51 protein-coding genes (2 of these 51 cut by a window edge) are annotated in these 57671 nt (G+C 43.0%); 17 read left to right on the forward strand and 34 right to left on the reverse strand.

Translation table 11 applies throughout. From position 1 onward, the window contains the following. The 3 genes in view from CSV61_RS11275 to CSV61_RS11285 are tightly spaced (at most 34 nt apart) and all read right to left on the reverse strand, a layout consistent with a single transcriptional unit that may run on beyond the window. Positions 1-1726 carry the 5' portion of an acyl-CoA dehydrogenase family protein gene (locus CSV61_RS11275; protein WP_369824362.1) on the reverse strand. Its footprint begins 74 nt before the window's first position, so only the first 1726 of its 1800 coding nucleotides appear in the window; it begins with the start codon at positions 1724-1726; the stop codon falls past the left edge of the window. 34 nt (positions 1727-1760) lie between these two features. Continuing rightward, complete coding sequence (locus tag CSV61_RS11280; RefSeq protein ID WP_099639292.1) at positions 1761-2936, reverse strand: acetyl-CoA C-acetyltransferase; 1176 nt, start codon at positions 2934-2936, stop codon at positions 1761-1763. Positions 2937-2963: 27 nt separating this feature from the next. Then, positions 2964-5390, reverse strand: a complete 2427-nt coding sequence (locus CSV61_RS11285; protein ID WP_483315642.1) for a 3-hydroxyacyl-CoA dehydrogenase/enoyl-CoA hydratase family protein — start codon at positions 5388-5390, stop codon at positions 2964-2966. 165 nt (positions 5391-5555) lie between these two features. On the opposite strand from CSV61_RS11285, the gene CSV61_RS11290 reads away from it, so the two are divergent. Beyond that, positions 5556-5876, forward strand: coding sequence for a thioredoxin family protein (locus CSV61_RS11290; protein ID WP_083033049.1), 321 nt, complete (start codon positions 5556-5558; stop codon positions 5874-5876). Between the two features lie 494 nt (positions 5877-6370). Further along, positions 6371-6886, forward strand: coding sequence for a C39 family peptidase (locus CSV61_RS11295; RefSeq protein ID WP_099639294.1), 516 nt, complete (start codon positions 6371-6373; stop codon positions 6884-6886). On the opposite strand, the gene CSV61_RS11300 is transcribed toward CSV61_RS11295, so the two are convergent. Next, positions 6875-7762: a 5'-3' exonuclease gene (locus CSV61_RS11300; RefSeq protein ID WP_099639295.1), complete on the reverse strand. Its 888-nt coding sequence runs from the start codon at positions 7760-7762 to the stop codon at positions 6875-6877. The genes CSV61_RS11295 and CSV61_RS11300 overlap by 12 nt on opposite strands. Before the next feature lie 116 nt (positions 7763-7878). Between CSV61_RS11300 and CSV61_RS11305 the strand changes: the two genes are divergently transcribed. From CSV61_RS11305 to CSV61_RS11315, 3 genes are all read left to right on the forward strand, one after another. Further along, on the forward strand, positions 7879-8403 hold the full coding sequence (locus CSV61_RS11305) for a hypothetical protein (protein WP_099639296.1): 525 nt from the start codon (positions 7879-7881) through the stop codon (positions 8401-8403). A 27-nt stretch (positions 8404-8430) separates the two neighbouring features. Next, positions 8431-9129 carry a hypothetical protein gene (locus tag CSV61_RS11310; RefSeq protein WP_099639297.1) on the forward strand — a complete coding sequence of 233 codons (699 nt, stop codon included), beginning with the start codon at positions 8431-8433 and terminating at the stop codon, positions 9127-9129. A 146-nt stretch (positions 9130-9275) separates the two neighbouring features. After that, on the forward strand, positions 9276-9848 hold the full coding sequence (locus CSV61_RS11315) for an MEDS domain-containing protein (protein WP_099639298.1): 573 nt from the start codon (positions 9276-9278) through the stop codon (positions 9846-9848). A gap of 81 nt (positions 9849-9929) precedes the next feature. Here CSV61_RS11315 and CSV61_RS17350 read toward each other — a convergent pair whose 3' ends face one another. From CSV61_RS17350 to CSV61_RS11335, 4 genes are all read right to left on the reverse strand, one after another. After that, positions 9930-10070, reverse strand: coding sequence for a hypothetical protein (locus CSV61_RS17350; RefSeq protein ID WP_199173617.1), 141 nt, complete (start codon positions 10068-10070; stop codon positions 9930-9932). 147 nt (positions 10071-10217) lie between these two features. Continuing rightward, positions 10218-10652, reverse strand: a complete 435-nt coding sequence (locus CSV61_RS17355; protein ID WP_099639299.1) for a CotY/CotZ family spore coat protein — start codon at positions 10650-10652, stop codon at positions 10218-10220. 85 nt (positions 10653-10737) lie between these two features. Then, the gene (locus CSV61_RS11330; RefSeq protein WP_099639300.1) at positions 10738-11757 is read right to left on the reverse strand and encodes a YheC/YheD family endospore coat-associated protein; all 1020 of its coding nucleotides are present in this window, start codon (positions 11755-11757) and stop codon (positions 10738-10740) included. A 6-nt stretch (positions 11758-11763) separates the two neighbouring features. Beyond that, a complete protein-coding gene (locus CSV61_RS11335) occupies positions 11764-12987 on the reverse strand; it encodes an ATP-grasp domain-containing protein (protein ID WP_099639301.1) in 1224 nt (407 codons plus the stop codon). 313 nt (positions 12988-13300) lie between these two features. Here CSV61_RS11335 and CSV61_RS11340 point away from each other — a divergent pair, with 313 nt between their 5' ends. The 3 genes from CSV61_RS11340 to CSV61_RS11350 all read left to right on the forward strand — a co-directional run bounded on the left by CSV61_RS11340 (position 13301) and on the right by CSV61_RS11350 (position 16992). Next, positions 13301-14698 (forward strand): FAD-binding oxidoreductase, encoded by a 1398-nt coding sequence (locus CSV61_RS11340; protein ID WP_099639302.1) that lies wholly within the window; start codon positions 13301-13303, stop codon positions 14696-14698. Then, positions 14698-15675, forward strand: a complete 978-nt coding sequence (locus tag CSV61_RS11345; RefSeq protein WP_099639303.1) for a bile acid:sodium symporter family protein — start codon at positions 14698-14700, stop codon at positions 15673-15675. Before CSV61_RS11340 ends, CSV61_RS11345 begins: the two co-directional genes overlap by 1 nt. 180 nt (positions 15676-15855) lie before the next feature. Beyond that, a complete protein-coding gene (locus CSV61_RS11350; protein ID WP_143561092.1) occupies positions 15856-16992 on the forward strand; it encodes a CapA family protein in 1137 nt (378 codons plus the stop codon). A gap of 74 nt (positions 16993-17066) precedes the next feature. On the opposite strand, the gene CSV61_RS11355 is transcribed toward CSV61_RS11350, so the two are convergent. Continuing rightward, positions 17067-17639 carry an SCO family protein gene (locus CSV61_RS11355; RefSeq protein ID WP_099639305.1) on the reverse strand — a complete coding sequence of 191 codons (573 nt, stop codon included), beginning with the start codon at positions 17637-17639 and terminating at the stop codon, positions 17067-17069. Between the two features lie 338 nt (positions 17640-17977). Here CSV61_RS11355 and CSV61_RS11360 point away from each other — a divergent pair, with 338 nt between their 5' ends. Then, positions 17978-18790 (forward strand): gluconate 2-dehydrogenase subunit 3 family protein, encoded by an 813-nt coding sequence (locus CSV61_RS11360; protein ID WP_099639306.1) that lies wholly within the window; start codon positions 17978-17980, stop codon positions 18788-18790. Between the two features lie 26 nt (positions 18791-18816). After that, a complete protein-coding gene (locus CSV61_RS11365) occupies positions 18817-20571 on the forward strand; it encodes a GMC family oxidoreductase (RefSeq protein WP_099639307.1) in 1755 nt (584 codons plus the stop codon). Between the two features lie 89 nt (positions 20572-20660). Here CSV61_RS11365 and CSV61_RS11370 read toward each other — a convergent pair whose 3' ends face one another. The 9 genes from CSV61_RS11370 to CSV61_RS11410 all read right to left on the reverse strand — a co-directional run bounded on the left by CSV61_RS11370 (position 20661) and on the right by CSV61_RS11410 (position 30722). After that, a complete protein-coding gene (locus tag CSV61_RS11370; protein ID WP_158233844.1) occupies positions 20661-21140 on the reverse strand; it encodes an OsmC family protein in 480 nt (159 codons plus the stop codon). A gap of 417 nt (positions 21141-21557) precedes the next feature. Beyond that, a complete protein-coding gene (locus tag CSV61_RS11375; RefSeq protein ID WP_083033097.1) occupies positions 21558-21950 on the reverse strand; it encodes a hypothetical protein in 393 nt (130 codons plus the stop codon). Positions 21951-22366: 416 nt separating this feature from the next. Beyond that, complete coding sequence (locus tag CSV61_RS11380; RefSeq protein WP_099639309.1) at positions 22367-23443, reverse strand: S26 family signal peptidase; 1077 nt, start codon at positions 23441-23443, stop codon at positions 22367-22369. Further along, a complete protein-coding gene (locus tag CSV61_RS11385) occupies positions 23436-23936 on the reverse strand; it encodes a sigma-70 family RNA polymerase sigma factor (protein ID WP_099639310.1) in 501 nt (166 codons plus the stop codon). Before CSV61_RS11385 ends, CSV61_RS11380 begins: the two co-directional genes overlap by 8 nt. 19 nt (positions 23937-23955) lie before the next feature. Continuing rightward, positions 23956-25245, reverse strand: a complete 1290-nt coding sequence (locus CSV61_RS11390) for a polysaccharide deacetylase family protein (RefSeq protein WP_099639311.1) — start codon at positions 25243-25245, stop codon at positions 23956-23958. Between the two features lie 194 nt (positions 25246-25439). Beyond that, the gene (locus CSV61_RS11395; RefSeq protein WP_099639312.1) at positions 25440-27035 is read right to left on the reverse strand and encodes a long-chain-fatty-acid--CoA ligase; all 1596 of its coding nucleotides are present in this window, start codon (positions 27033-27035) and stop codon (positions 25440-25442) included. 477 nt (positions 27036-27512) lie between these two features. After that, positions 27513-28085 carry an SCO family protein gene (locus CSV61_RS11400; protein WP_158233845.1) on the reverse strand — a complete coding sequence of 191 codons (573 nt, stop codon included), beginning with the start codon at positions 28083-28085 and terminating at the stop codon, positions 27513-27515. Positions 28086-28158: 73 nt separating this feature from the next. Beyond that, complete coding sequence (locus tag CSV61_RS11405; RefSeq protein WP_099639314.1) at positions 28159-29919, reverse strand: GMC family oxidoreductase; 1761 nt, start codon at positions 29917-29919, stop codon at positions 28159-28161. Positions 29920-29942: 23 nt separating this feature from the next. Beyond that, positions 29943-30722 carry a gluconate 2-dehydrogenase subunit 3 family protein gene (locus CSV61_RS11410; RefSeq protein WP_099639315.1) on the reverse strand — a complete coding sequence of 260 codons (780 nt, stop codon included), beginning with the start codon at positions 30720-30722 and terminating at the stop codon, positions 29943-29945. A gap of 347 nt (positions 30723-31069) precedes the next feature. Here CSV61_RS11410 and CSV61_RS11415 point away from each other — a divergent pair, with 347 nt between their 5' ends. Together CSV61_RS11415 and CSV61_RS11420 are read left to right on the forward strand one after the other, a co-directional pair. Then, on the forward strand, positions 31070-31510 hold the full coding sequence (locus tag CSV61_RS11415) for a cell wall hydrolase (protein ID WP_099639316.1): 441 nt from the start codon (positions 31070-31072) through the stop codon (positions 31508-31510). A 169-nt stretch (positions 31511-31679) separates the two neighbouring features. Continuing rightward, entirely contained in the window at positions 31680-34268 is a 2589-nt protein-coding gene (locus tag CSV61_RS11420; RefSeq protein WP_099639317.1) for a CBS domain-containing protein, read from the forward strand. Between the two features lie 151 nt (positions 34269-34419). Here CSV61_RS11420 and CSV61_RS16945 read toward each other — a convergent pair whose 3' ends face one another. The 4 genes from CSV61_RS16945 to CSV61_RS11445 all read right to left on the reverse strand — a co-directional run bounded on the left by CSV61_RS16945 (position 34420) and on the right by CSV61_RS11445 (position 39819). Next, positions 34420-35754 carry a hypothetical protein gene (locus tag CSV61_RS16945; protein WP_199173618.1) on the reverse strand — a complete coding sequence of 445 codons (1335 nt, stop codon included), beginning with the start codon at positions 35752-35754 and terminating at the stop codon, positions 34420-34422. A 171-nt stretch (positions 35755-35925) separates the two neighbouring features. Next, positions 35926-36846, reverse strand: a complete 921-nt coding sequence (locus CSV61_RS11435; RefSeq protein WP_099639318.1) for an HNH endonuclease — start codon at positions 36844-36846, stop codon at positions 35926-35928. Between the two features lie 168 nt (positions 36847-37014). After that, positions 37015-37980, reverse strand: coding sequence for an SH3 domain-containing protein (locus CSV61_RS11440; RefSeq protein WP_099639319.1), 966 nt, complete (start codon positions 37978-37980; stop codon positions 37015-37017). Between the two features lie 294 nt (positions 37981-38274). Continuing rightward, the gene (locus CSV61_RS11445; protein WP_099639320.1) at positions 38275-39819 is read right to left on the reverse strand and encodes an NAD(P)H-hydrate dehydratase; all 1545 of its coding nucleotides are present in this window, start codon (positions 39817-39819) and stop codon (positions 38275-38277) included. 413 nt (positions 39820-40232) lie between these two features. On the opposite strand from CSV61_RS11445, the gene CSV61_RS11450 reads away from it, so the two are divergent. Beyond that, a complete protein-coding gene (locus CSV61_RS11450) occupies positions 40233-40784 on the forward strand; it encodes a hypothetical protein (RefSeq protein ID WP_099639321.1) in 552 nt (183 codons plus the stop codon). 418 nt (positions 40785-41202) lie between these two features. Continuing rightward, complete coding sequence (locus tag CSV61_RS11455; RefSeq protein WP_099639322.1) at positions 41203-41439, forward strand: hypothetical protein; 237 nt, start codon at positions 41203-41205, stop codon at positions 41437-41439. A gap of 488 nt (positions 41440-41927) precedes the next feature. Here CSV61_RS11455 and CSV61_RS11460 read toward each other — a convergent pair whose 3' ends face one another. Next, positions 41928-43979 (reverse strand): catalase, encoded by a 2052-nt coding sequence (locus CSV61_RS11460; protein WP_099639323.1) that lies wholly within the window; start codon positions 43977-43979, stop codon positions 41928-41930. Positions 43980-44227: 248 nt separating this feature from the next. Continuing rightward, positions 44228-44713, reverse strand: coding sequence for a nucleoside deaminase (locus tag CSV61_RS11465; RefSeq protein WP_099639324.1), 486 nt, complete (start codon positions 44711-44713; stop codon positions 44228-44230). A gap of 194 nt (positions 44714-44907) precedes the next feature. On the opposite strand from CSV61_RS11465, the gene CSV61_RS11470 reads away from it, so the two are divergent. Continuing rightward, positions 44908-46041, forward strand: coding sequence for an alcohol dehydrogenase catalytic domain-containing protein (locus CSV61_RS11470; RefSeq protein WP_083033152.1), 1134 nt, complete (start codon positions 44908-44910; stop codon positions 46039-46041). 78 nt (positions 46042-46119) lie between these two features. Here the strand turns inward: CSV61_RS11470 and CSV61_RS11475 are convergent, their stop codons facing one another. The 6 genes from CSV61_RS11475 to CSV61_RS11500 all read right to left on the reverse strand — a co-directional run bounded on the left by CSV61_RS11475 (position 46120) and on the right by CSV61_RS11500 (position 51519). Beyond that, positions 46120-47265, reverse strand: a complete 1146-nt coding sequence (locus tag CSV61_RS11475) for an acyl-CoA dehydrogenase family protein (RefSeq protein ID WP_199173619.1) — start codon at positions 47263-47265, stop codon at positions 46120-46122. Between the two features lie 43 nt (positions 47266-47308). After that, positions 47309-47710 carry an AMP-binding protein gene (locus tag CSV61_RS11480; protein ID WP_099639325.1) on the reverse strand — a complete coding sequence of 134 codons (402 nt, stop codon included), beginning with the start codon at positions 47708-47710 and terminating at the stop codon, positions 47309-47311. Between the two features lie 36 nt (positions 47711-47746). After that, positions 47747-48868: a CaiB/BaiF CoA transferase family protein gene (locus CSV61_RS11485; RefSeq protein WP_099639326.1), complete on the reverse strand. Its 1122-nt coding sequence runs from the start codon at positions 48866-48868 to the stop codon at positions 47747-47749. Positions 48869-48906: 38 nt separating this feature from the next. Next, positions 48907-50058: a thiolase family protein gene (locus CSV61_RS11490; protein WP_099639327.1), complete on the reverse strand. Its 1152-nt coding sequence runs from the start codon at positions 50056-50058 to the stop codon at positions 48907-48909. A gap of 65 nt (positions 50059-50123) precedes the next feature. Continuing rightward, on the reverse strand, positions 50124-50894 hold the full coding sequence (locus CSV61_RS11495) for a 3-hydroxyacyl-CoA dehydrogenase (RefSeq protein WP_099639328.1): 771 nt from the start codon (positions 50892-50894) through the stop codon (positions 50124-50126). Between the two features lie 40 nt (positions 50895-50934). Beyond that, complete coding sequence (locus CSV61_RS11500; protein ID WP_099639329.1) at positions 50935-51519, reverse strand: TetR/AcrR family transcriptional regulator; 585 nt, start codon at positions 51517-51519, stop codon at positions 50935-50937. Positions 51520-51739: 220 nt separating this feature from the next. Between CSV61_RS11500 and CSV61_RS16950 the strand changes: the two genes are divergently transcribed. After that, a complete protein-coding gene (locus CSV61_RS16950; RefSeq protein WP_199173620.1) occupies positions 51740-51916 on the forward strand; it encodes a hypothetical protein in 177 nt (58 codons plus the stop codon). 174 nt (positions 51917-52090) lie between these two features. On the opposite strand, the gene CSV61_RS11505 is transcribed toward CSV61_RS16950, so the two are convergent. The 4 genes from CSV61_RS11505 to CSV61_RS11520 all read right to left on the reverse strand — a co-directional run bounded on the left by CSV61_RS11505 (position 52091) and on the right by CSV61_RS11520 (position 56935). Continuing rightward, the gene (locus tag CSV61_RS11505) at positions 52091-52777 is read right to left on the reverse strand and encodes an Ltp family lipoprotein (RefSeq protein WP_099639330.1); all 687 of its coding nucleotides are present in this window, start codon (positions 52775-52777) and stop codon (positions 52091-52093) included. A 276-nt stretch (positions 52778-53053) separates the two neighbouring features. Continuing rightward, complete coding sequence (locus CSV61_RS11510; protein WP_099639331.1) at positions 53054-53695, reverse strand: metal-dependent hydrolase; 642 nt, start codon at positions 53693-53695, stop codon at positions 53054-53056. 149 nt (positions 53696-53844) lie between these two features. Continuing rightward, a complete protein-coding gene (locus CSV61_RS11515; RefSeq protein ID WP_099639332.1) occupies positions 53845-55158 on the reverse strand; it encodes a short-chain fatty acid transporter in 1314 nt (437 codons plus the stop codon). A gap of 118 nt (positions 55159-55276) precedes the next feature. Then, complete coding sequence (locus tag CSV61_RS11520; protein ID WP_199173621.1) at positions 55277-56935, reverse strand: FAD-dependent oxidoreductase; 1659 nt, start codon at positions 56933-56935, stop codon at positions 55277-55279. A 382-nt stretch (positions 56936-57317) separates the two neighbouring features. Between CSV61_RS11520 and CSV61_RS11525 the strand changes: the two genes are divergently transcribed. After that, positions 57318-57671, forward strand: partial view of an SDR family NAD(P)-dependent oxidoreductase gene (locus tag CSV61_RS11525; protein ID WP_099639334.1) — the start only. Its footprint extends 420 nt past the window's final position; 354 of the gene's 774 nt are visible here — the first part of the coding sequence; its start codon is at positions 57318-57320; its stop codon lies beyond the right edge, outside the window.

Raw genomic sequence — 57671 nt, forward strand, 5'->3', positions numbered from 1 at the left:
TATTGCGAGTCAATTTACGCAACGCGGAAATCATCATGCGCTGGTTGTCGCCGTCGACTGCTGCGAGCAACGTTTCTTTTGCTGCTGCTTCGATACGTCCGAATGCTTCTTGACAGAAGATTTGTGTATAAAGAAGCTTCTGGCTCTCTTTTTCTTCACCATTCTTGTTGATCGCCTTTTCCGTACGGAGCAATGCAGACTCCATACCGAATAGATCGTTCGCGATATCTGCGATGTTCACAAGAATTTCTTGCTCCTGATCTAGCTTCGTGCCGTAACGCTGCGCGGCAAGTCCTGCCACTAAGATGCCGATCTTCTTTGCGTTCTTCACAAGCATTTTCTCTTGAGCCAATGCTTCGTCGCCCACTTCTTCTGGCATCAGCATTAACAACTCTTCTTGTAATGCTTGCGCTTGTTGAAGCAATGGCAATTCGCCTTTCATCGCTTTCTTCAAGAATGTGCCTGGAACGATCATACGGTTGATTTCATTCGTTCCTTCGAAGATCCGGTTAATACGGGAGTCGCGATAAATGCGCTCTACTTCGTATTCTGCCATGAAGCCATAACCGCCATGAATTTGAACGGCTTCGTCCGCAATGTAATCCAACATTTCCGAACCTACTACTTTATTGATAGAACATTCAATTGCGTATTCAGCAATGGAAGCCGCCACTTTTGCGCCGTCTTTTTGCTCTTCAGGGCTCATCGCCGCGTTACGCTCTTCGAAGTACCCTACTGTACGATAGATCAAGCTTTCAGTTGCGTACAACCTAGATGCCATCGTACCGAACTTTTCTTTCGTCAAGTTGAATGAAGAAATGGGTGTGTCGAACTGCTTACGCTGATTCGCATATTTGATAGCCAATTCAAGTGCACGCTTCGATCCGCCAATCGCACCTACTCCAAGCTTGTACCGGCCGATATTTAAAATGTTGAACGCGATCACATGCCCACGGCCAATTTCACCTAATAAGTTTTCAACTGGTACTTCTGCATCTTCTAGAATCAACGTACGTGTAGAAGATGATTTGATACCCATTTTCTTCTCTTCCGGTCCTACTGAAACGCCAGGATATTCTTTTTCTACGATAAATGCCGTGAATTTATCACCATCTACTTTTGCGTAGACGACGAACACATCAGCAAATGCAGAATTCGTGATCCACTGTTTTTCACCGTTTAGTACGTAGTGTGTACCTGCAGCATTTAATTTAGCAGTAGTCTTCGCGCCTAATGCGTCTGACCCTGAGCTTGGCTCTGTCAATGCATAAGCGGAGATTTTCGCTCCACTTGCAGAGTTTGGCAAATACTTCATTTTTTGCTCATGGTTACCGAATAAAACGATTGGCAATGTACCGATCCCTACGTGCGCACCGTGAGTAATCGAGAATCCACCTGCTACAGATAATTTCTCAGCAATCAATGCGGAAGAAACTTTATCCAATCCAAGACCTTCATACTCTTCAGGGATATCTGCCGCTAGAAGACCTAGATCCCCTGCTTTTTTCAGCAATGTGACGGAGTTTTCAAATTCGTGGTTCTCGAGCTTTTCAATCAACGGTGTTACATCATTTTTCACGTACTCCTCCGTTGTCTTAGCGATCATCTTTTGCTCTTCCGTGAAATCTTCCGGTGTGAAAACGCGACTAGCGTCCATGTCCTCAGTTAAAAATGCCCCACCTTTTACGAATTCTGTCATAGTTGTTCCCTCCATAGCTTTAGTCATATTATTTCCCCCTATTTGTATGTGTAATTTTATTTTATAGAACTTCGAACACTCCAGCTGCTCCCATTCCGCCACCGATACACATCGTGACGACACCGTACTTCTTACCTTGACGTTTCAATTCATTAATTAATTTCAACGTCAAAATAGTTCCTGTCGCACCGAGTGGATGACCTGATGAAATAGCTCCCCCGTTGACGTTTACTTTATCTGTATCCAATCCCAGTTCGCGAATTACTGCGAGTGACTGGGATGCAAATGCTTCATTGAGCTCGAAAAGGTCGATGTCTTCAATAGATAGGCCTGCTAGTTTCAATGCTTTAGGCACAGCGACAATCGGTCCGATCCCCATTACTTCTGGTGGCACGCCGCCTACTGCGAAGGAAAGGAATTTTGCCATGGGCTGTAAACCACGCTGTTCAGCTACTTCTCGATCCATTAATAAGACCATTCCTGCACCGTCAGATGTTTGTGACGCGTTACCTGCTGTGACGGAACCTTGCGCTGCGAATGCTGGACGTAATTTCCCAAGAATTTCAGTCGTCGTACCTGGACGTACGCCTTCATCCATTTCGAATAAAACCGTTTTTTCTTGGTATTTGCCGTCCCCATCGACAAAACGCTTTGTTACTTCCACCGGCACAATCTCATCAACAAATTTATTTTCTTTAATTGCTGCTTCGGTACGTTTATGTGATTCCACTGCGAATGCATCTTGATCTTCACGGGAGATGCCATACTTTTGCGCCACTTGCTCCGCTGTATGTCCCATCCCCATATAGTATTGAGGCGCTTCTTCAGCGAGTTTGACGTTCGGACGAATCGTATTTCCCATCATCGGAACCATACTCATCGATTCGACGCCACCTGCTAAGATTGCTTCTGAATGACCGAGCATGATCCGCTCTGCCGCATAAGCAATCGACTGCAAACCGGATGAACAAAAGCGGTTGACCGTTACGGCAGGTGTTGTATCCGGTAATCCCGCCAACGCCCCGATGTTACGCGCGACGTTCATTCCTTGTTCCGCTTCAGGCATGGCACAACCGATGATCAAGTCATCGATCGGCCCATCATAATCCCCTGCCCGTTTTAATGTTTCCTTTATAGTCAACGCCCCAAGATCATCCGGACGGACAGTTGCCAAAGAACCTTTTCCTGCTTTTCCAATCGGTGTTCGAGCACCGGCTACAATTACTGCTTCGCGCATTCTGTTTCCTCCTTTAGCTATCTCTCATCAGTTACGTAACGGTTTCCCCTTGACCAACATATGTTGCATACGTTGCTGTGATTTCGGTTCTGCTACTAAGCTTAAAAATGCTTCGCGTTCTAGATCCAGTAAGTACTGCTCATCAACACGTGTACCATATGGGATCTTCCCACCAGACAGTACGTATGCGAGTTTCTTCGCAATTTTCAAATCATGTTCGCTAATGAAACCTGAACTGAACATTCCTTCAGCTGCAAGTAATAATGTCGCATAACCAGAATCGCCAGTTACAGGAACTTTCGCTCTCTTCGGTGCTACATAGCCCGCTTCAAATAATGACAAAGCAGCTTGCTTCGCATCGTAGATCAGATGATCCGGATTGACACTAATGCCGTCTGCAAAGTCGAGGAAGTTGTTCTCTCTAGCTTCTTCAGCAGATGTCGACGTTTTCGCCATCGCAATCGATTCGAATACTTTATTCGCAATATGTTGATAATCAATAGGTACACCGTTTGGCAAACCTTTCAGGTGCTTCTGATACAAGTTGACGTTACCGCCACCACCTGGAATCAATCCTACCCCTACTTCAACGAGTCCCATATACGTTTCCATAGACGCTTGAATATGTGCAGCTGGTAGACAAACTTCTGCTCCGCCACCTAGCGTCATCTGGAATGGTGCCGCAACAACTGGCTTACCGCTATATTTAATCTTCAGCATCGCGTTCTGGAATGAACGGATGACAAAGTCGAGTTCAAAGATATTATCATCTTGTGCTTCCATTAAAATCATGCCAAGGTTCGCACCGACACAGAAGTTTTTCCCTTGATTTCCGATGACAAGCCCTTTGAAGTTCTGTTCCACTTCGTCTATTGCGAAGTTAATCATTTGAATGATGTCCAGCCCAATTGCATTCGACTGTGAATGGAATTCTAGTAAAGCTATGCCATCTCCAAGGTCAATTAAGCTTGCGCCAGAGTTCTTCTTGATCACGCCATGCTTCTTCTTGTACTGCTTTAAGTTGATCGCTTTTTCATTCACTTGCACAGCCTGATAGTCCGAGCCGTCAAAATAGTACGTATCGCCATTCTCTTCTTTATAGAAAGTTTCATAGCCTTTATCAAGCAATGACTGAACAAGTTTAGGGATTTCCTTGCCTTCTTCTTTCAGCATGTCCACAGACTTTTTCACGCCAATTGCATCCCAAATTTCAAACGGTCCTTGCGTCCAGCCGAAGCCCCATTTCATAGCGTTGTCGATCGAGACGATATCATCTGCAATCTCACCGTGAAGTTGTGCAGCATATAGCATTGTCGGTGTTAACGTATTCCACAAAATCTCGCCTGCACGATCTTTTGCATACAGTAACGTCTTCACTTTGTTAGCTAGTCCTTTTTGCTGCTTTGCCATTTCGATTGAAGGCGCTTTCATTTTCTGTGTAGGAACATATTCAAACGTCTTCATATCCAATTCCATAATGTCTCGGCCTTTTTTTACATAGAAGCCTTGCTTTGCTTTTGCGCCGATCCAGCCATTGTCGATCATTTTCGTGACGACATCAGGCAGTTCAAATATTTTCTGTTCTTCTCCCGTAGTCTGATCGTAGACGTTTTTCGCTACGTGCATGTACGTATCCAGTCCCACAACATCTAATGTACGGAATGTCGCAGACGTCGGACGGCCGATTAATGTGCCGGTAATCGAGTCGATTTCTCCAACTGTATAACCGCGTTCGAGCATTTCATGCAATGTCACTTGTAAACCATACGTACCGATTCGATTACCGATAAAGTTTGGCGTGTCCTTCGCAATCACGACTCCCTTACCTAAACGATCCTCACCAAACACTGTCATGAACTCTACCACTTCAGGTGATGTCGTTTCTGTTGGTATAATCTCAAGCAGTTTCAAGTATCTTGGAGGATTGAAGAAATGCGTTCCAAGGAAGTGCTTCTGGAAATCTTCCGAACGTCCTTCTGTCATCGCTTCAATACTGATTCCTGATGTATTGGATGAGATGATGGTACCTGGCTTTCGCACCGTTTCAATCTTTTCATATAGACTCTTTTTAATATCAAGGTTTTCTACGACGACTTCAATGATCCAATCTACGTCTTTCAATTGATCCAAATGGTCCTCAAAGTTTCCTGGTGTAAGTAATGATAAGCTTTTCTTCGTTGTTAGAGGAGCTGGTTTTTGTTTTTGTAATTTCTCCAATGCTGTAGCCGCAAACTTATTACGGAACTTTGGATCTTCGTATGTTAATCCTTTTGCTTCATCATCTGCACCTAATTTCGGTGGTACGATATCTAGTAAAAGTACAGGAATGCCAATATTCGCTAAATGTGCCGCGATACCAGAACCCATAACTCCAGATCCTAAAACTGCCGCTTTTCTAATTTGATAAGTCACGTGCAATCCTCCCTTATGTTCTTTGAATGAACACTCATTCATTTATAGCGTAAAAAAAATACGCATTGCCTATAATTGCTAGTATAAATCATTTGAAACTATTTCGCAATATTTATTTCATATTTAATCAGACTTTTTAAAATAAGCAATTTAATACCAAACATTCATGATTCATTGTACACTACTTACTGAATGGAGGCGATAGAAATGAAAGAAATTAAAACAGCAACTGAGTTTGAAGAAATCATTGCAAGCGACCAACCAGTACTTGTGAAATTTGAAGCAGGCTGGTGCCCCGACTGTAAGCGTATGGATATGTTTATCGATCCAATCGTTGAAAAATACGATACATACACATGGTATGAAGCGGATCGCGACGTTATTCCTGAAATTGCCGAGAAATATGAAGTGATGGGCATTCCAAGTCTGTTGGTCTTCCAAAACGGTGAGAAACACGCACACCTGCATAGCGCGTTTGCGAAATCACCTGAGCAAGTTATGGAGTTTTTAGACGAAGTGAAGATCTAAAGATGAAATGTGAAAATGCTGAGAACCTCTAGGTTCTCAGCATTTGTTTTATTGAGTGATTGTTGGGGTGGATTGAGCGGTTACGTGGAGTGTATGAGCGGTTACGTAGCAAGTATGAGCGCTTAACCTGCTTCATTGAGCGCATCACCTGCTGGATAGAGCACTCAGCCACACACATTGAGCGGATGGTGGAGTTCATTGAGCGGTTACGCAGATACTATGAGCGCTTAGCCACCTTCATTGAGCGCATCACCTGCTAGATAGAGCTCTCAGCCACACACATTGAGCGGATAGCGGAGTTCATTGAGCGGTTAAGCGGAAACTATGAGCGCTTAGCCACCTTCATTGAGCGCATCACCCGCTGGATTGAGCACTCTGCCACACACATTGAGCGGATGGCGGAGTTCATTGAGCGGTTAAGCGGAAACTATGAGCGCCACACACACCACGCCCCCTACCAAACAACAACATGTCCCATAAAGGAGGAGTTCTTCATGTCCAAATACATAGAAATACCAGGTAAATCGCAGTATGATCACGACATTGAACCACGCTACCGTCCGTCGGCTTGTGGGCCTGTTACAGCGTATGTATTATTGCGCTATTTCTTCCCTGCCGAACAAACTCCTTCTATTAATGAGCTGTATCGAACATTAGGCAGTACGAAGATTGGTTTGCCTACTTGGCGCTTTGTTCGTCGGTTGAACCAAATGCTCGGCTCGCAGTGGAATGTCGAAATTTGTACCCTACAACAGGCTATGGAGCAACTGGATGATGACCGGCCGGTTGCTGTAAAATTTGATAAGTGGTTCAAGTGCCAGTGGCGTAGTCGTTTTACATTTGATTATCATTGGGTCGTACTGGTTGGGTATGAATATGTAGACAATCAACTGTATCTACTTGTTCATGACCACGGTGGCAACAATAGGGCGAGCCGTGTGCGCTCCATTCCTTATGAGCCAAATAAAAAGATATTGACATTCGTTAAAGTTGAACCGTTAAAATGGTGAAACCGGTAGACCTTGTTTAGCGATCATCGAATAACCCTGTTCTTCCATTACTCTGGCGGTTTCTTCAGTGAACTCCGGAATGAGCAATTCTTCTAGTGGATCATCAAGTTTGATTTCACAATGAATCGTTGCAAGATCTCGTGAAATCATCAGCATTTCCTCTTCCGCATTCAGCTTCTTCTGCACGCCTGCCGTTAATTTTTCTTTCGCCGCCAGCACGCCATCGACTGAACCATACTCCTGAATGAGCTTCAGTGCTGTCTTGGGTCCAATCCCCTTCACTCCAGGGTAGCCGTCACTTGCATCTCCAGTGAATGCTTTCATATCAATGAATTGCTTAGGTGTAATCCCGTATTCTTCTATAAAACGCGCTTCCGTGTATTCATCATATTGCGTGAAGCCTTTTTTCGTCAGCGCAATCGACACATCGGGTTTTAATAACTGCAGTAAATCTTTATCTCCCGACACGACGGTCAATTTTGCCTCGTCTTTCCACGTTTCAATTAACGAACCAATCAGATCATCCGCTTCCATGTTCTGAATTCCATAACTCTTCCATCCTAGTGCTTCCGATACGTCCCGAGCCATATCGAATTGCGGTATTAATTCCGGTGCAGGTGCTGGGCGATGCGCTTTATAATCTGCGAATAATTCATTACGGAATGTTTTCGATCCCATATCCCAACACACCGCTAAATGTGTCGGTTGAAAAATCGAGATTGCACTCATCGTATGTCGTGCGAATCCTTGTACGCCATTTGTCGGCACACCTAATGCATTGCGGAAAAACTGCCCGCTATGTGCTGTCGCAAAAAATGAGCGGAACAACAACGCCATGCCGTCCACTACTAAAATATGAGGGGTATTTTCATTCATTATATTCCACTTCCTTTCTACATAGTTTAGCACAGCTGTCGCCTAAGGAGACAATAAGGTCAAATAACCAATCGACTGCATATGATAAAACGAACAGAAAAAGGAGGCGTAATAAGTTGAATCCACAAGATGAATTTATGTGGTACCCGCAAGATACAGATTCCTATTGGCAAGGGGCTGATCTACATGGTTTCTCGACTGCACAATCGTTTGCCCCTTGGCGACCTTGGTTTCCAGGCATGCAAGAATCTCAAGGGTTCCCAGGTATGCCATGGTTTCCAAGTATGCCGAGCTACCCTTCAACGCCTGGTTTTCCGCAGCAACCTAATTTTCCTGGACAGCAACCAGGGTATCCAGGTTCACCGAATCAAGGCGGTCAGGCGGTTGCTCCTAATTCCCCTCCACCAAATCAGATCCCGAGCTATCCTGAGTTCCAAACATTCGCGGTAGACCCGGGTGCCATCGCAGGTTGTTTATATCGTTTTACGTATGTATGGACATCACGACGTAATGGTTTTTGGTTTTATCCGACATTTGTCGGACGACAATCCGTGGCAGGGTTTCAGTGGAATCCACGCAGGTACCGCTGGGAGTATGTAGGCATTGATTTACAACGTATTGATCAGTTTCGTTGTGTATGAAATAAATAGAATTGAAGGAGTGATAGTTTGAGTCAACAGGATGAAGGCATGTGGTATCCAAAGTTGCCTGATGGGTATCCTGGTCAGCAACATGAGACCTACCACCAATACAATCAACCGCATTATGGCCAACAGCAAGGGTGGTCGGGTGGAGGTTACCCTGGATATCCACCGCCAAATCAATACAATCCGCAATGGCCCTCAGGTTATCCGAGTCACCAGCAGGGATATCCAGGTCATCAACAGGGGTATCCGGGTCACCACTCAGGATATCCACAGCAACATTATCCCGGGTATCCAAATTACCCTCAACAACCCGGTTATCCAGGGCAGTCAGGATATCCTCAGCACCCAGGACAGTCAGGGTATCCAGGCCAACACGGCTATCCAGGACACCAGCCACAGCATGGAGACCACGGCCATCACCAGGAACAACATCATGGACATCCAGGAGGTCAACCGCAGCAAAGTGCACCGACTTCCGCTCCTCCAAGCCAAATACCGAGCTATCCAGATGCTCAACTACGCGCAGTGGATCCCGGCGGCATAGCAGGTTGCCTGTACCGTTACACGTATGTATGGACTTCGCGAAATAAAGGTTTCTGGTATTACCCAACATTCGTTGGTAGAACCTCGATTGCTGGATATCGATGGGACCCACGTCATTACCGCTGGGAATACTATGGGTTAGATTTACAGAAAATTGATTCATTCAGATGTACGTAAAATGCAATAACTAGTTATCCAAGAAACCTGATGATTTGTCAGGTTTCTTTTTATTTCGAACAAACCTTTACAAACTCTACTATATATATTAACATCTGAGTTAATTGAGTTATTCGAAAATGCGAACGTAAGGAGTTGAGTTTCACATGAATACTACTCTTCAGCAATCAATCGAGAGGAAAAGAGACTTACACATTCTTTATTCCTATAAAGAAATAGAAGACTACATTCAAACAGTCGCCACGTTTATCGAAGATGGTATATACGCTGGTGAATATACCATACTCATTGACAATGAGCGAATACAGCTCTTAGTTCAACATGAATTACGTAAACGCTTTAGCGATGAAGATATGAACTACCTGCATTACATCAATAACTTCCACTTCTATTATTCTACTGGCAGCTATCACCCTGCCACGATTGAGGAATATTTACTAGCGACCCTTACGCCGTATGTAGATCAACAACTACAATTCCGTTTATGGGCACACGTAGAATGGGCTACGATCGAAGGTCCATTACATGTAATAAGGGATGTAGAGTTGTCTGCCGATAAAACGGTAAGCAAATTATCCTTCCCGCTCATTTGTGCATACAATGAAGACAGAATGCCTGATCATTTGAAAAAATTACTTGTTGAAACCCACCCATTCCTTTTGGTGAACGACGAACTCGTACTATCAGAGCTTTACGAGAAAAATCACACTAAAATGTAAGTTTCTATATACAAACGAAAAAACCTAGCCAGAAAAGACTAGGTTTTTGTTAACGCCTTTTCATACTTCGAATTACTTTCTTCATTTCTGACTCAACACGCGTTGACTCTGTAATGCTTTATTATACGTAAACCAATCCAATGAATTCTCCCCCGCCAAATAGCCCATCGTCCGGTCTGGTAGCTTTATATAACAAATAGACAATGCCCAAGCAACCGCCATTTTGACGTAATACCCTTCATGTTGTACACGGTCTAGCCAACCGAATACTCTATCGATATAGTCGGGCTCACTAGTAGTCGGAATCTATTCGTTCAACTAGTTGTTTCCTAATGGTAGGATGCATATCGTATCACCTGTTGATGATAGTTATTTTTTGGGCTCAATAGTAGGTAGTTTTTTGTCAACTAGCTTAGGGGATAATGGCGTGATTGTGCAAAAGCAACTGATATTGACTATGATACAGCTTTTGGTTGTCCTGAGGGAGTACAAGTCTTCGCAGGAGTCCACTGGATATCCTTCCACATCAACTGGCTCTAGTAAGGTTAACGTGGCACAGCATGTATCCATATCAAGCTTTTCCAATCTAAAGTACGGAGTTTTTATACATTGATAATGGGCGCTGAATGGTTTGTGTAATTCGCAATCATGCAGTGTAAAGGGGATTGTATCGTAGAGCGGAAACGAACAGACATATTGAAGTCCATGACCAAATTTAGCTATCAATTCTTGCTCCTCCAGCAGTTTCTTCATTGCCACACAAATCACACTTGGGTTATTCATTTTTTCCAACCTTCCTTTCATCTATGCGTATCTTATATACATATGAAAGAACTACAAGATGGGTTAGGTGCGGTCAAGCATTGCTTACTAATTGTTGGAATAAATATCAGATAGATTTATTCTGTTTGGCAACATACACTGCATAAGGAAGTAAGTTCTTTGCTACTTCAAAAACAATTTCGTCATTTCCAGGTCTCCAATTCACCTCAAAAATCCATAATTTGTTATTTTCATCGACACCAATATCTATTCCGAGCTCATCAAACTTCACATTGAACGTACTTTCAAATTCATTCGTGAAACGATCCGCAAACTTCTCTAAAGTCTGTCTCATATTTCTTCGTTCATCGCCAAATTCTCTTTCTAAAAACGATCGCAGTACGCCCATACTACCGCCACGCGAAATATTACTAGTCACTCGATCCATTGTGCCGATTCGCGGATAAATAATTGAAATCATCCATTTACCTTCCCCATCCTTTTGAACATGCAGTCTAAAATCATACGGATTTCCATCTTTCGTTCGGCAGGATATATACGGCTGAACTAAATAGGCTTGCTCATTGATCACGTCTTGAAGATCGGAAACCAGTTGTTTTCGATTGATGGTTGTCTTCTCTGCATCGACAATCTTATGAAACTGCTCACCGTCTTTCTCGATAAACCAAATCCCCCTTCCTTGACTGCCGGATACTGGTTTAATCATCACTTTCTTATATTTCGTCAATGCCTTCAACACAACGTCGGGTTGCTCGACATGTACGGATGGAATTAAATAATCCTCAAATTCCGGCATTTTACTGATTCTTCTATAGACACTCATTTTATTACCGACAGAGTGTGAAGTAAAAGGAATCATGCCGCTTAATTTTGTGTAGACGTCGATGTCCTCATCGGTTTTCATCCCGCATGCATTGTATATGACGTCTGGAAACAACATTTCTTTTTGAATCCACTCGCCTTGTTCATATACATAACCTGAAATTACTTTTGTCTTAAAATTCACATCACGTGGTGAAAAATAGTAAAAATCCACTCCTTCCATTTTCGCAACAGCTGCCCAAGCAAAAGCTTTCTTTACTTTGCTTGGGTGCTTCCTTGAATGCAACATCCCCACTGTAACCATCTGCGCTCACTCCTCATCAGTTTCTATATAAAACTTAATATTTTTCGCTGCCTGCAAGGCGTTTCGTTTCGCCTTTGATGCGGTTTCACCGGAAGCTATGACATAACCATATCGATTTCCCATCGAAATAGGGGGCGTCATAAATGCGCCTTTTCGCGGCTTCACGAAGACCTCCCGCACACCTTCATGCTTCATCGCATGATTTTTTCCTGTTACTTTTAACAACGTGCCATAGGCATTCACGGTAACATAATGCGTATAAATATGATTTTCGTGCCTTCTCTTTAGATTTACCTTTTCACCCATAAATAGATTCAATGTCTCTTCCATCAGATTAATTCCATATGCTTCTTCTATCATGCGATTCATGGCGCCACCCGATATTCTTGGGTTTAATTCAATCAACTTCCAGGTATCCCCGACATATCGTAGTTCAAGGTGACAGGCTACATTTTTTGCCCCAAGATCCTTGCAAATAGATTCTACCGTTTTAAACAGCTTGACATATAAGCTTTTCTCTAGTGATAGTTGAATATCATAACCTGTAATGATGAATTTCAGGTCTTTTTGAATATCCTGTTTAATCACCGCAACTAAATGAAGCTTTCCATTTACCACTACTAGTTCAACTAAATATTGCGGGCCATCCAAATACTCTTCGACGACAATTTGCTGAGCAGGATCAGCCTTCAACATCCTTTTCATGACACGCGTCATTTCCTTTTGGTCCTCAACGAGATACACATCCCTTGATGCTTTTGATACTGGCGACTTGATAATGAGAGGAAATATCTCTTGCTCGCTGATAAACCGTTTCAAGTCTGTCGATGGATCGAAAATGATAAATTTGGGCGTCGCTTCGTTTTTTGCTAATGCTGTTCTAGTTAACACTTTGTCTTCCATTTTCAGATAAGCCTCAACGGATATTTTTGATTGACAAAATTCATTCGCAAGATGGGCGGCCATCGACACAAATGGATCGACGAAGCTGAAAATTCCTTTCAACTTCATTCCCGACTTCCGTAATTCATGAATCTGTTCTCGAACCTTCTCTTCCGTTATGCTGTCCATGTGAATCATTTGGGTCACTTCATGGAATTCATCTCTTTGTTCGAGATACTTCATATTCTTGGTTAACAATACCGTGGCGTAGCCTATCCTTTCCGCAGCCTTTATGGCTTCCCTGCTTGAACCACTCTTCGTAGTTTCTACAAACAAAATAGTTTCCATTTCACACTCTCCCTTGCCAAAGCCTGTTCATCATTTGTATGGGGGTAATGAAAATACAAACAAAACAGTCACTTATTTTAGCGTTCTTTTATTCATATGAGAAATTCCAGCTAGTCAGATAGGCCTTCGAACATGCATGAATATAGTTTTTTCGTTTAGGAAACATTGAATATAAAAGAAAAGTAAGAAAATTTCCATTGAATTGTTCAGATTAGTAAGTATAATAGTATAATGTCTGTTAGAGTAGTTGAAAAATTCTAATCAGTAGAACAATTGCTGGTACGACTAATTCATGATGGAGGAGAGAAAAACTATGACAGCGACTACAGATAGAATCGTCCAGTCTTTACAAGAAGTTTTAACCGAAGAACAAGTAACGGTTAATCATACGGTGCGCGAACTTCACGGCAAGGATGAGTCCTACCATACAATGAAATTACCTGATATCGTTGTGTTCCCTTCCTGTACAGAAGATGTAAGTAAGATCATGCGTGTGTCAAAAAAGCTAAACGTGGCAGTTATACCATTCGGACTAGGCTCAAGCTTGGAAGGGAGTGTCATTCCAGATCGCGGTGGCATCACCATCGATTTTTCCAACATGAACGCCATTCTGGACGTGCGTGCAGATGATTTCCTCGTGACTGTGCAACCAGGTGTCACACGTACTCAATTAAATAAAGAATTGAAGAAACATGGATTATTCTTCTCTGTCGATCCAGGAGCAGACGCGACCCTCGGCGGCATGGCAGCAACGAATGCTAGCGGCACCACTTCAGTTAAATACGGTGTAATGCGCGATCAAGTACGTGACCTAGAAGTGGTCACGGCAGACGGAACCGTCATACATACCGGAAATAAAGCGGCCAAATCTGCATCGGGTCTTCATTTGAACGGCCTATTCGTTGGCTCAGAAGGTACTCTCGGTTGCTTCACCGAGCTCACTTTACGCGTCTATGGCATTCCTGAGTTCACAACAGCAGCTCGCGCCTCTTTCCCGACTGTCAATGATGCAGTGGAAGCAGTGGTATCGATTTTGCAAGCGGGTATTCCGATTGCGCGTGTTGAATTGGTCGATGAATCTTCGATACGTCAAGTAAATATTTTTAGTGAAACCAATTATAAAGAACAGCCTACCCTATTCCTTGAGTTCCACGGCAATGAAGCCGGACTTCAACAAGACGTTGAATTCACAAAGGAAATCGTGGCGGATCATCATTGTGAACAAATCGAATTCGAAACGGACAATGCGAAACGCAACCGACTATGGGAAGCACGCCACAATCTGGCCTATGCCTATATTCATGGAAATCCTGGTAAAAAACTAATGGTTACAGACGTCTGCCTGCCGATTTCAGAACTGGCTGACGCCGTCCATTATGCACGCCAAATAGTCGAGTCGCTTGAAATGCCTGGAGGAATTGTCGGTCATGTAGGCGATGGCAATTTCCACGTCTTACTCATGATGGATATGAATGATCCCACAGAACTCGCAAAAGCTGATGAATTAAATGAAAAGATCGTTCACTACGCACTCGAACGTGGAGGTACTTGCACAGGAGAACACGGGGTTGGAATTGGTAAGCAGAAATACCAGCAACAAGAACATGGTTCTGCACTTCTTGTTATGCGGAAAATTAAACGTGCACTCGATCCGGAAAACTTACTCAATCCAAATAAAATTTTCCCCCTTGATTCCGAGGTGATGAACTGATGAAAGCACTTGAAGCAATCGGCTCTATCGCAGGAAAGTACTTTGCATTTTGGGTCATTATAGTCGCTGTGATCGCCTTCATGTTCCCTACTCCTTTTCTCGGATTAGGTGCATACATCACGATTTTACTTGGTGTTGTCATGTTTGGAATGGGACTGACATTACGTGCAGTGGACTTCAAAATCATTTTGACGAATCCTCTACCCGTGATCATTGGAGTCGCTGCCCAGTTTATTGTCATGCCACTCGTTGCGTTTGGACTTGCCTATCTATTGAAGTTACCGCCTGAATTAGCTGCCGGTCTTGTATTGCTAGGATCCGTTCCAGGTGGCACCGCTTCAAACGTCATGGTCTATCTAGCAAAAGGAAATCTTGCCTTATCCGTAGCCATGACATCTCTTTCTACTTTATTGGCACCACTGGTCACACCGCTATTATTACTATGGTTAGCTGGCCAATGGCTGCCGGTGGATGCGTTGTCGATGTTTACATCGATCGTACAAGTCATTATTATTCCGATAGTACTCGGTTTACTCATCCAACGATTCTTTCCTGGAGCAGTTGCCAAAAGTGTATCTGTCGTTCCGATCATTTCGGTTGTCGCGATTCTTATTATCGTCGCCGCGGTCACTTCTGCAAATGCAGGCAACGTTATAAGCTCAGGTTTCATCGTATTTATCGCTGTGTTCTTGCATAACGGTTTCGGATTACTTCTCGGGTACTTGATTGCACTTGGACTCGGATTGAACGAAAACGACAGACGAGCCATATCACTCGAAGTCGGCATGCAAAACTCAGGTCTTGGCGTAGCACTCGCTACTGCTCACTTCGGCCCACTTGCTGCGCTTCCAAGCGTGTGGGGAGCGATTTGGCATAATATCTCCGGTCCCATTCTTGCGACGATCTGGTCGAAAAAGCCAACTCACCGTGTCAAAGAATATCATGCGTTGAATCAAGCAGAAGTACATCTAGACTGAAATAGGAAGCGCCATACCTCGATACACTTGTCGAAGTATGGCGTTTTTTATCAATAAAAGAAGGATAAATTACTTTATTATTACAATATGAAAATTTGATTGTTTACTATTCTCTTAATGTGCTATCGTTAGTTTTGGAGATTTACCAAGAATAGTCATTGTAGATATGGAGAGATTCGTGTGAAGAGGAAATGGTTGGTTGCATCTTTAGTCTTTGTCTGGATTATAGGTGGCGCAATTTTATGGAATGATTGGAATAACAGAGAGCATGCATCATCTGCGAAAGCGGATAGACAAGCTCCGCAAATGGCTGCACATGATCCGTCTAAAAAGTTGACTGAAATCGAACCGGATCAAAAACTGGAAGAAACTATTATCCATACGGCAACAATCGGTATGGTTGGCGATGTATTACTACATAATCCTATTTACACATACCCTAACTTCGATTTTGCATTCGAAGCAGTAAAAGAGAAAATGGCAAGTATTGATTTTCTCTTGGCGAACCAGGAATCTATGCCTGGTGGTGTCGAGCTCGGATTATCCACCTATCCAAAGTTCAACAGTCCAAAACATATCCTCCCCGCCTTACAAAATGTGGGTGTCGACATGGTGACATTCGCCAATAACCATACATTTGACAAAGGGGAAATAGGCGTGCGCAAAGCTATTGAACATGCGCAAGAATATGGCATGCAATATGTAGGTGCCTATGAATCATTTAAAGACCGTAAGACGCAACGAATTGTGGAAGTCAACGGTATCAAAATCGGTGTGCTTGCCTATACGTACGGCACGAATGTAGAGCTAGACTTGCAGGATAAAGAGTACTTAGTCAACTACATCGATCGGGAACGGATGGAAAATGAGATCCAACAAATGAAACCATTGGTAGATGTGACGATCGTATCTCTACACTGGGGACCTGAGTATCATTTGGAGACATCTGAAGACCAAGCGGAGCTCGCGCAGTTCGTTTCGGATGCAGGGGCCGATGTCTTGTTCGGTCATCACCCACACGTCTTACAACGCTACGGAGAAGTCGGCAATACCAAAGTGTTCTTCTCACTCGGCAATTTCTATTCTGCCCAACCGTTCGACTATACGAACTTCGGTGGAATCGCGAGACTATCCGTAACGAAAGAACAAACGGGTGATCAAAAGACCGTCACTATCGAAGATCCACGCTTTTTACCAACTGGCGTCATAAAAGATCAAGAAAAACGATTTAAAGTCGTCCCGCTTCATGAAGCCAATCCAACCATTCATTACAATGAAGAATGGGTGGAAAACCATGTCGGCGTACCGAAATGGTAAATAAATAAAATGCATAACGCCTTTCTAATCACTCGATTAGGAAGGCGTTATGCATTTTGTTGAATAGTATCTCATTATGTACCTAATACTATCTTGACATCTTCTATCAACAATTCATTTTCGGTCGCTGTTAGGCCGTCGTATCTTTTTACAATTTCGCCTTCAGGATTCACTAAATAAAAATAGTAGCTATGCGCACGTTGATCTAATGCGCCACTTTCCAATATAGAGAGGAAGGTGTTTCTCGATATTTCCTGTATCGTTTCAAAATCATAGCCTGTCAAAAAGCTCATCGTGCTGAGATCCGCGCCAAAATCTACAGCATAACTCTTTAATACATCTGGTGTATCATTTTCAGGATCAATACCGAACGAGACAATACGGGGTTCAAAACCATCTTCTTTTAATCTTTCTTGCACACCGACCATATTTGCCGTTGTTCTTGGGCAGACTGTAATGCAGTTTGTATAGGAGAAATAAGCAATCCACCAATCGCCTTTTAAATCCTTCAAACCAAGCGGTTCGTTATCCTGTGTAGTAAATTCAAAGTCTGGCACGGTCTCAGACATATTCGTTTCAATCTTCTTATTGCAGCCGCTTAGAATAAGAATGGCTGTAAATAATATAATCGTCATTTTTACTTTCATTAAAATCTCCCTCTCGTAGTGTGTGGCATTATATAAAATGTTTGTTCCACAACCGACTACTGTCTACTATAGCTTGCTTTTCATTACATGATCTATAGCCTGGAATGATTGTAACATCTTTATACCAACTTATCACACTGGACCCGTAGTATTCAAATCCACTATATGATGGCACTATATCACAGCTTGCTTCCTCAGTTACTATATCAAAAAAGTTTCAAAAAACAGAATAAATGATTAAATTGTTGTCTAAATATGATAAATAAGGGTAAGATACTACAGTACACTTTCTAAAAACTCAAAATATTCAATAATACCATTTATAAGGAGGGGTTACGATGGCGGATCAACAACCACCTAAGGACGTCAATGACAAATCTCAACACGAGCAAGATATGGGCCGGAGAAATTTCTTAAAAAATACTGGACTCGTAGCTGGCGGACTCGTTGGTGGATCTCTTTTTGGAGGTCTAATTTCAGGGGGTTTGAATAAGACCAACGAAAAAAATGATAAGACGGCCGGAAACGATAGCACGAACGGTATCGAAATAACACAAGCCAGACAATTCTTCACGCGTCATCAAGATTTCAAAGTATTAAATGCAGCAACAGAACTTATTTTTCCTGAGGACGACCTTGGTCCTGGTGCCATTAAGTTAGGAGTACCCTATTACATCGACAAACAACTAGCTGGGCGCTGGGGAGTTAACGCACGTGATTATCGACACGCTCCATACACAATTGATTTAAAGGAAGTTGACCAAACTGCAGGTCCAGGTGGAGAACAGTCGATTTTGGATCGGGGCATGATCTTCTTGCTAGGACTACGTAAAATGGATGAAGAAAGTCAAAAGCGTTTCGACGTCACTTTTGACAAAGCGACCGAAGAGCAACAAATCGAAATCATGACGGACTTTGAGGCAAACGAAGTGAAGATGAAAGGCGTAAAAGCCTCTGAGTTTTTCATTTTGTTAAAACAAGCGACATTAGAAGGTGCTTACTGCGATCCGTTGTACGGAGGCAATATTAATATGGAAGGCTGGAAAATGAAAGAGTTTCCGGGTGCAGTGGCTTCCTACGCGAACTACATTGAATCGGATGAATTTGCCAAACTGGATCCTGTCAGTCTGCGAGATTACCAAGGGCACTAAATTAAAAACTGTGAGGAGGATATGCAATGGTTAAAAAACTTAAAAAAGTTGATGCGGTCATCGTAGGTTCAGGGTGGGTCGGTGGAATTGCGGCGGCTGAACTAACAAAAGCCGGATATAATGTGGTCATATTAGAACGAGGTAAAAATAAAAAGCATGAAGACTTTATCGGCACGAAAGACGAATTACGCTATTCTAGACGCTATGAACTCATGCAAGAATTGAATAAAGACACGATTACTTCCCGTAACTCCATGGACAAAGAAGCCATACCGGTTCGGAATAATATGAACGCACGTCTCGGAAACAATACAGGAGGCGCAGGTGTTCACTGGAATGGCATGTCATTCCGCTGGATGCCGTATGATTTCGAAATTTATAGTAAGACTGTAGAGCGTTACGGTAAAGACAAAATTCCGAAAGGATGTACGATGCAAGATTGGGGCATTACATACGATGAGATCGAGCCATATTTTGATCAATATGAAAAAACAGCGGCTATCTCAGGTGAAGAAAATCCACTTGGCGCTTCACGTTCCGATAAGTATCCCAATCCACCAATGAAAGATACGCCGAATATCCGTCTATTCACCAAGGCTGCAAAAGCGCTCGGTTACCATCCATATCGTATACCATCCGCTAACGCTTCACAAACGTATACAAACCCAGATGGTGAAACAATTAATGGGTGCGTATACTGTGCCTTTTGCGAAGAGTATGGTTGTGACTTCGGAGCGAAAGCGGATCCAATCGGTACCGTACTCAAAACGGCACGCAAAACCGGTAAGATGGAGCTCCGTAATAATGCGTTCGTGAATCGAGTAAGCCACGATGGAAAGAAAGCGAACGGATTAATCTATACCGATACAACGACTGGCGAAGACTTTGAACAACCAGCTGATATCGTAGTACTTGCTGGTTTTGTCTTTACGAACATCAAGCTATTGTTGCATTCTAAAATCGGACAGCCATACGATCCGAAAACCGGACAAGGCATAATTGGCAAGAACTTCACAGGACACTTCAACAACCTGTCCACCTATATCGGTGCACGTGGATTCTTTGAAGATAAAAAATTCAACAACTTCATGGGCGCTGGCGGTATGGGTTCTTCAGTTGGCGACTTCAGCGGAGACAATGAAGATCATACGAATCTCAACTACTTGCATGGGTATGAAGTACATTACAGTCAGCTTGGTTCACGACCTATTGCCAATAACTCCGTTCCATATGATACACCGGGTTGGGGTAAAGAATTTAAAAAGAATTCAATAAAATATTATAACCGTAACCTATTCATCACAGCACAGACTGGCTTCTTGCCAAACAAGAATACGTATTTGGATTTGGATCCAACATATAAGGATGCACTCGGCAATCCCTTGCTTCGCGTAACCGTTGAATATACCAAACAAGACATTGAACGTGCGAAAGCAGGCGTCGCGCGTTGCGAAGAGATTATGAAAGAAATGGGCGCAGACAAAATGAACGTCGATGTAGTAAGAGACGATACTGTATTCGATCACAAATTTTATACCGATCACTTCTTCGGTGGGGCAATCATGGGAGCTACTCCAGAGAACTCCGCAGTAAATACCTATTCACAAATGTGGAATATGGAAAATCTATTCGTAGTAGGCGGATCTTCATTCCCGCATACTGGTAACTACAATCCGACCGTTACGATTGGCGCATTCGCGTATCGTGCAGCTGAAGGAATGATTAAGTTCTTAAAAGAAGGCGGCAATTTGGCGGTTAAACCACTTGAAAAGAACGCGTAAATATAGATTTATTAATATGCTATCACCTTATCTGAATGGACAAGGCGATGGCATATCTTTGTGTATGAATAAATCTTTGCTTAGTAACCTCACTTAATGTGCAACGTCACTTCTTCTTTCAAACTAGAAAGAATCGGTGAACGTTCAATCGCGATAGCCGCAATCTCTGCCAGTTGCCCTTTATTCGTAGTAGACTCAGCAGATAACACAATCATCGGCTTCATAATCCCACTGTTGCCGCTTTGAATGCCTAGGAATGGTGCTTTATCACATACGCCAGTGAATATAATTTCCGCTTTGTCTACAGTCACTCCTTGATTATACGCTTCTAAATGAAAGGTGACTCCGAAACTAGTAGTCGCTGCAGCGATTAATAATTCAATCGGCATGACTTGCTTTTCTCCTGGTTTTGCAATACCTTCCAGATCAATCTCCTGTAGATCTTTCGTTTCGAGCGACATCATTTCTCCTACTACATAACGGCAAGTCCCCTGCCATTCACTAATGGCGAGTGACGAATCTTGCTCTATCAATTTCTTCATTTCATTCATAATGTGTATAGTACTCATTTTCAATGCCTCCAGATTATGCTTATGGTGTCTATTATACATGTACACCTTCTATTTGCTACTAAGAGTCGTATTGCCCTTACCGTATCCCATCTATCCATGACGTCTTCCCTTTTGCACACTATATAGAGTCAAAAAGAAAAAAGAATACAGCATGTGGAAATATATTTTCCACTTGTAGTAGTTTTTTGTAGTCTTCTTAAGTTCTTAGGTATTGCTGGTAGCAAAACTGTCTCATAGAGTAGAAAATATCGCTCTCTTGCTGCGACTAGTTTCATCTCCTCGTCGTACCGATTTGAACGGTCTCACATCCCATTGCGACAATTGATAATTTCATCAATAAAAACAGCAGACAACTTTACTTAAAAGTTTGTCCGCTGTTTGGGTACTTCTTTATTTTTTCATCACTTTTAACCCTTATTTCTCAAACATACTCTCAATCAATTCTTCCATATCTTCTGCAGCATGTAGTTCTTTTGACTGGAGAGCATCTAACTCTCCACTCTCCATCGCTTCCACGCTAAATTTCTTCGTCTTCTCTTCCACACAGTTGACGAATAGTGTATAAGCTTCTTTTAGTTCATTGCCTTCTTTTTCAAACGCATTTGGAATTTCCAATGCATTCATATCGGTCAGAATTTGCTTGAACTCGTCTACTTTCAACATCCATTGTTCTTTCATTGCGGGTATATCCAGCTCTTGCTTTGAAATGAATTCTTCAGAAATGCCTTCGTATTCTTCTGACGCAATGATCAAGCGTTCATGTAATCCAATGATTTTCTGTAAGTACTCTTTTCTGCTGAGTGCCATCGTATCATCTCCTTGTATGAGTATACACGTTTAGTATTTCATCATGTACCTCCCAATGCAAGCAGGAGCATGCGAAGAACATTTCTAATTTTTAGAGCGGCATTTCGAATCCGCAACGTAGCGTAGAACTGTCTTTTTATCTTTCGGTTAGGCCTTCTCCTTGTTCTATATAAACTAGTATGTATACACACCAGACCGGCTCTATATAGCGAGCGGTTGGTTGACGGCTTATGCAAAACAGGTGCCGGTCCGGTGTTTTTCTATTTCTTATTTCGATCAAGCTTCCCATAGTTCTTACCTAATGAAAACCAGGCTGGCTCTATAAGCGAGCGGTTGGTTGACGGCTTGTGCTGAACAGGTGCCAACCTGGTTCGCGTGAAACTTTTTGCATCACCTCCTTTACAGCCTATACTCCATTATTTCTCCACTTTCCATTGTCCAGAGCTCGTATCCCTTCCCATAGTGAACACTTGCTCCACGACACCTTCTCGTCCATATTGATAACGTATTTCCACTTGATCATCGGCAATCGGGACCGCTTTACGATAGGCTGCTTCAAGGAATAGCTCTCCAATCCGGCTCGATTCAGCAAACACCGAGGACTCAGGCAGTTTCTCTAGTCCCGTAAGTTGATCATATAAATAGAGATCGAAGTACTGTTCGGGTGTATAATCGCTCTTGAGTTGATCTGTCAGATAATCTATATAGATCGATTCGGTTTCTTCTTCGGTTGCCACACCGATCAGCTTGCCGTAAATCTTATGAACAGGTGTAACAGTCGCCCCTTGCACAGTATCTTTTGCTGGGAAATGGTTCAGTAATAAATATTCTCGGGCGTTCAACAGCTGATCATAGCCCCCAGCAATCGTGACATTTTGCTCCTTATATTGATCCATCAATTCGGATGATAACTGGTGACCGTTAACTTTTAGCTTGCCATCTTTCAATACTACACGATCTCCAGGTACTGCAACGACTTCATAATAGACACCTGTATACGTCGGTAAGTGACTATTCGTATTCGTAAATGTTCGGACTATATCACCCGGTTCATAAACGGAAGCATCGTACAGATCCGCCTTGCGTTCTATAACGGGGTGATACGTATCTGTGCTCCACTGGAGTGAAAAGGATTCGTCATCGACGTACAATAGACCGTCTACTTTCTTCGCTACAGGTAATGAAGAAAATTCCTCGTAATCAATAGTCGATAACTGATCTTTCTTTTGCAAGGCAGAAATTATAGCCATATCGTCAAGTGGATCATAAGGTGTCCCCGGACCCTGATCAGAAGATAGCTGATCATCTGAAGCTAGATTAAACACTAGCAGCAAGGCGACTACCGGCAGCGCCGCCGTGACTAGCAACGCTTGCCAAGAAAACTGCCGTCTTTGCGAAGGTTGAAGGTTTTCATGTACCCGCTGTTTGATTCGTCGCTCCTGTTCCGTTGTATCTCCCATCATTTGGTCCAGTTTTCTTTTAAAATCATTCATAGGTTTCTACCTCCTCTTCCGCAAAAAATCCCTTGAGTTGCAACTTGGCTCTGCGTAGTCTTGTCTTGACCGTGTTTTCATTGAGTCCAAGAAATTCTGCGATCTCTGCAATCGATTGCTCGTCATAATAATATAAAAGTAACGGCTCACGGTATTTTAATGGTAGCTGGAATAAATGCTTTTCAAGTGAAGCGAGTTGTTCTTGCTCCAATACTTGTTGTTCGGAGCTTTTGGTCGATACAAAGATTGTTTCGAACACCACATCTTTTTTATGCTTCCAGGAGCGCAAATAATCTTTTGCACGATTAGCGGTCATTTTAGTTAAATACGTTTTAATAGAAGCTTCATTACGAAACTGATCACTTTTCTGGAAGTACGTAACGAAGACTTCTTGTACGACATCTTCCGCGGTTGACCAGTTTTTCACGTATAAATAAGCGATTCGTACTAAATAACGCGAATGCTCATTCATTATTTGATCCATTTCATTCATTTGAGCTAATCACTCTCTTCTATGGCCATATCATGTCTCCATCAACATACGTTGCAAAATCCTTAAATGACCTTTTTTCTGTCATACCAAAGCGGTTCACTTCATAATTAGACCATTTCATATTGGCATACCCTTCGACCGTGGTATAGCCAATCAGTAATCCTACTTCTTTAGCCGCCGCAATAAACTCTTCATTATATTGGCCATACGGGTAAGCGATAGAAACGGCTGAAGGTACGTGTCGCAAATTTTCATGTAAATCTTCAATAATTTCTTCTTCCGTATGTTCGAATACTAAACCTGCTCCACTTTCTCTTCCTAGTTCATGTAACGCGCACGTATGGGCTTCGAACTGAAATACATCTTTCATTTCGTGTAGATCCTCTTCATTTAAATACTTTAGTAGTCCTCCTCCGTCAAATGCCGTACCGTCCTTTTCTCTATTGATACGGGCAGAAATAATATGTTGTGGCGAAGTGAATCCATATTGTTTCAAGATAGGATAGGCGTATTCTTTAGAGGATAATAAGCCATCGTCAAATGTAATAACCAACGCTTTCTCCGGCACAACGAGTCGGCCTTCTAAGTAATCATACAACTGTTGTGAGGTCAATGTCATAAATTGCTCATCTGCCAAATACGCCATTTGCTTTTCAAAACTTTCGAGTGAAATCGTGCTCATTTCCGTCTTCATTTGTTTACGGGGCAGTACTTGGTGATATAGCAGTACCGGTATCCCTTCGTCCATCGTGACAGTCGACTTATGAATATACCCTGCTCGCTCACCTACTTTGATGAGATACCAGTCCTTTTCTTCCTGTATGATAGGATAGCGATAACCTTGTCTTAATTGAATCAAAATATCACTTTCAAGATTCGCCTCTGTATACACAGGCGTTAGTTCGGCAGTTTTCACAGCGCCCAGTCGTTCGTTATGTACAGGAGCTTTGATCACGTTCTTTTCTACCTTTGCCTGACCTTTACGAATGAAAGCCGGCATCTTGCCTACTCGAATTTCGTAATACTCCTCATCTTCTCCTATAAGCGCAACCGCTTGATTGGCTTGTAGTTCACCGATTCGGATCAAATTCCCTTGCTTCATATAAATGGGTTGGTTGTTTGGTAACGTCAACACCTGTTCAAATTCTTTCTCTGTAATGAACGGTTTACTTTGTATAGTTTCTGCAAAAGCTGTAGCTGATTGCTCATGGAATAATGGCACTTCATTCAAATTCCACTTCGTTTCATTACCCATTATAAATAACAGTAAGCTCGCAAGTACTAGCAGACAGCTATATATTTTCTTCATGTGAATCCCCCTATTGTCATTTGCGCACCCTACAGACGGAGGATTTCAGAAAAAGTTTCAAAAGTTTTTAAAAGTTTTTTGAAGATCATCGTTCTTATTTAGAACTCAATCGACTTTTACTGAATTTCTTTACGTTTCCACAATAAAAAGCATTCTTTCGCTCTTAGAAGAACGAAAGAATGCTCACCACGTGATTAATTCACTTTACGACCCGTTTTCCCTGCTTTATCCCAGTAATCATCGCGGATTTGTACTTTCAAAATCTTTCCTGACGCCGTTTTTGGAAGTTCTTCCACAAACGTCACGCCTGTTACCGCTTTAAAATGTGCAAGATTCGACCTTGTGAATTCTATAATATCTTGCTCGGTTGCTTCTGCGTCGCTCCGCAATACAATATAAGCATGCGGTGTTTCTCCCCATTTCTCATGTGGCACTGCAATAACCGCAGCGTCTAGAACAGCAGGATGATCATATAGTACACCCTCGATTTCAATAGACGAAATATTTTCACCGCCACTGATCACGATGTCTTTCTTTCGGTCAACGATATTGACGTAACCGTGTTCATCTATCGTCCCCATATCTCCCGTCATCATATAGCCGTCACGCAGCACCTCATCCGTCGCCTCTTTATTCTTCCAGTAGCCTTTCATGACGCCATGACTACGGACTGCGATTTCACCTGTCTGCTGACCATCTTTGGCTACTTCTTCTCCGTAGTCGTCAACTAAACGAACATCTGCCCCGATCATCGAATAGCCTGCTTTGGCTTTTAACTGAAGCTTCTCTTCATCTGATACATGCTGGACAGTCGAGCGAATCGTAGAGAACAAACTTAATGGAGAAGTTTCTGTCATGCCATATACTTGAATAAACTCCCAACCAAGTTCTTTTTCGACTCGTGAAATGAATGATGGTGGCGGAGCGGAGCCTGCTACAATGACTCGAATCTTATGGTCGAACGTCGGCTTATGCTCTTCGCAATACTGAAAAATCAAATTCAATACAGCTGGTGCCATATGCAAAATCGAAACTTTATACTTTTGAATCGCTTCGATGATCGTTTGCGGTGACGTTTTACGTAGGCAAATTTGAGACGCTCCGTTCGCCGTATAATAAAATGGTGACCCCCAGCCATTCACATGGAACATGGGCAGCACATGAAGTAGCACATCGTCATCCGTCACACGCAAATGATGCATGGCACTCATCGCATGCAAATAGTTATTCCGATGCGTCAGCATAACCCCTTTCGGATTACCTGTCGTGCCACTCGTATACAGTAAACTGCACACATCATCTTCTTGCACGTCAGCCCGGTCAAATGGTTCCGTAGTGAAAGATTCAAGCCACGCATCGTAATCTATCGTTTCTGAATCATCTTGTTTATGATGAACAATAATCTTTTCTACCGTGTCGAGTGAGTGCTCAATCGGTTGGATAAGATGATATAAATCCTGATCGACAAATAATAATTTCGACTCGCTATGATTTAAAATGAATACATAATCTTCAGGCTTCAATCGTGTATTTAACGGCACCATGACGCCGCCTACTTGATAGATCCCATAAAACCCTTCCAGCATTTCAATAGAGTTTCCACATAAATACGCAACGTGATTTCCCTTTTCAATACCCAAATCACGTAACCCGCGTGATAACTGATTCACTCGACCGTTTAACTGCTCGTATGTAAAAGAACGACCTTCTTCTCCAAAAATCGCTTCCTTCCCCCCATACAATGTAACGGCCCGATCTAGAAACTGCGTCAAAACTAATGGAACATTCATCTGCATACCTCCTCATTCTGTTCTATTACAATTGTATAGTAAACGTTTTCATTTTACTATATTTTCTATCATTTTAAATTTACCATAAGCCGTATCTTAGTAGAAACATTTTTATACAGCGGTTTTCATCTATATCATGTTATAAATAAACCTTATAAAACAAGGTTGGGACAGTACAGAAAAAACGTAAGGGGAATGTCCTTTACGCTTTCTTCTGTTCTTATCAGTAAATATTTTTTTAGAGTAACAGAGTGTACCGGAACGGAGAAAGGCCGACTCCTGAGGGATCAGCGTGCGCCTTGAGACCCTGGACAGGTGCCTTAATTTCTGCAAAGTACACAGAAATACGGCAAAGCGAACCCTACGTTGTTCGCTTGGCTCAAGCCACGTCCCTCGGAAAGCGTGCCTTTCGGAGTGCAGGGAAACGGGGGGGAGATAGTTATGTCCCACCCTCGTTTAATTGCATGAACAAAAATTTTACTTCCCCAATACCTTCTTCACATCCGCCACCAGCAACTCATTGTCTGGATCGCTCATGCCGTTATACTGCTTGACGATCTCTCCATTAGGATTAATTAAGTAAAAGAAAAAGCTATGCGATCGCTGATCCAGCGCGCCTTTTTCCAGCACGGCCTTAAACGTATCCACCGACATATTTTGAATTTCTTTAAAATCATAACCCGTTAAAAACGTCATCGTCCGTAGATCCGCTCCGTAGTCTTTTGCATATTGACGTAACACTTTCGGTGTATCATTTTCTGGATCAATGCTGAACGAAATGATAGGAGGTGTTAAACCGTCGTTTTTTAATTCTTCCTGAATACCGACCATATTCGCCGTCGTTCTCGGGCAAACGGTCGTACAGTGCGTATAGGAGAAATAAGAAATCCACCAATCGCCTGTCAAATCATCCAAGCTCATTTTCTTCTCATCTTGCGTAATGTATTCGAAATCTGGAATCTTATCTGACCTATTCGTTTCGATCGTATGGTTGCAGGCACTCAGAAATAGAACGGTTGCCAGTAGGATGAAGACGGATCGGATATTCATAGGCATCTTTCCTCGCTTTACTATGTATGAAAGAAAAGAGAGAGGTTTCGCCTCCCTCTCTCCGCTTGTCGTATTACGCTTTGGCTGTTGCCTCTTGTTGAACTAACTGGCCTCCTCCATTCTCTAAGACCTTGATCATACCTTCTGCAGCACGATATGCTAGAGCACCAACTGTTGCTGTAGGATTGGAGCTACCCATTAGTGGGAATGAAGAAGCCCCCACTACGAATAAATTATCCATATCCCATACTTGTGAGTAGTTGTTGACAGCAGATGTCTCAGGGTCATCTCCCATCACTACACCGCCCCCAGTATGGTCAGATAGTGACGTCTTATCAAATTCCGTTTCCTCTGTAATTTCAGGAACAGTTATATAATCCGCTCCCATTTGCTCCAGTAACTCTTTCCCTCTTTGATGAGCGTATCTGACAATATTTCGGTCTTGATCATGGAACTTACTCGTGACACGCAGTAATGGATCGCCGAATATATCTGTATACGTCGGATCCAAGTCCATATAGTTTTCTCGCCAAGCTAGAGCACCGTTTTGTTGTTGAACGTCTATCCGACGGTTCGCATAGAAAATAGACTTGTCCTTAAACTCTTTCCCCCAAGACGGAACGCCTGCAGGCACATGGTTATTTGTAATCGGTCGATCTCCTCTTTGAGACGTACGCAAACAGAAACCATGCAAGAAATCGAGTTTCGTATGATCAAGTTGTTCTACGTTGAAATCATCCATCGTCACGCCAAGCGCACCGGTACCTGCATAGCGATTGAATTTCTTCTCATCGAAAAATCCACGTACACGCGTATGCGTCAAGTTGCGCTGGTGAGCAGTCAAGTGACTACCGATGACGCCCGTCCCATCTTTCGGATTATATGGCTTGCCGATTTCGGACAACAGCATAAGACGAGTATTCGTGAAGGTAAATCCGGCTACCACGACAATATCTGCCGGTTGAATGAACTCTTCTCCTGTTTCCGTATCTACATATTTAATCCCAACTGCTTTCCCATTTTCATGTACAATTCGAACCGCATACGCATGATTGCGCAACTCAAAATTACCGCTTTTATGTGCTGTAGCTAAAACCGTAGCAATCGGATCGGATTTCGCTCCGAAGTCACAGCCAAATGATTCACAAAACGCACAGTACACACACCCGTTGATCGTTTCGCCATCCGGGTTCGTATACGTCTCGGATAGGTTAGCGGAAGCGATACGGTACGGGTGATAGCCTAGTTCTTTTGCCGCTTTCGTAAAGGTGCGAATGATATCCGTTTCTTTCATTGGCGGTGTCGGGTAGTCATCCGAACGCTGCCCTGGTCGCAATGGATCTGGCTCGCCAGAAATACCGGCAGTTTTTTCAAACTGATCGTAATACTTCTCCAGCTCATCATATGTAATACCCCAGTCTTTTAATTGCATATCTTTCGGAATGATTTTTTCTCCATACTTTTCTACTGTCTTCGTATGCATTTCGAAATCCGTTGGAAGCCAACGATATACCATGCCGTTCCAGTGTACACCTGAACCGCCAGTATCCGTACCATTGATCGCATTCGTATCGTTACTTCGGTTAGGTGTCGCCGTTTCGTCCAGTGTATTACGAATCGTCAATGTTTCTTTGTGCAATTCTTGGAACATGAGTTTTCGCACATCGTAGCGAAGTTCATCTTTTGCACCGACGAAATCTTCTCGTTTCTGCGCTTTCCCTCTTTCTAATCCGACTACCTTATATCCTTTTTTCGTTAATTCAGCTGCCGCAATGCCGCCTGCCCAGCCTGAACCTACGATGACCGCATCTACTTTATCTAATGTTTTTACCATTCTGTTCTCCCCTTTCCTATACTTTATTTAGGTTGATAATCTGTCAGGCTCACTTGATCCATTTTCACAAACTCATCTTCTTCAATCATATGGGCATACGACGAAATAGCTCCTGGATATTCTTTCATTTTCCAGCCTTTCATATCTCGATTGCCTCCGTATAATGGATCACAATATGCTCCTTCAAGCGTAGTAGAACGCAACAAGGAGAAGAATCCTTTCGAACTGATGCCTTTGACTGCTACTTTGTCATCTGCAAAGTCCGTCATAATTTCTATTTGCTGATCTTCCGTCGCTTTGGCGAAATTCGTATCAAATCGTTTTTGACTCTCGGCATCCATGGCGCGTAATCCATTAATGAAAATCTGTCCACGATCGAGACTAGAGTCCGCAGCCGCTACTTTAGGACCTATAAAAGGACCTTGTCTGTAATCGCCTACATTGGAGCCATAAGGGCCTGCCAGCTGTTTATCGATATAATAAGGAACGCCTAATTCTATCGCTCCAGGACCATTATCATCTTCTGGGAAAATTCGCTCCACTGCCTGTTCCAAAATAGCGAAATCGGCTAAACGTGTAAAATACATACGCGCTTCTTCATAGCGCTTCTCTTTATCGCTTCCTTTGCCAGCGGTCGAATTGGTGTTGGAATCATTTTTAGATCGATTGCTAAACAGACCTCCTAGCAACGCACCACCGGCTACACCTCCGACAGCAATTCCTGTGTTTTTGACGAAACTGCGGCGTCCTGGATCGGACACTTCATTTGTGTTCTTCGGGTTGTTCGAATTATGATCAGCCATTAGCTTGTCCTCCTTTTTATGTAAATAAGTCCACACTGTACTAGCGGTGCATACGGGAATATATTTGTATTTAATGAAATAGTGAATGCGTATGCAATGAAGAGCGCATGATCTATGTATTCGCAACGCTAGTAGATACTAGATGAGCCAGCAAGTTGTAAGAAAAATACTGCATGAAAGAAACGGACGGGTCCATGCACAGTGTACGTAATATGTCTGTATTTTTCAAACTATTAAACTTTACCCTATTAGTAAAGAAAGAAACATGATAATCCGATTACGTGTAATTATTTTTAAAATGTCACATCACTGCCCTTCGTTCTCATACACTACTATGAGGTGAAAATATGATGAGGGTAAAATATCGAAATTCAGATATCGATTTAATGGCCAGAATGATGAGAGCGGAAGCGGAAGCAGAAGGAAATCTAGGCATGTTATTTGTTGGAAATGTCATCGTCAATCGTGCAATAGCCGATTGTCTGGACTTCAATGATGTACGGTCCATAAATGATGTAATTTTCCAAATACAAGGCAATAATTATTCATTCGAAGCGGTGCAAAAAGGAAACTTGTTTTATCAACGTGCGCGAACTTCTGAAAAGAAATTGGCTGAACAGACTCTAACGTACTGGCGACAACACCCCGCCCATTATGCTTTATGGTACTTCAATCCATACGGCCCCTGCCCGCCTACTTGGTATGATCAGCCGTTTACCGGGCAATACAAAAATCATTGCTTCTATGAACCACTACCCGGTACGTGCGATAGTGTATATATGGGATAAGGCAGGTGCCATTTACTAGCCTCAATTGAACATTTTGGTTGGGGATGATAAACTGGTCCTATGAACACGATCGTACGTAACGAGTAACCACCTTCCACTTGGTCAGGGTAGAAGGTGGTTACTTTTCTATTTATACTACTAAATAACTGTCAAACAGGAGGTACTACTAGTGCAAATTATTACTTCACACGTCAATACCGACTTCGACGCGCTTGCTTCAATGATTGCAGCAAAAAAGCTGTATCCCCACGCACAATTGATTATTTCGGACAAGCTAGAACACCGCGTACAACGTTTCTTAAATATTTACCGGGATGTCTTCGACTTTGTGCCGAGCGCTCGAGTAGACTGGGAACAAGTGACCGAAATGATTATCGTCGATGTCGCTTCTTTATCTAGAATCGGTAAACTTCCCGATGATTTTGATGCCTCCACACGAAAAATCATTGTCTACGACCATCATCAAAAAGGGGAGAACGATGTGCAGTATGATGAAGGCATCGTGGAATTAACTGGCGCTGCCGTCACTCTGCTTATAGAAGAAATACGTAAACAGGACATAGCTATTTCCAGTTTTGAAGCGTCTCTCTTCGGACTAGGCCTCTATACAGACACGGGAAACTTTACATACGCCAACACGACTGTTCGGGATATGAAGGCCGCTACCTATATACTCGAGCAAGGGATGAGCCTGGAAATGGTCGGTCGTTTCGCAGAAGAAACGTTAACGTCCGAACAGCAAGATCTCTTGGATCAGCTGCTCACACATACCGAAATTCATGAAGTAGACGGTCTTGAAATTGCGGTCAGTACGCATGAATTGGATCATTTCGTCAACGGCTTGGCATTAATTACGACAAAGGTTTTAGGAGTTAAAGGAACGGATGCTGTTTTAACCGTCGTGAAAATGAAGAACTCCGTGTTCGTCGTAGGCCGTGCAAACTCAGAACGCATCACGTTGCAACCCATTTTGAAAAAACTTGGAGGCGGTGGACATCAACATGCAGGTTCCGCCATGGTGAAAAAAGGGGATAAAGAAGTGATTCTTGAAGAAATCAACAACAGTTTGGACACGATACTGCGCCCTGCGATTACCGCAAAAGAATTGATGACTTCTCCTGTCAAAACACTGACTCCTGATACTACAATCGAAGAAGCAGGCCGTCGCATGTACCGCTATGGACATTCAGGTTATCCGGTCGTCGAAAACAAAAAAATGGTCGGACTCATTACTAGGCGTGATCTCGATAAAGGCAATCACCATGGACTCGGTCATGCACCGGTAAAAGCCTATATGACGACTAACATCTACACGATCGGGCCTGATGCTTCACTCGAAGAAATTCAAGAGCTCATCATTCAGCACAACATCGGTCGATTACCTGTCATCGATGATGGAGAAATCGTTGGCATTGTAACTCGATCGAATATTATCCAAGTACTATATAGTGATATGATGGCAGATAAAGAAACACCCGGCACTCCGCCTTCCCATGAACTCATTAACAAAATGGAAAAGCAACTGCCCGAAGAAGCTCTCCAGCTGTTAAAAGTAATTGGAGAAACAGCTAGTGACATTCACCTACCTGTCTATTTAATTGGTGGAATCGTACGGGATATTTTGTTAGACAAGCCAAATTTCGATATTGATATTGTGGCGGAAGGTAATGGAATCGAATTGGCGAATAGATTGATGAGAACATACGGTGGCGACGTTTTGGAACATGAAAGCTTCGGCACGGCAACATGGAATACGCCATCCGGTTTGTCGATCGATATCGTGTCGTCTCGACTCGAATACTACAGACAGCCTGCCGCCTTACCCGAAATTGAGACATCCGTTCTCGAAGATGATTTACAGCGTCGTGATTTTACAATCAACGCGATGGCCATCCGACTCAACGCCGAAGCATTCGGCGAACTGCTTGATCCGTTTGGCGGACAAACTGATCTACGCGAGAAAAAAATCAAAATTCTTCACAATATTAGTTTTGTCGAAGATCCCACTCGAATTTTCCGAGCAGTACGCTTTGAACAACGTTTCGGATTTTCAATGGATGAACAGACAGAAAAATTGGCACTCGAGTCTATCGATAAAGTGATCCATTTGTCACCACAACGTATGAACGAAGAAATGATCCGGTTGTTTACCGAAGGCAGTCCGCAAGAAGTCATCCGACGCCTATTTGAACTGAATGTATGGCAACAGTTCGGTGTAGATGAAAAACAGTTAGATGCTTCGGTAGCTACGGCTGAACATCTAGAACGAGTCTACAACGAACAAGTGCGAAAGATGACGAATTTAAAAATTGCGGAAAAACCTAGCTGGTTCAATTACTTTTTACTCCCCTTCTATTGCAATGATAGCTTATATGCCGCAGAGAAGTTCACGCTACGGAAAAACAGGAAAAAGTTGTTGGAAGAAGTGATGGAATTACCACGACATGAACAGTGGAAAGAAGCCACACAAGCTGGAGACTACCATCTGTTTTTACGTGACTACTCCGATGAAGCCATTTTGTTTATCCTAGTGGCCGATCAAGCACCTTATCTAGAAGCTGTGATTGAATATTTATATCGTCGTAACGAACTGCAAAGCTATTTGAACGGTAGCGATTTAGTCAAAGCAGGACTCAAACCAGGCCCCACTTTCTCCAACATCTTGCTCCACTTAGAAATAAGCCAACTTACTGGTGAAGTGTCTTCTAAAGAAGAAGCCGATCAATGGTTGGAAGAGTATGTATGTAAGCTTCAATAAATCATCGCAGAACACCCCGCATTTATCCATGAAACGCGGGGGGTGTTCGCTTTACTATATACTGGTCTAAGGTCAGCAACATCCCAATAAAAAACGCCTAGAAAGGGAGTGGATCACTCGAACTTTCCAGGCGTTTCTTTTTTAGGTTCTTCTATTTCGAATCCGCTCTAAATCCTGATTTATCATAGCCGTATTTGTCATAACCATTTCTATCATAACCGAGCTTATTATATCCTTTACGGTCATAGCGATCCACGTCATAACCCGACTTATCATACCCTTCATCATCTCGATCGGTTCCATTTCGGTGGATGCCTTGAGGAGTGAAGCCATTGCAATCGAACCCTTTTGTATCATACTTCGTACCATTCGCATGTTTGCCGTCTCGATTAAAACCATAGCGATCATAGCCGAATCGGTTATAGCCTTCTTTATTGAAACCGTTCTTATCATATCCTTGCAAATTAAATCCTTTTTTATCATAACCTTGACGATTTCGACCATTTTTGCCGAAACCTTCTCGATCAACGCCTGCTTTATTAAAACCATCTCGATTATAGCCTTCACGATCCATGCCATGTTTATTGAACCCTTGAGCATCGTAGCCTTCCGCATCATAGCCTAGTGAATTCAAGCCTGATGCGTCGTACCCTGCTCGGTCGAAGCCATCTCGATTGTACCCGTGCTGATCATATCCTTCTTCATCGTACGTCTTCTCACTAATATGTGCGCCATCGCGCGTAAAGCCTTCACGGTTGTATCCTCTTTTATTGAAACCTTGCGCATCAAAGCCTGCCTGATCAAAGCCGTGATCATCGAATGGACTGTTATTTAGATGAACGCCTTTGAAATCAAAGCCTTTGCCGTCATACATCGTACCGTTCATATGTTTGCGATCACGATTAAATCCTCTTTTGTCATAGCCGAATTTATTGTAGCCTTGACGATTGAAGCCGTTCTTATCGTACCCTAGCTTATTATAGCCATCCGTTCCATACCCTTGGGCACTCACACCGTATTTATTGAAACCGTATTTGTCATACCCTTGCTTGTTAAAACCCGCACGGTTGAAACCATGAATATCGTAACCATCTCGGTTATAGCCATTCTTGTGAAAGCCTTGTCGATTGAAACCATCCGCTTTATAGCCTTCTTTGTCATAGCCTTGGACGTTATAACCGCTTTTATTATAGCCTTCTGCGTCGTAACCATACCGATCATAACCCGTTCGATCAAAGCCTGCTTTATTATAGCCCGTTGCCCTAAATCCTTCTTTGTCATAGCCTTGATTATTATAGCCATTTTTGTCAAAGCCCTGCGCATCAAAGCCGTACTTATCAAAACCACTCGCATTAAATCCTTGTTCATTAAACCCATGACGGTCATAACCAAACTTATTAAAGCCTCGTCTGTCAAAACCTTCACTATTATAAATTGTCGTATCTCGTTCTATATTTTTACCTTTTAACGGATCACCATAATTCATGTCGTACCTCCGCACAATATGTTATCGAATTCACTCTCTCTATGCATCATACTACAAAAAGAGGGTAAACTCACCAAGTTTTGCAAGGACGACAAATGAAGTGTAGTGAATTGACCCAAACTAGAACATATATATCCGATTACGGACTGAATGTTTAACGTGGCGGTAGGTTTACTCTTTAAATATATGTTTCTTATGCCATTTCAAATATGGCTTGTTTTTCTCCGTTCGGTTTACTCGCATCTTGCTATGCAATCCGTACTTGTCGTAATTTTCTTCGGAAATTCTTGAAGAAATATGAATCTTGCCTGTGCCGTCAAACGCAATGAAGCCGTTATGATAGAGCGCATCGTGATTACGACAAAGAAGGATGCCATTATTCGGATCGACGCGTTCGTTGTTCGTGCAATCTTTCCAAGGTTTGGCGTAGCTGGCTTGCAATAATTCGGGCAGCTCAATGTCGCAGAGTGCGCACTGGTCATTCCATAATTGCATGAGTTCGTTGCGGAATCGCTGGTGCGCCATTCGCACTTTCGTTTTCGTTTCCGATTCGGTTTCAGCGAGAACCGGAATGAGGAAATCATGCTCCGTCTTCTGCACGGTGCCCATGACGAACTCCAATTGTTCTTCATCGATTTCATAAATATTCAAATCTGCAATCAACTCAACTAATTTAATCGTCAGTTCTTCGTTACATGGGAAGAGATAGCCTTGATTTCCATTGCCGTTCTCTTGAAATGCCGAGTACTTGATCGGCAATAAAGGAAGAAGTTCATGGAAACACTCCGCAATGGTCAACGGATGATCAAGTTCATGATAGTCCACTTCCACCAAGTACCCTTCGGCGTCTTCACTATCTATCAACGGAATTCCAGACGGTTTTCGCTCCTCGCGGTAACTCGACTTCGCCACACTTATGGCAACCATATCCCCTTTTACATAATGAAAGATCCGATCTCCTTCGCGTACTTCTTTCATTCGTTCCCAAAAATGATGAACATTGCCTATACTGTCTTGTTGCAATGACCAAAGCACACCCAATTCTTTCTCTTCATCATATGTACGTCCTTGCATCACAATATAACTTTGCATCGTGCTTCACTCCTATATGCGCTACGTGGTTTCCTCAAGTATAAGGCTTTACTGGATGACTAGGAAATTATTGCTTTAGCATCGTATAGTTCATCATAATCAGTACAAAACCTGTTGACTGACTGTCTAGTCACGCTATCAGTATAATGAAATTACAATACCCTTCGCTTACGGAAGACTATAATTCATCGTATTATAAGAAATCCATCCCGTATAGTAGCTACCGTGTAGTTCTACTTCAACTTTGCACCACGTTCTCTCAGTGCTTTCTACTTGCGTATCCACAATATATACTTCAGTTCCTCTAGGTAAAGCTACAAGTACTTTCCCATTCAATGTAGGCGCAGCCCGTAGGTTACCTGAACTCGTTACGACCGTTTGATACGTATACAACACATTGCTTGCTGCAATTCGTGCTCGTTCTAATTTCAACAATTCGAGTTCTTTATTTTTAGCGGCAGCTGCTGCTTTTGCCTCTTGACTTCTCTTTTCATCTTCTATGGCTTTTGCCTGCTTTTCTTCTTCCGCTTTCACAAGTGCAACTTTTTTGTCTTCTTCCTCTTTTGCAAGCGCATCCTTTTTCTTCATATCTTCCTCTGTAGCGATCAGCGTATCTTTCAAATCTTTCATATTCGAAGATGCAGGTGCTACGCGCAAGTAATTATTGACCATCTCATACGCTGCTTCAAAATCTCTATTCTCCATCAACTCTTCTATTTCCAAAGTACTTGCCTCTTCTATATTCTCCAACTCTTTTGTAGCTTTTTGAAATAACTCATCCCCATTGTCTGGTATTTTAGAAAAATGTTTAATGGCTTTGTATCGATCATTCGTATCCAATGATTCCATACCGAGTTCATACTGCTCGTTTGCTTCCTTTAATTCAAGTGCGCGTTCTCTCTTTTCCATTACACGATCGGAATAGTTAGCTGTCAGTAGATGATCGTAAATGGCAATTCCATTATCAAACTTCCCAATCGCAACTAATGAATCAGCCTTCTTCACCATGCGGTTGTCTTTAATGGTCATAAACAAAAATACACCGACTACTAAAACTACTACAGACAATACAGATAGAACAATAATTTTCTTATTGCCTCTAGTTTTCTTCGAACTATCACTTCTTTTCTCCATTTCTAATGCCCCCTTTATTTAGATGTTGCACAATCTATGTATTGAATCATGAAAATTATACGGCTACATTTTTCTCAATGTCACTTCAATTTCTAGATCAGCAGTCAATAGCGATACTATTATACTATGATTTTTGACTCACCGCACGCACTTTCCACAATTTTCATACAACTATATAGCATCATTTGTTGCGATCGGACATAGTTCCACATCGCACATCAAAAAACCCAACAGAAAATACTATCTGTTGGGTATTCGATTCCATATCATGAATTTTCCGTGCCAAGTACTTGCTCACTCCGTCCATTCCTTCAACAAAACCTTACACCCTTCGATAATATCAGGCGCCACTACACCGTAATTCGAATAGACTTCCGCCTGGTTTTCACCCGCTTCTGCATGTACATAAGCAGCGGCAATCATCGCTTCTTTTGGCGTAGCCCCCTGTGCAAGAAATGAGGCAATCAAACCAGTTAACACATCACCTGACCCGCCTTTGCCAAGCGCATCACTGCCAACCGGATTCATATACACTTCCCCGTCAGGCGTAGCAATGATTGAGCGATGTCCTTTCAGTAATAAATACAGTTGATGTTCTTCAGCAAACTGCTTCGCGATCTCCAGCCGATTCGTTTCTACCTCTTGAACGGTCGTATTCAACAACATTGCCATTTCCCCGGGATGTGGTGTACATACTACAGGGCCTTCATACCGACAAATGATATCCAGCATATTTCGAGACAAAAACAATCCATCAGCATCTACTACAACCGGTTGTCCACTTAACGACTCCCATAGCGAACGCATCCACGACTCGCCACCTTCAAACCGACTCAACCCCGGCCCAACAGCTACTACATCAAATGAATGAAATGTCTCTCCATCATGAAAAAGATTCCCAAAATGACCATCTGTTTCTTCCATAGGCCAAAACAGTGCTTCGGGTAGTTGCGTAGCGGCCATTGGATACATCCCTTGTGGTACACCGAGCGTCACCAAACCCGCACCTGAATGCAAAGCTGCTTTCGCTGTAAAAATGGGTGCGCCAACATAGGACTTCGAGCCTCCGAGTACGAGCACATGTCCAAACGTCCCCTTATGTCCATGCTTCGGTCTTTTCGGCACAGCGGCTGAAGCGACTGATTGCGTGATCACACACGGTAAAGTTAGCGAAAGCTCGTCTACAATCGACAGTGGAACAGAAATATTCACAGCTTTCCAATTTCCGATGTATTGTGGTCCTTGTTGTAGAAAAAAACCTTTTTTTGGCACAACGAACGTAATCGTCTGATTTGCACACACTGCCAAATCAGCCACTTCTCCCGTATCGCTATTTACCCCTGACGGCACATCTACCGCCACAACATATTTTCCTGATTGATTAACTAGCTCAATTACCGATCGGATCGGCTCACGAATCTCGCCAGTTGCACCCGTTCCGAGTAGCGCATCCACAATATAGTCTGCCTCGATTAATAGGCGCTGTAGTTCGGGCCTCGTCTCTTCATTCACATACACAATCGGCAATTTCCGATTCCTATACACATCGAAATGCACCTTCGCATCCCCTTGTATGTATACCGGGTCTACAGCCAAGCACAGCGTACAGTGTTTCCCTTCATCAAGCAGACGTCGCGCAATGACGAAACCATCTCCACCGTTATTGCCACCACCCGCCACGACTAGAAATTTCGCATCATGCATGTCGCTAGCTCGTCGCAACAATTCATCCGCTACTTTCGCTCCCGCATTTTCCATCAACACCGTCCCCGGCAGTCCGAGCGTTTCTATCGTATACTGATCCATCTGCCGCATATCTTCTCGTCCCGCTGCAAACATCCTATCTCCCCCTTTATTTTTGATTGAACACCATGAATCCACACGATAGTACGTTGCGTTGATTATCTTCTGAACAAACAGTACTTGTCCAGTTATTTACCAATCCATTACATGGCAACACGTACTCATGCAACTTAGCCCCCTCTACATGCAGGTCACTATAAAAGCCATTGTTCGATGTTCATCGCCGTGTTACGATTCAGCCATGAAGACTAAATAGAGGTGATGATCATACAGCTGAAAATTGAAGAATCCAAGGAATTTGAGGAGATTGAGATCACCATCAAATGTCCTGAAGTAGATGAGCGCCTCTCCCGCCTCACACATTAAACTGTGTCAAGTCCAAAAACAATTCGGAATATTTATGCTATGATACACATAACCAATATAACCGTTTAAAAAGAGGTGAATGAATGGATTTCATTGCTTGGACGATTATTGCTTGTGAAATAGGCTTTTGGGTTGTCATTCTCGCGGGCCTCATTACGCGATATGTATTCAACAAAAAACGGCTCGGTTTATTTTTCCTAGCATTAACACCAGTCATCGATTTACTATTATTAGTCGTCACGGCTACCGATCTGTATAACGGGGCGGTTGCCACACAAGTTCATGCCATTGCGGCGATTTATCTCGGTGTATCGATCGCATTCGGAAAAAGCATGATTCGCTGGGCGGACGAACGCTTTCTTTACTACATCAAGAAGCAAGGCACAAAACCTGAGAAGAAAACAGGATATGCCCATGCGCGCCATTCCGTAAAAGGTGCGTTGCAACATGTGCTAGCCTTGATCATCGGTGGCGGGTTCTTGTTTGTCATGATTTACCTGATTGGAGATGCCAATAAAACAGAAGCCCTCTCTCAAATGCTGAAATTATGGGCGCTTATTGTAGGCCTTGATATCGTCGTCTCACTTTCTTACTTCATTTGGCCACGGTCTGATAAAGTGAATCGGCATGGGTAACATGCTGTTTTCGTAGAGATACGGGTTCTGTATGTGGTTAGGCTTTTTTAAATGCATAGCTATCCAGGGACGCATTCGTACATGAATAGGTGTCCCTATTTTTGTATTTGAATTCATGTTACACACAACTATCGAAGGTAAATCGCCTTACAGCAGACAGAAGGATTAAGAAAAACACATAAATTTATGGACCCTGCTCATTACGTTGTTACATGCCTGTTCATTGATGAATGGAATGGGTTCCTAGAAAGAGTTTGAATAATCGAAAACGTCGATGTGGAAAAGGAACTTTATGCTAGAATAAACTATACAGGTTGGTTATTAAGCAATCGGGCCAGATTCATAAGTATGTAACTTTTCCTTAGTAATTACGACTAACCTTTATACCATAATAAATTAAGTCGTAGAGGGGGCAATTATGAATCTAAAACTGTTTTTAATTACGTTTGTTTTAGCTTATATATTAATAAGTTTACCTGCAATGTTAGGGATAGGATCCGTGATTGATTGGGTTCCAGAAGCAACATGGTATCAAAAGTTTAAAGGATATGTAGTTGATGGACTTCTAAATAAATTTTTTATAAAAATTATAATAGCAAGTACTCTGGGAATTATTGTTAGCTTAATTAACTCTAAGCGTCAGTATTCAAAATGAAATCCGTTGTTTTGGAAAAAGTATATTTAAACATTCGGGCGCGTTTATGGAGAAGATTTCTTTGTAGTTGGCTAGTTGATCGGAGCGGAAGCCGGCGACTCCGGGAGGATCAGCGTGACAGGTGAAACACCCGGCGAAGCAAAGCGGAGCGGTGTGGTTCACCGCACGCCCTCCGGAACGCGTCCGGCTGCAGCGCAGATCAACGGTTTAAAACCACTATCTAATTAAAGGGCGCAATTATTGTATAAGAGTTTTGCACCCGATTCAGTAATAGAGCACAAATGGTTAAACAAACAATGCGCACTTATCATCAGCAAAACATAACAAATAAACGCTCGAAAACGAGCGTTTATTTGTATTTCTATTGTCAATCCATTGCCGAAACATACACCCATTAGGTTGCTGTTTGCATTGCTTTTAACGTTTTTTCCCATTAACCAAACCCGTTAGACTTTCACGATAGCGCTCTTTCATTACGCTAATACCCATCAAATCCGATTCCAAAAACGTTTTTTCGCGATGGCTTCGAGAAACTTTTCAGGGAAATTTGAGTTATCAGCGGCTGTTATGATGCCGGGTGCGTCTTGATCTTGGATGAATGATTCCTGGCCTGATGCCACGCCGATCGGTTTTAAATGCATAAACTGCATACGAATAAAGTCTTCGATATGCTGATCGAACATCATCTGATTTGCAGATGTGCCACCTACGACATAAATGGCATCATATAGCGCAGGGTGCGATGTCAAAAATGACTTGGCAGGGACGAGTTCGGTACCATCGTCACCTTTTACTGCTCCTAGTTTTTCGGAAACTACTTCGATCAAGACACCGTTTTTGGCGAGCATATCCAGTGTGTTATTTAATTCTTTTCCATCAAACCCGTTGCCGACTAAAACACCGACCTTCTGTGTCATCGGGGAATGCGGAGAATTGAGCTGGCTGAGGGAAGGATAGCTCTTGTCCGTTTTAACTTGCTTAGTCTTCGGCTTGTCTACGCCAACATTATCTGCAATCTGTGCAGCCATCTCCTCATCCACATTCGCCCACATCTCGACACTTTTTTGACGAAGGTCTTGATTGTTTACACTGCCGATATGAAAGCTGAAAGACTCAACGAGGTCGTCTTTTTCCGGCTTGCTTAGACTGTTCCAGAATATTCGGGCCTGCGTGAAATGATCTTCGAATGAATCGCTCGGTTGTTCACGAGTAATATTTCCTTCAACTTTGCCGGGATAATTTTCATATCCACCTTCTTCCGGTGGGGTTTCAGCGGGCGTATTATTAGCAAGTGAATTATTGTGATAATGAACAGTGCCAGTGTCAATCGGAACCTTGTAAGAACCGTCACGAAGATTATTATTCACTTCTGCGATGGGTCGGTTGACTGGTAGCTCTTCGTAGTTCGGTGTATTCTGACGGTAAAGTTCTGTGTCTCGATAAGCAAATGAACGGCCCTGTAGTACGGGATCATTCGAAAATTCAATACCTGGTACGACATTTGACGGATTGAATGCAGACTGTTCCTCTTCAGCGAAGAAATTGTCAACCAAGCGGTTCAATGTCATCTTCCCGATGATCTTAACAGGGATCACCTCTTCAGGCCATAACTTCGTATCATCTAGAATATCAAAGTCATACTTGAATTCATCTTCCTCCGCGATCAGCTGTACGCCTAGTTCGTATTCAGGGTAGGAACCTGTTTCGATCGCTGTAACTATGTCACGTCTATGATAGTCAGGATCTACACCGCCTATCAGATTGGCTTCATCCAGCTTAAGGGAGTGAACTCCGAGTTTCGGCTTCCATACAAAACGGACGAAAGTCGACACACCTTGATCATTTACGAAACGGAAAGTATTGACTGGATAACCTTCCATCATCCGCCAGCTTCTTGGCCGTCCTCGCATCGACATCAGCCACATGATCATATGAGCGGACTCAGTATTACTGACAACGTAATCCCAGAAATTATCGTGTGCGACCGTTGCCTGAGGCAGATCGGTCTTTGGGTTAGGCTTGGCGGCATGTGTCACTTCCATGAATTTCATCGGGTCGGATAGGACGAAAACAGGAAATTGCAATGAAAGTGAATCATAATTCCCTTCTTCTGTATAAAATTTTACCGCGAAGCCGCGAATATCTACGGCTGTATCTTTTGAGCCCTTGCTTCCAACAAAATTGGAAAAACGGACGAAAACAGGCGTTTTCTCTCCCACATTCTGCAAGAACTTTGCCTTCGTGTAATCTTTCATAGACTCATAGACCTCGAAATCTCCATAGACACCAAAACCTCTTGCATGGACTACTTTCTCAGGTATCCGCTCACGGTGGAAATGCGATTGCTTCTTATAAAAATGAAAATCTTGCATGAGAAGAGGCCCACGTTTTCCCGCACGCAATGACTTTTGATCATCAGATACTTTCATGCCGCTTTCCTCAGTCATTTGCTTGCCGGGTCCAGTGTTTTCTTTACGGTATGGCTCCAGCTGCTGATCTTTCTTGTCTTGCTTGTGACTCTGCTGATTATGCTTATCCATCCACACATCATCCTTTTCAGTAAGTTTTTTACTAGTAGGAACTGACAAGTGATTTCCTTTAGGTACAATATTTCCCCGGAACATCTCCTTCTAAACCAAAATCAGCGTGCACCCCGATGAACAAGTAGCGCTCGTAGAAGTGTATCCTTACACTTTCCATGTCAAATTAGTTTTAAAGCGATCATCTTATGGAAGCTATAAACATAAAAAGAGAGCCAAAACAACTGGCTCTCCTCGCATAAATCATCTCAGTTATTCTTCTGAAAGTACTGCCGTTGCAACTCACGCACTTGCTCTGTATACCCTTCTATCGGCCCGACTACTTCAATAGCAGGAACCATTTCTTGAATCGGATAACTTTTCACAGGAGCAGGCGTCGTCACCCCCATCTCTTTCTTCCACTGGGCTAACTGTTTCGATGAACTCGCATACACAATCCGTCCCAAACCGACTAATCCATGGGCTGACGCACACATCGGGCAATGCTCACCTGACGTAAATACTGTCGCCTTCGCTCTATCTTCTGCATCCATATGGTCTGCAGCCCAGCGCGCTAAAGCAAATTCTGGATGTTGCGTCGGGTCTCCCCCACTTGTACGATTATGATCTTCAGCTAGCACTTCACCATTCGCTGAAACCAACACCGAACCAAATGGCTGATCTCCTTTATGGAGAGCTATTTCCGCCAAATCGACAGATCGTTGTAAGTGTTTCATTTCATTTTCTTGTAACATGAATGAATCCCTCCTTGTTCTTCACTTCCCTTTATAACACTTCGCTTAACATACTTACACAGTTATGTTTCTCATTCTTTCTATCTACTCCTTTACTCCTCAACTAGGAATCAATAACCATATTCTCATTTACGTAGTTTACCTAGTAGATAGGCGGGTACAAAGTAAGCACAATGCAAAAAGGATGTGATGGTATGAAAGCAGTAACATTTCAAGGTAAGAAATCAATGGTCACAAAAGAAGTGAAAGCTCCTAGTATCCAAGAAAATAGTGATGTAATCGTACGCATTACGACAAGCGGTATTTGTGGATCAGACTTGCATCTGTATCATGGCGGAATTGTGCCCGAGAAAGATTATGTAGTCGGGCATGAGCCAATGGGAATTGTCGAAGAAGTAGGTTCTGAAGTCAAAACTTTAAAGAAAGGCGACCGAATCGTCATTCCATTTAATATAGGGTGCGGAGAATGTTTCTTCTGTCAACATGAAATGGAAAGTCAATGTGATGAATCCAATCCACACGGTGAAGTAGGAGGGCTATTTGGATTTGCTGAGCCCAATGGAAATTACCCAGGTGGCCAAGCGGAGTATTTACGTGTTCCATACGCGGACTTCACATCATTTAAAGTTCCGGAAAATAGCGAACTGGATGACGAACATCTTGCGTTGTTGTCAGACGTCATTCCAACAGCGTATTGGAGTGTCCTTCATAGCGGATTGAAAAAAGGCGATACCGCCATAATTCTCGGCTCCGGCCCTATTGGATTAATGGCACAAAAATTTGCTTGGATGCAAGGAGCGAAACGAGTCATTTCAGTAGACCACGTCGATTATCGTTTAGAGCATGCCAAGAAAACGAATAAAGTAGAAACGTATAATTTTAAAGAACATGACGAGATCGGCAAATTATTGCATGAAGAAACAAAAGGTGGCGCAGACGTCGTCATTGATTGTGTAGGGATGGACGGAACGGTACAACCAGGCGAAACGTTCGGATCTAGTGGAGATAATCAATTCGGCACAATCAGCCCGATTGTCACAGCTTCAGAAGTCGTACGGAAATTTGGTACCGTTCAATTAACAGGCGTTTACGCAACAGATGCAAACAATTTCCCACTCGGTGATTTCTTCACACGTAACGTTTCATTGAAAATGGGCCAAGCACCTGTCATTCACTTAATGCCTGAGCTATTTAAAAAGATCGAAGCAAAAGAGTTCGATCCGACAGATATTATTACACACAAAGTAAAATTGGAAGACGCAGCAGATGCTTATTCCATTTTTGATAAGAAAGAAGACGGTTGTATTAAAGTATTGATTCAACCATAAACTATACAAACGCGATGAGTTGTTCATCGCGTTTTTTTGCGGATAATATGTTGGTATATTTCACTCACCCACCTTGCTTCAAAGTCCCATATTCTTCGCGATAATCACTTTCATAATTTCATTTGTCCCCGCATAAATCGAATTAACTGCCACATCACGATACCTTCTGGCGATCTCGTATTCTTCCATATAGCCGTAGCCGCCATGAAATTGCATACATTGGATCGCCACGTCTTGCGCCAAATCACTCGTCCACCATTTGGCCATCGATACTTCATCTACTACGTTTTTGCCCCGCATATGCTCGATAATTAAACGATCAACAAATGTTTGACCAATGGTTGCTTTCGTTTGCATCTCTGCCATCTTAAATTGCGTGTTTTGGAAATCACCAATTCGCTGACCGAAAGCTTGTCGCTCTTTCACATACGCTAACGTTATATCAATCATTCGCTGCACAGAAGCTACACTTTGAATGGAGCACATCAAACGTTCTTGTTGCAATTTCTCCATCAAATAGTAGAACCCTTTCCCTTCCTCGCCCAGAAGGTTTTCTGCAGGGATCGATACATCTCCAAAAATCAATTCACTCGTGTCATTCGCATGTTGTCCTACCTTATTCAGCTTCTTCCCTCTTGTAAACCCATGCATTCCTTCTTCCACTACGAGCAAGCTGATGCCTTTATGAGCAGGTGAGGCGGTAGGATCCGTTTTACAGACGACAATGACGAAGTCGGCAGAAAAGCCATTGGTGATGAACGTCTTTTCCCCATTCATAATGTAACGGTCTCCCTTTTTTATCGCCGTTGTCTGAACTGCAGCGAGATCAGAACCTGTGCCTGGCTCCGTCATTGCAATGGCACTAATCATATCTCCGGTTACAGCTTTCGTGAGCCAACGTTCTTTCTGTTCATCCGAACCAAAAGATTGTATATAAGGAATAACAATATCATTATGCAGTCCAATTCCACCGATACCGCTTGCCACTTTTTCAAACTCTTCACTAATGACGACAGCATAGCCAAAATCCGCGCCTATCCCGCCGTATTTTTCTTCAACAGACGGTGCGATCAACCCTTGAGCAGCAGCTTTCTTCCAAAATGATCGAGGGACTTGTTTTTCTTTCTCCCACTTCTCTATATAAGGTACGGCTTCTTTCTGTAAAAATTTACGTACGGATTTTCGAAGCTGTTCATGCTCTTCTGTCATAAATGGTCTCATCATGCATATGACACTCCTTTACTCCCCTTTAAGAAAGCTTCTATTTTTATACATGAGGATTAACAGGTCGATTGGAAACTAATGCTTCCCGAATGCGATATTTCAACACTTTCCCTGATGCATTTGCTTGATCAATCAATGAAGCGTACTCTTCATCAAACAGCACAACACGCGCATCACTATCATCCAATATATACGACACTTCGATAGCGGTTAAGCGGAAATTCACAGGTACCGTAATCGCCCCTGCTTTTAAAATGGCATAGTAAACGATGATAAATGTATCGGAGTTTTTCATCATGAGCGCTACTTTATCACCTTTTTTCACACCATGCTGAATGAGTCCATGTGACAGTTTATTCACCTCTTGATTCAGCTCGCGATACGTATAACGTCGATCCTCGTAAATAGTTGTTGTTTTCCAGACGCGAAAAGTCCTTCCTTCAATACCAACGGCAACATCATACGGATCGAGTTCTACTTACTATTCTCCAAGTACTGCGGCTGTATGCTCACCTAGCGAAGGCGCTAGATTTTGAATTTTGCCAGGTGTTCTCGACAACTTAATGGGCGTTGCGATATGCCTCACTGGTCCAATTTCTGGATCCTCTACTTCCTGAATCATCCCCCGGGCCTTAACTTGTGGATCATCAAGTACTTCTTCGAACGACAGAACCGGTGTTACACACGCCGCGACCTCATCGAATATTTCCATCCATTGCGCGCTTGTCTTCTGCAATAAAATCGCAGCAATTTCTTCTTTCATCTGCAGCTGGACGTCTACCGGGTCATGCAAGTTCTCTGTGAACTCTTCTTTTCCAATGACTTCGCAAAACGCACGCCAAAATTTTAATTCAAATGCACCGACAGCCAACCATTTGTGATCTTTCGTTTCGTACACCGCATAAGACGCACGCTTACCACTTAAATCTAGTTCACCTCTTTGCGGCTGTTGCCCTGTCGCAAGAAATCCCGGAAAGAATGTAGGCATCCACGAAAGCACACCATCCATCATCGAAATATCGACCATTTGCCCAATACCTGTCTTCTGTCTTTCAAACAATGCCAGCATGATTCCCATTGCTGCGGGATACGCACCCCCTCCAATATCTGCAATTTGCGTAGCAGGAATTTGTGGCGCACCGTGTCGTTCCCCCATCGCATCTAGCAGGCCCGCATAACCAATGTAATTTAAATCATGACCGGGCAGAGTAGCGTATGGGCCGTCCTGTCCGTAACCCGTGATCGCACAATACACAAGCCCTGGATTGATTTCATTCAACACTTCATAATCCAATCCGAGCCGCTTCATAACGCCTGGTCGGAACGATTCGATCACAACATCCGCATCTTTGACAAGCTGCTTAAAACGTTCTTTGTCTTCCACGTCTTTTAAATTCAGACAAATACTCTTTTTATTACGATTCAATGAATGAAAAAGTGCACTCACTTCCCCTACCTTAGGCAATTCTGCTCGCGCATAGTCTCCGGTGTGATGCTCTTCAATTTTGATCACCTCTGCACCAAAATCCGCAAGTAGCATCGAACAATACGGCCCCGGTAACAAGCGGGATAAATCGAGTACCCGAATAGATTCTAATGGCATTGAAACCTCTCCTTTACGCATCTTCATTCATCATCCAATTAATCTAATCGTTCCAAGATCGTCGCATTTGCCATGCCATGCCCTTCACACATCGTCTGCAGTCCGTAACGGCCGCCCGTTCTTTCTAATTCACTCATCATCGTACTCATCAAGCGTCCGCCACTTGCGCCAAGCGGATGACCAAGAGCGATGGCTCCACCGTTTGGATTTAGTTTCTTTGGATCGGCACCTGTTTCTTTCAACCAGGCAATCGTCACTACAGAAAAGGCTTCATTGACTTCAAAAATGTCAATATCATCAAGTGTTAGTCCTGACTTTTCCAAAGCCTTTTGAGTCGCGGGGATCGGCCCTGTCAGCATAAGCGTCGGATCAGAACCTACCACTACGCGAGTCAGTACTTTAAACCTCGGCTTCAATCCGAGTTCTTCTGCCTTTTCGCGTGACATTAACAGAATTGCATTGGCTCCGTCACTAATCTGACTGGAGTTTCCAGCCGTTACATCACCATGTTCTCTAAAGGGAGTTTGTAATGAACTCAATTTCTCCATCGTCGTATCTTCTCTCGGCCCTTCATCATCTTTCACTATTAAGTTTGTACCGTCAGGAAGTGTTACTTCAATCGGCATGATTTCTCGATCAAACCGCCCTTCTTTCCGTGCATTCACAGCCTTCTTATTGCTTTCGAGCGAGTAGCGGTCCATTTCTTCTCTTGAGATCTCCCATTGTTCAGCAATTCTTTCTGCCGACTCGCCTTGGTGGACCATTTCGTACTTCGATGTGATTTCCTCGCTGAATTTCACGTCCAGCCGACTGCTTCCCATCGGCACTCGTGACATGCTTTCGACGCCGCCAGCCACCACCACATCCATATCGCCACTGATAATCGCTTGCGCCGCGAAATGTACAGCTTGCTGGCTTGACCCACATTGTCTGTCCACTGTCGTTCCCGGTACTTCCACTGGATATCCTGCCTGCAAAGCTGCAACCCGAGCGATATCAAATGATTGTTCCCCTACTTGCGATACACAGCCGAAGATGACATCCTCTACTAGCTCCGCATCAATGCCCGCTCGTTTAACGACTTCCGCCAGCGGCTTGGCTGCTAAATCTTCCGCGCGTACTGTGCTCAATACACCATTTCTTTTCCCTACCGGTGTTCTGACCCATTCCACAATGACTGCTTCTCTCATAGTCAATCCCTCTTTCTCACATAGTTTTGTAAGCCCTTACATTTCACATCTTCTATAGACACTGATTATTTAGGTTGCATGCGGACTGCTCCATCAAGACGTATGACTTCCCCGTTCAGCATCGTATTTTCGCAAATACTTTTCACCAATTGTGCGTATTCATCCGGGTAGCCGAGCCGTGAAGGAAAAGGCACCATCGCACCGAGGGATTCTTTAGCTTTCTCCGGCAATGAAGCGAACATCGGGGTTTCAAACAAGCCCGGTGCAATCGTCATGACGCGAATGCCTTCTGAAGCCAAATCTCTCGCAAGCGGCAAGGTCATACTGACGATTCCACCTTTAGATGCCGCATACGCCACTTGACCAATTTGTCCGTCAAATGCGGCCACAGACGCCGTATTCACAATGAATCCTTTTTCTCCTTGATCATTCGGTTCATTTTTCGTCATATGTTCAACAGCGAGACGAATCGTATTAAACGTCCCAATTAAATTAATTTGAATGACCTTGCTGAAGTTCCCCAGATCATGCGCACCTTTTCTGCCGCTATAGGTTTTCTCCGCCACCCCAATACCCGCGCAATTGACGACGGCATTGATTTTGCCGAAAGTGCTCACCGCATGATCCAAAGCCGCTTGAACACTTTCCGTACTCGTGACATCCGTCTTGACGTATGATGCACCATCTCCGAGTTCTTTGACCAGTTTATTCCCACGTTCTTCTTGTAAATCCAAAATTGTTACCTTTCCCCCTGCCGCAATAATCTCCCTCGCAGTAGCTTCCCCAAGTCCTGAAGCGCCTCCTGTAATTACCGCTGACACATAATCCATGTTCATATATACTTCGCTCCCTTTCTTATCCTTTTGATATCTAGTCCTACAATAGAATTTTCAATAAATAATCCGCAATGGAATTAGCCAATTCTTCTATACTTTTACTACCTTTTGGAGAATACCAGATGACTGCATGATTCATCGCCCCTAGGATAATATGATTCACAATCTTAATATCTACTTGTACAAAACTTCCGTCTTCCACCCCTTGTTGAATCAGTCTGTCCATACAGTCACTGTATTGATTTCTAAGCCGTAAGATCTCTTGTAAATGCGCCCCTTCAAACACTTGATCCGGTTTAACCCCAATAAAGAAATCTGTTCTTTCTGAAATGACATACTCCATGTGAACGACCATAGCCTTCCGAAGTTTTGCTACAGAAGGAAGTTCTTCTGCCAACACATGTTGGAGGTGCTCCATACTTTGTTCCAACAGTAGTTTATGACTCTCATACACAAGTGATTCTTTATCTTTAAAATAATAGTAAACGGACCCCTTCGTCATGAGTAACTTCGCTGCAATATCTTCCATCGTCGTGGCATGATATCCCTTTTCCGCAATAACACTCATAGCAGATTGGCGAATCTCCTCTTTTTTCTTTTCCACTTTCTTCTCTCGTAATGACATGACCTTCTCACCTCCTTCATGCTGCCAGTTTCTACCTTACGTGCATTATGAATTTTCAGACTTTGAATGTCAAGTCAATTTTTAACGTTTGAGTATTTTTTACAAGTACCAGGTCTCTCAAGATTGTTATTATTATCAAACTAGTCAATCAGATCGGCATTTCACCAGGCTATTTATGATAAGATGATTAGTACCAGTATCACAAAAAGGAGCGTGCAAAATGAAAAAATATCAGAAACGCACTGTATATATTTCAATCATCGCACTTGCTTTCTTCTTACTATTATCTCTATTTACACAGCAATGGGGTTTCTTTTTATGGAGTCTATTACCTGTTTTCATCGTGTTGCTGACTACGTTTTCCACAAAGTTTGACAAAAGAGATCATGAGAAATAAATAGGTGTATGTTGTCGTAATATGCATCTTTTTGAATAATTCCGCTGCTGGCTTAAGTTGAAGTTTATTCAAAGTAAAGTCAATAACAAATGAGGTACCAGGTTCCGACACAATTTTAAATTGTATCGGGAACTGGTACCTCATGAAAAATTTCAATCAATATATAGTTACGCTCTACTTATCTAAATTCTCAATAGCATAATTAGCTTCTTCTTGTGTAAACTTTTCACCATATGAAGAAGTCAACTGATCTCTTATTCCTTCAGGTGACATACTCATCGTTTCTTGATACGTCTTCGCTTTTGCTAGGGCATTTTCATTATAATCAGCTTGTAGATTTTCCATTGCGTACTGGGCTTCTTCGTCAGTAAACTTTTCTCCATTTTCAGAAGTGAGTTGTTCATGTATGCCTTGTTTTGACATATGCATAGTGTCAGAATAGGTTTCAGCCTTTTTCAACGCATTTGCCTTCCAATCAAACTCAAGACGACTCATTGCATATTCTGCTGCTTCCGCTGAAAACTTTTCTCCATATTCCGAAGTTAATTGTTCAGTTATAGCTTTTTTAGACATATTCATCGTTTTAGCATACGTTTCTGCCTTTTTCAAAGCGGATTTATGTTCACTCGGAACATCATCCTCTACCGGCTTCTCTTCTTCTACTGGTTCAAAAGTTTCTGTCTCTTCCTTTTTCAGATCATCCTGTACTGGCTCAGCAGCAACCGGCTTACTCTCCTCTTGGTCTGCCACCTCATTGTCCTCATCGCTACTGTTGACAGCAGATAGAATAATGACAATTGCGATCAACCAAACCCACCACTTTTTATAAAATGGCTTTTTCTTTTTTTGATTTTCTTCCATTTCCATTCCCCCATTCAATGATCTCGATTTCGCCGTACAGACGGCAATTGCTCAAAAAAGTTTCAACATATATTAATTTAATTTAATTATAAGTATCAATTTCCGGTACTACTCTGAATAAAAAAGCACCAGACCCTCAAACAATTTAGCATTGTCAAGAATCTGATGCCTATTACCATCTAGTATTCAATAGTTTTACATACCCACCCCAGACACAATTCTGAATTGTTTTTGAATTGTGTCGGGACCTGGTACCAAAACAAACCGTGTCACACCCTAAAACTCCCGATTCCACAAAGGCATAAACCATTTAACTCCCCGCCGATTAACAGGAAGGACCTTCATATCCGCAAGCAAATGACTAACATACCCCGCAAGCCCTGCAGCAATCAGACCATCAATCGGCCACTCAGCATACAAATGCTTCAAAATATACGCATAGAACACCATCCCCATAATAGAATGCGTATATGACCTATGCGGCAAGAACGATGCAATGATTATATAGCTACCAGCGAGTAAAATGCCTAACGACTGGCCAAGGACGAAACCAAGAAGCATGACGAGAATACCGGTAATCGTGAGCATCCGTCGTTGTGTGATGATCCGTGAAACAATAAGTAGCAGGAGACCGATACCGCCATACACATAAATATCTCGGCTCAGTCCCTCTGTAAATACTTGAAAGATGAGCGTCAGTAAAATCACGATGCCAGCAGTCTCCATCAGCCATTTGCTGACTTTCTTACTCAGTGTGATACTGTTGCTCGCGAGCCCGTTGGTGTCAAGATCCGGAACAACGCCCGATATTCCACCGACCGCCGCGCCAATCAACGCCGTCTTGATATCAGGCTGCACAGCGTATCCCGCGACGGCCCCGACTGCTGTACCGATCAATAGATGTGAAGTGCCTTTCATATGTAAACCTCTCTAGCTGTATAGTGTACGGTCGAATGAAGAACGTATATTCGTTCCGTCGTTTCTAGTATACCGATTGCTGAATGAAATAGGAAACATTCCGTTACGCCAAAAAACGACCGAGAATAACCCCAGTCGTTTTACATTCATTAAAAGAAATATAAACCAATACTAATAATAGCTCCGCTCACTACAAGGACGAAAATGCAAAAGCCCATAATATCTTTTGCACGAAGTCCTGCGATCGCAAGTGCCGGCAAAGCCCAGAACGGCTGAATCATATTCGTCCAGGCGTCACCCCATGCAATCGCCATAGCGGTCTTCGAATAGCTCACGCCGAGTGTCTGTGCCGCATCCAACATGATAGGCGCTTGCACTGCCCACTGCCCGCCACCGGACGGTACGAAAAAGTTCACCAGCCCTGCTGCAAAGAAAGTGAATAATGGAAACGTACTTTCTGTCGAAATGGAAACAAACCATTCGGACATGACACCAGCTAATCCTGAAGCCACCATCATGCCCATAATCCCTGCGTAGAACGGGAATTGAATGATGATGCCACCCGCTGTTTTCACCGCAGTCGTAACAGCCGCAAGAAAACGTTTCGGTGTACCATGAAAAATGACGCCAAGGATCAAGAAGATAAAATTCACTATATTTAAGTTTAAATCGAACCCTTTCGTAATGAAATGCTGGACGAGATAAATGACACCAAGCGCACCAATGAGCATGGAAATTATGACACTGTTTTCAAGTTTGCTAGCCGGCGTGTAATCTGTATCTTTCTCCACTTCGATAGGCTCTTCTAATAGTTTCGGATCCACCGTAACGGTATCTTCAGGTTTTGGCATCATGAAACGATTCAAAATCGGAATGATAATGAGAAGCGCCACGACAATGAGTAGATTGTACGTGGAGAATATCGTTTCAGATGTATGAACAACACCCATTATATCAGCGAATGGATGATCTTCAGTCGCAATCGACAGCGGAATGGAACCACCTAGACCACCATGCCAAATAATCATACCCGAATAAGCACTAGCAATTAATAGGCGGTAGTCCACATTCGTTACTTTCTTTGCGATTTCTTTTGCAAAAAGAGCCCCAATAACAAGACCGAACCCCCAGTTAATCCAACAAGCGATCAATGCTACAACGGAAACGAGTATAATGGCGGAACCAGGTGATTTGGCGATACTTGCAAGCGTGCTTAATAATTTCTTGAATACAGGGCTAATTGCTAAAACATAACCCGCGACTAGCACAATAACCATTTGCATCGTAAAGGATAAAAGACCCCAGAATCCATCTCCCCAATGCACGACCATGTCGAGCGGACCGGAATCCGTGAATCCTAGACCGAGCCCAAATACAACCAATGTTAAAATAGCAACGAAAATATATGGATCTGGTAAATATCGTTCCATTAACGTGTTGGACCATCTAGTTAACAGCTTCATAGTATATCCCCCCTATATTTCTCCATCACTATATAGACTACTTAGTTAACTCTTCAAATAAAGTCTTGGTCTTTCACGAATATTTCCCATTAACACATAAAAGTATCAATCTATACTTCTAGTTCTCTTTGCAATGAAGAGCTGCGATATGGCCGAATGTCATGCCAGGTCCAATTGTCGCGCCAGGTCCTGGATACGATTCACCCATGACGGCAGCCGAACAGTTGCCGCACGCGTACAGCCCTTTTATTGGCGTACCATCCTCTTTCAGTACACAGGCATGCGTATCAATGACGACGCCGCCCTTCGTTCCAATATCTCCCGGATAAATCTTCAATGCGTAAAAAGGTCCTTTATTGAGCGCATCGAGATTGGGGTTTTTCAATGTCGGGTCGCCGTAATACTGATCATGCGTAGTTTCGCCTCGATGGAAATCCAAATCCTTTCCAGTCTTCGCAAATCCATTGAACCGTTCAACCGTCTTCACCAGATTCCCTTTTGGCATCGCCAATTGCTCTTCCAATCCTGCAATCGTTTCGCTCTTTAGAACTACACTATGTTCATAATATTCTTTAGGGAAATCTTGTCCGGGGAACAACCCCGCGAAAAGATGACGTTTCTTTGCCTTATGATCTAGGATAATCCATGAATGGATGGCCTTGCCACCTGTCTTGTTATGATGTGCATACATCGTATCCACAAATTCGTGGTATGGCGTCGGCTCATTGATATAACGGTTGCCATCTTGATCTGTAATAATCATAGACGGAATAGCCCGGTCCGCCACTAAGAAAAATGGCATGCCTGTATGGTCAATGATGGACGGCGCGCCCCACACCTTATCCATGAAGCCAAGTTTCGCACCAAGCTCTTGTGCAGGTTCCAATAAATCCCCTGTTTGCCCTTGCGGAGAGGATGTCCAATTTTTATCCGTCGGCGCTGGAAGATACTTCTCACGATACGACTGTTTCTGGGAGAATCCACCCGAAGCAAAAATGACTCCCTTCGATGCCTTCACGCGCGTTTCTTCACCGTTTTTCATAACCTTGATACCGACAATTGAATCGTCCTCTATAATGAAATCAACGAACGGACTGTCTAGCCATAGCTCACCGCCCAGCTCTTTATATGTCATCGCAAGCCTACCAATTAATGCCTGGCCTAAAGCCGAATAATTGGCTCTCAAAACCAAGTGCTTGACCAAACGCCAACCAAGCGTCAAGCTTCTCTTCTTTCCCGTCCACGTTCTCGTAATCATATTAATATGACGGAAATCCTGGCCTGTCATAACGAATCCTTTCGTATCCATCGCAGGAGGCTTCATCCGCGCTCTCCAACTGCCGAGCTTGTTTAGATTAAAAACTGTCGGCTCAATCGAACGTCCTTCACCTTTTCCACCTGCTAAGTGAGGATAATAGTCTGAGTAATCTTTGGCATACGTAAACCGCATATACTCGGATGTTTCATGGAGATAATCCATCAAGTCGATCCCTTTCTTCAAATAAGTCTCTTTCATCTCATCCGAAGTCTTGTCACCGACCGTAGCATCCAAATACGTCTTGGCCTCTTGAAAACTGTCCTGTACTCCCCCTTCGACTAAATAGCGATTGTTCGGAATCCACACACCGCCCCCCGAAAGTGCTGACGCTCCTCCGAATACTTTCTCCTTTTCAATTAGAACCGTCTTCAAGCCTTCCTTCTTTCCCGTGATCGCTGCCGAAAATCCCGATGCTCCTGAACCGACTACAATGACATCATATTCATAATCCCACTCCATCAAAATTCCTCCTTTTTTACTTACCAGCGCTTATATAGGCAACGCCGCCAGTTCACAAGCCTAGTGGAAGCTGGTTGCCCTCAGCCTGTATGTAAATTATATGCATATACTTAACGTATTATTTTGTATCACTTGTAAAAAATATACTATTCCCTTAATCTCGCAGATGAAACGCACCCAACTTGGTATGAAGAAGTACATGTTAAATTGTTTCTAAATTGTGTGGGGACCTGGTACCGTTCTAAACCATATAGTTGATTTCACAACCAGTTGGGCGTATGTTGTTCAATAGAAAAAGCAGGACCCAATCTATCCAATGAAATGGGTAGTCGTAAACATGTATGTAACCTATAAAGAACAGTAACGAAAAGGAGTGTTTTTCATGGTAGGAGTTATGGAAGGTAAAGCAGGACTAGTAACAGGATCGGGTTCAGGTATCGGAAGAGCCACTGCCATTGCATTAGCAAAAGCAGGCGCAAAGGTGATGATCTCTGACGTCAGTGAGGAAGCAGGGCAAGAAACCGTGCAACTGATCCAAGATTTTGGCGGGGAAGCAGCTTTTTTCAAATGTGACGTAAGTGATGAAGAACAAGTAATCGGACTGGTAAATAAAACAGTTGAAACATTTGGCAAGCTAGACTTTGCACATAACAATGCAGGCATTAACAAAGGGTTAAAGCCAATTGGAGAAATGGATTCGAAAGACTGGGATATTACGCTTAAAGTCAATCTGTAC

The sequence above is a fragment of the Sporosarcina sp. P3 genome, assembly GCF_002743415.1.
Lineage (GTDB): Bacteria > Bacillota > Bacilli > Bacillales_A > Planococcaceae > Sporosarcina > Sporosarcina ureae_A.

What these genes read in the sequence shown, in the direction of transcription:
- CSV61_RS11280 (WP_099639292.1), bottom strand. Translation starts at nt 2,936, where the DNA reads ATGCGCGAAGCAGTAATTGTAGCCGGTGCTCGAACACCGATTGGAAAA.
- CSV61_RS11285 (WP_483315642.1), bottom strand. Translation starts at nt 5,390, where the DNA reads ATGAATGAGTGTTCATTCAAAGAACATAAGGGAGGATTGCACGTGACT.
- CSV61_RS11290 (WP_083033049.1), top strand. Translation starts at nt 5,556, where the DNA reads ATGAAAGAAATTAAAACAGCAACTGAGTTTGAAGAAATCATTGCAAGC.
- CSV61_RS11295 (WP_099639294.1), top strand. Translation starts at nt 6,371, where the DNA reads ATGTCCAAATACATAGAAATACCAGGTAAATCGCAGTATGATCACGAC.
- CSV61_RS11300 (WP_099639295.1), bottom strand. Translation starts at nt 7,762, where the DNA reads ATGAATGAAAATACCCCTCATATTTTAGTAGTGGACGGCATGGCGTTG.
- CSV61_RS11315 (WP_099639298.1), top strand. Translation starts at nt 9,276, where the DNA reads ATGAATACTACTCTTCAGCAATCAATCGAGAGGAAAAGAGACTTACAC.
- CSV61_RS17350 (WP_199173617.1), bottom strand. Translation starts at nt 10,070, where the DNA reads ATGGCGGTTGCTTGGGCATTGTCTATTTGTTATATAAAGCTACCAGAC.
- CSV61_RS17355 (WP_099639299.1), bottom strand. Translation starts at nt 10,652, where the DNA reads ATGAAAGGAAGGTTGGAAAAAATGAATAACCCAAGTGTGATTTGTGTG.
- CSV61_RS11330 (WP_099639300.1), bottom strand. Translation starts at nt 11,757, where the DNA reads ATGGTTACAGTGGGGATGTTGCATTCAAGGAAGCACCCAAGCAAAGTA.
- CSV61_RS11335 (WP_099639301.1), bottom strand. Translation starts at nt 12,987, where the DNA reads ATGGAAACTATTTTGTTTGTAGAAACTACGAAGAGTGGTTCAAGCAGG.
- CSV61_RS11340 (WP_099639302.1), top strand. Translation starts at nt 13,301, where the DNA reads ATGACAGCGACTACAGATAGAATCGTCCAGTCTTTACAAGAAGTTTTA.
- CSV61_RS11345 (WP_099639303.1), top strand. Translation starts at nt 14,698, where the DNA reads ATGAAAGCACTTGAAGCAATCGGCTCTATCGCAGGAAAGTACTTTGCA.
- CSV61_RS11355 (WP_099639305.1), bottom strand. Translation starts at nt 17,639, where the DNA reads ATGAAAGTAAAAATGACGATTATATTATTTACAGCCATTCTTATTCTA.
- CSV61_RS11360 (WP_099639306.1), top strand. Translation starts at nt 17,978, where the DNA reads ATGGCGGATCAACAACCACCTAAGGACGTCAATGACAAATCTCAACAC.
- CSV61_RS11365 (WP_099639307.1), top strand. Translation starts at nt 18,817, where the DNA reads ATGGTTAAAAAACTTAAAAAAGTTGATGCGGTCATCGTAGGTTCAGGG.
- CSV61_RS11370 (WP_158233844.1), bottom strand. Translation starts at nt 21,140, where the DNA reads ATGAGTACTATACACATTATGAATGAAATGAAGAAATTGATAGAGCAA.
- CSV61_RS11375 (WP_083033097.1), bottom strand. Translation starts at nt 21,950, where the DNA reads ATGGCACTCAGCAGAAAAGAGTACTTACAGAAAATCATTGGATTACAT.
- CSV61_RS11380 (WP_099639309.1), bottom strand. Translation starts at nt 23,443, where the DNA reads ATGAATGATTTTAAAAGAAAACTGGACCAAATGATGGGAGATACAACG.
- CSV61_RS11385 (WP_099639310.1), bottom strand. Translation starts at nt 23,936, where the DNA reads ATGAATGAAATGGATCAAATAATGAATGAGCATTCGCGTTATTTAGTA.
- CSV61_RS11390 (WP_099639311.1), bottom strand. Translation starts at nt 25,245, where the DNA reads ATGAAGAAAATATATAGCTGTCTGCTAGTACTTGCGAGCTTACTGTTA.
- CSV61_RS11395 (WP_099639312.1), bottom strand. Translation starts at nt 27,035, where the DNA reads ATGAATGTTCCATTAGTTTTGACGCAGTTTCTAGATCGGGCCGTTACA.
- CSV61_RS11400 (WP_158233845.1), bottom strand. Translation starts at nt 28,085, where the DNA reads ATGAATATCCGATCCGTCTTCATCCTACTGGCAACCGTTCTATTTCTG.
- CSV61_RS11405 (WP_099639314.1), bottom strand. Translation starts at nt 29,919, where the DNA reads ATGGTAAAAACATTAGATAAAGTAGATGCGGTCATCGTAGGTTCAGGC.
- CSV61_RS11410 (WP_099639315.1), bottom strand. Translation starts at nt 30,722, where the DNA reads ATGGCTGATCATAATTCGAACAACCCGAAGAACACAAATGAAGTGTCC.
- CSV61_RS11415 (WP_099639316.1), top strand. Translation starts at nt 31,070, where the DNA reads ATGATGAGGGTAAAATATCGAAATTCAGATATCGATTTAATGGCCAGA.
- CSV61_RS16945 (WP_199173618.1), bottom strand. Translation starts at nt 35,754, where the DNA reads ATGAATTATGGTGATCCGTTAAAAGGTAAAAATATAGAACGAGATACG.
- CSV61_RS11435 (WP_099639318.1), bottom strand. Translation starts at nt 36,846, where the DNA reads ATGCAAAGTTATATTGTGATGCAAGGACGTACATATGATGAAGAGAAA.
- CSV61_RS11440 (WP_099639319.1), bottom strand. Translation starts at nt 37,980, where the DNA reads ATGGAGAAAAGAAGTGATAGTTCGAAGAAAACTAGAGGCAATAAGAAA.
- CSV61_RS11445 (WP_099639320.1), bottom strand. Translation starts at nt 39,819, where the DNA reads ATGTTTGCAGCGGGACGAGAAGATATGCGGCAGATGGATCAGTATACG.
- CSV61_RS11450 (WP_099639321.1), top strand. Translation starts at nt 40,233, where the DNA reads ATGGATTTCATTGCTTGGACGATTATTGCTTGTGAAATAGGCTTTTGG.
- CSV61_RS11455 (WP_099639322.1), top strand. Translation starts at nt 41,203, where the DNA reads ATGAATCTAAAACTGTTTTTAATTACGTTTGTTTTAGCTTATATATTA.
- CSV61_RS11460 (WP_099639323.1), bottom strand. Translation starts at nt 43,979, where the DNA reads ATGGATAAGCATAATCAGCAGAGTCACAAGCAAGACAAGAAAGATCAG.
- CSV61_RS11465 (WP_099639324.1), bottom strand. Translation starts at nt 44,713, where the DNA reads ATGTTACAAGAAAATGAAATGAAACACTTACAACGATCTGTCGATTTG.
- CSV61_RS11470 (WP_083033152.1), top strand. Translation starts at nt 44,908, where the DNA reads ATGAAAGCAGTAACATTTCAAGGTAAGAAATCAATGGTCACAAAAGAA.
- CSV61_RS11475 (WP_199173619.1), bottom strand. Translation starts at nt 47,265, where the DNA reads ATGATGAGACCATTTATGACAGAAGAGCATGAACAGCTTCGAAAATCC.
- CSV61_RS11485 (WP_099639326.1), bottom strand. Translation starts at nt 48,868, where the DNA reads ATGCCATTAGAATCTATTCGGGTACTCGATTTATCCCGCTTGTTACCG.
- CSV61_RS11490 (WP_099639327.1), bottom strand. Translation starts at nt 50,058, where the DNA reads ATGAGAGAAGCAGTCATTGTGGAATGGGTCAGAACACCGGTAGGGAAA.
- CSV61_RS11495 (WP_099639328.1), bottom strand. Translation starts at nt 50,894, where the DNA reads ATGAACATGGATTATGTGTCAGCGGTAATTACAGGAGGCGCTTCAGGA.
- CSV61_RS11500 (WP_099639329.1), bottom strand. Translation starts at nt 51,519, where the DNA reads ATGTCATTACGAGAGAAGAAAGTGGAAAAGAAAAAAGAGGAGATTCGC.
- CSV61_RS16950 (WP_199173620.1), top strand. Translation starts at nt 51,740, where the DNA reads ATGAAAAAATATCAGAAACGCACTGTATATATTTCAATCATCGCACTT.
- CSV61_RS11505 (WP_099639330.1), bottom strand. Translation starts at nt 52,777, where the DNA reads ATGGAAGAAAATCAAAAAAAGAAAAAGCCATTTTATAAAAAGTGGTGG.
- CSV61_RS11510 (WP_099639331.1), bottom strand. Translation starts at nt 53,695, where the DNA reads ATGAAAGGCACTTCACATCTATTGATCGGTACAGCAGTCGGGGCCGTC.
- CSV61_RS11515 (WP_099639332.1), bottom strand. Translation starts at nt 55,158, where the DNA reads ATGAAGCTGTTAACTAGATGGTCCAACACGTTAATGGAACGATATTTA.
- CSV61_RS11520 (WP_199173621.1), bottom strand. Translation starts at nt 56,935, where the DNA reads ATGGAGTGGGATTATGAATATGATGTCATTGTAGTCGGTTCAGGAGCA.